This is a genomic window from Mesorhizobium sp. M1403, from assembly GCF_040317695.1.
Lineage (GTDB): Bacteria > Pseudomonadota > Alphaproteobacteria > Rhizobiales > Rhizobiaceae > Mesorhizobium.
This window is the reverse complement of sequence record NZ_JAMYKY010000004.1, coordinates 225,418-279,814: the sequence shown is the minus strand read 5'-3', so window position 1 is coordinate 279,814 and position 54,397 is coordinate 225,418. Positions and strand designations below refer to the sequence as shown.

Below are 54,397 nucleotides of genomic sequence, written 5' to 3'. Positions count from 1 at the left end.
GACGGCGTCCAGCGCGTGCTCGGCCGCGCCCCAAAAGACTTTTCCACCTACGCAACCGAAACCGCCGCCACGGGCATCTGGAGGAACTGACATGATCATGAAACTGCTTCCCACCCTCACCTTCGTCGCTGCCATTGGCTCAGGCGTTGTCGGCGGCGTTTTCTTCGCCTTCTCCAACTTTATCATGCCGGCGCTCGCCCGCTTGCCTGCCGGAGGCGGCATCGCCGCCATGAATTCGATCAACATCACCGTGATTACGCCGGCATTCATGACCGCGCTATTCGGCACCGGGCTGGTCTGTCTTGTGCTTGCCGCCGGCGCTCTTATCGGCTGGAGCCAGCCGGGCGCGTTCTGGCTTCTCGCCGGCGCCCTGATCTATCTCGTCGGCAACCCGATCGTGACGATGATGTTCAACGTGCCGCTCAACAACGCCCTGGCCGCCGTCGATCCGGCAAGCGCCAACGGCGCCGCGGTATGGGCCACTTATCTCAAGGACTGGGTGATGTGGAACCATGTCCGCACCATCACCGCCATCGTGGCGCTGGGCTGTTTTATCTTCGCGTGGCGGTGAATGCCGGGGCAAGAAGACCCTCAGGCAGGGTCCTTCGACTTATGACCCTTGCGATCGGCATGGCCGAGATCGCGATCCGGATCGATGACGTCGCGAACCAGTTGCTTGAGCTTTGCGGCGTCGGGAAAACCGCCGTCACGTTTGCGGTCCCAGACCAGCGTGTCATTGCAGGAAATGGTGAAGATGCCGCCGGTACCGGGCACCAGCGTCACTTCGCCGAGATCGGTGCCGAAGGTGGACAGCAGCTCCTGCGCCATCCAGCCGGCCCTGAGCAGCCACAGGCACTGCGTGCAATAGGTGATGCGGACTGTAGGCAGCGCGTGTTGGGTCATGCCGCGCTGAGCTTCGCCAAGGTCTCCTCGTCGACCTCGAAATTGGCGTAGACGCTCTGCACGTCGTCGTCATCTTCAAGCGTCGCGACCAGCTTCATCAGCGATTGTGCCCGCTCCTCGTCGACCGCGATATTGGTCTGCGGCTTCCAGATCGGCTTCACCGATTCAGCCTCGCCGAGCGCGCCTTCCAGCGCCTTCGACACCTCGCCGAGATTCTCGAAGGCGCAGTAGACCGTGTGGCCTTCCTCGTCCGACTGGACGTCGTCGGCGCCGGCCTCGATCGCCGCGTCCATCACCTTTTCGGCGCTGCCGGCCGATGCCGGATAGTAGATCTCGCCGACGCGGTCCCACATGAACGACACCGAGCCGGTCTCGCCCATCGCCCCGCCGGCCTTGGTGAAGGCAGCGCGCACATTCGACGCCGAGCGGTTGCGGTTATCGGTCAGCGCCTCGACGATCAGCGCGACGCCGCCCGGCCCATAACCCTCGTAGCGCACGGCCTCGTAGGTCTCGGCATCGCCCATCGACGCCTTGTTGATGGCGCGCTGGATGTTGTCCTTCGGCATCGACACCGCCTTGGCGTTCTGCACCGCAAGGCGCAGGCGAGGGTTCATCGATGGATCGGGCGTGCCGCTCTTGGCGGCGACGGTGATTTCGCGCGCCAGCTTGGAAAACATTTTCGATCGCACCGCATCCTGACGGCCCTTGCGGTGCATGATGTTCTTGAACTGTGAATGGCCAGCCATGGCACCCCTGTCGTCTTCTCGGCTAGAGCATCCGCGGCCTGGTGAACCACCCGGCGCCTTGCAAAATGCTCGAATTCAAAATCTCAGAACGTCCTGCTGCGTCCGGACGGACGTACGGCGCTCTCTGTCGGAATGGCCGGCTTATAGATAAATCGGCTCAATTCGTCCAGCCGCGCCGTGGCAGACGACACGCAAGGGCTTGAGACCCGAAAAAGGCAGGCTTCGGCGGCCGTTCACCCCTCCAGATCGGACTTCAGCCGGTCGACAATGCTGATCGCGTGCGTGGCATATTGGCTGATCCAGCGGTCGTGGATGTGCTTGATCGGCAGCGCGTTGAGATGGTTCCAACGCTCGCGGCCCTCGCGCCGCGCCACGACCAGGTCGGCCTCCTCCAGCACTTTCAGATGCAGCATGATCGTGCAGCGGTCCATGTCGGGGAAGGCTTCGCACAACATGCCGGTGGTCTGCGGCGCATCCTTCAGCCGGTCCAGCAACTCACGCCGGCGCGGATGCGCCAGCGCCTTGAAAACATTGTCGTCCTGCGAATGGCTTGACATGTTATGTTTCTATAACATATCGTTGAGCCATTCAAGGAAGGAGCTGTGGATATGTCTCTTGGATTCAGGGTTTCGGGCCGCATCGGCAAACCTGTCGCCGAAGTCTTCGACGCGGTCGTCAATCCGAAGAAGCTTAGCGGCTATTTCACTACGATCGGCGGCGCCAGCGCGCCGCTGGTGGCTGGTGCCGGTGTTGTCTGGTGGGGCAAGGTCCCCGTCGAGGTCGACGAAGTGATCAAGGACAGCCGCATCGTGCTGCACTGGGACGCCTCCGATGCCGACGGCAAGCCAGCCTACAAGACCCGCATCGAGATGAATTTCGAACCGCTCGATGATGGCGGCACCTTTGTCACCATCGCCGAGACCGGCTGGCGCGAGGACGCGGTCGGCCTGAAGAAGTCCTATCTCAATTGCGAGGGCTGGTCGCAGATGCTGGCCTGCATGAAGGCCTATGTCGAATACGGCATCAATCTGCGCGACGGCTATTACCGCAGCGAGATGAAGGGCGAGCCGGCCAACGAGAACAACATCTGAAAAACCACCAAGATGACGGAGGCCTGCGATGAAGCAAGTGACGCCATTTCTGATGTTCGAGGGCAAGGCCGAAGAGGCAATGACCTTCTATTGCGAGACGATCCCCGACAGGCAGCGTCCTTGACGTCACACGTTACGGCTCCGGCGAAGACGGCCCGGAAGGGACGGTCAAGCTGGCGCGCGTGTCCATAAGCGGTCTGGAAGTGATGGTCTACAACAGCCCCGTGCACCATGCCTTCACATTCACGCCGTCGGTCTCGCTGTATGTGGATTGCTCCACGGAGGCAGAGCTGAACGGCATTGTCGAGGCCCTGGCCAAGGACGGCAAATTTCTGATGCCGCTGGACAATTATGGTTTCAGCCGCCGGTTTGCATGGCTCAACGACAGGTTCGGAGTCTCCTGGCAAATCAATTTGGCATAGCGGGTTCTGGACCGAACCGGCCAATCGAACCTGAACACGGGAATGGAGCCAGCAAATGACCGCGAAGATCAGCGGCGGCATCAACATCGCCATGAAAGTGCCGCCACATCAATACCAGGCAACGATCGCCTTCTATCGCGACGTCATCGGCCTGAAGCCATTCACGGCCAAGGCGCCCGCTATCGGCTTTGAACTCGGTCCCAATCGCCTGTGGATCGACGAGGCGCCGATGATGAGCCAGGCCGAGGTCTGGCTGGAACTGTTCACCGATGATTTTCCAGGCGCGGCGGACCATCTCGCCAAGGCCGGCGTCGTGCGCTGCGACGCCATCGAGGCACTGGGTGAAGGCTTTCGCGGCGGCTGGATCACCAACCCGGCCAACATCATTCACCTCGTGCGCGAACCCGATGCTTGGTGAACCGGGGCGGCGCCGTGGAAAGGAGGACGCTATGGAAATCCGTGAAACACCGACCGCCGAAGCCGGCATGCTGATAAGGCGGCCGGTCGCCGACGTATTCCAAGCCTTCATCGATCCGGCGATCACGACAAAATTCTGGTTCACCCATGGCAGCGACAGGCTGGACAGCGGCAACAAAGTTCGCTGGGAATGGCGCATGTATGGCGCCTCGACGACGGTAACGGTCAGCGAGATCGTGCCGAACGAGAAGATCGTCATGCAATGGAGCGATCCACCGACCACGGTGGTGTGGACTTTTACCGAGATGCCCGGCGGCACGACCTTTGTCGAGGTCCGCAATTTTGGCTTTGCCGGTAGCGGCGACGAGCAGATCAAGCAGGCGATCGACTCGACGGGCGGCTTTGCGCTGGTGCTCGCCGGCGCCAAGGCGTGGCTCGAGCAAGGCTTGACGCTTGGCCTGACCGGCGACCGCCATCCGAAGGGTTTGCCGGCGCAGTAAGGTCTTCGGGTGCCAAAAGCCATTCCGCAGCGATCCCTCCGTCCCGCCAACCTCTCAAAGGTTCTGCATGGCCGCGACGATCGAGACCGAGCCCTAGTTCTCTGCGCTGCCGGTTCGCTCCGCTGGACTCAGTGCCCGCCGCCCTTGGCCTTCTTCCGCCGTCGCGCCAGCATGTTGAGTCCTTCGACCAGTGCCGAAAAGCCCATGGCGGCGTAGATATAGCCTTTCGGCACGTGGTAACCCATGCCGTCGGCGATCAGCGTCATGCCGATCATCAGCAGGAACCCTAGCGCCAGCATGACGATGCTGGGGTTCCTGGCGATGAAATCGGCCAGCGGCCCGGCCGCCAGCATCATCACGCTCACCGCCACGATCACCGCGATGTACATGATCGCGATTTCGTCGGTCATGCCGACGGCGGTGATGATCGAGTCGATCGAGAAGACGAGGTCGAGCAGCAATATCTGGAAAATGGCGCCGGCCAGCGACAGCTGCAGTGTTTCGCCCATCATCGTGTCCTGGTGATCATCGAGATCGACCGTGTGGTGGATCTCCTTGGTCGCCTTCCAGACGAGGAACAGGCCGCCGGCAATCAGGATCAGGTCGCGCCATGAAAAGCCGTGGCCGAAGGCGGTGAATATCGGCATCGTCAACTGGACGATGATCGAGATGGTGGCCAGCAGGATCAGCCGCATCACCAGCGCGGCGGAGATGCCGAGCCGCCGGGCGCGGGCTCGCTGCGCTACCGGCAATTTGTTGGTCAAAATCGAGATGAAGATCAGATTGTCGATGCCGAGCACGACCTCCAGCACGATCAGCGTCAGCAGCGCGACCCATGCCGTCGGGTCGGAGACAAAGGCGAAATGCGGCGCCAGGAATTCAACTAGCTGCATGGAGGTCGTCCCCTCTACGATCTAGAGCAGTTTCGCCGGCAATTGGGTATTGCAAGCGTCCATATCAATGTCACGACCAGAAGGAAGGAGCCGTTTCCTCCAGCCGCGGGCCGCGGCGAAACGGCGCGATCCGTTCAGTCAGGCCGCTACGGTCGGAAATGTCGACGCCGACGCCGCACAATGTCGCCGGTCCGGTCGACGCCTCGAAACGGCCTTTCGGCACCTTGGACAAAAACCGGTTGAGCGGCTCCTCCTTGTCCATGCCGAGCGAGGAATCGTAATCGCCGCACATGCCGGCATCGGAAATATAACCGGTGCCGCCATTGAGGATCTGGTGATCGCCGGTCGGCTGATGCGTGTGGGTGCCGACAACAAGGCTGGCACGGCCGTCGACGAAATGGGCGAAGCACATTTTTTCCGAGGTCGCCTCGGCATGGAAATCGATGACGATCGCATCGGCCTGCTCGCCAAGCGGACAAGCGGCAAGTTCGCGCTCGCCGGCCTGGAATGGATCGTCGAGCTCGGGATGCATGAACACCCGGCCCATGATGTTGGCGACCAGCACGCGCGCGCCGTTCCTGGCGATGTAGACGCCCGAGCCGCGCCCCGGCGTGCCTTTCGGGAAGTTGGACGGACGCAGGAAGCGCTCCTCGCGCGGCGCGAAAATCAGCGCATCGCGTTGGTCCCAGACATGGTTGCCGGTGGTGACGACATCGGCGCCGGCCGAGATCGTCTCGCGAAAAATCTCCTCGGTGATGCCGAAGCCGCCGGCGGCGTTCTCGCCATTGACGATGACGAAGTCAAGTTTGAAATCCGAGATCAGGCCGGGCAGTTGTTCCCACACCGCCGTACGTCCTGTCTTGCCGACCATGTCGCCGAGAAAGAGAAGTCTCATATAAGCGTGATCCTGAACTGAAGGTCAGCGAAGCAAAAAGCTGCATGACTTTCGGAAAAGACCATGCGTCCAGGAACTTATCTACAATTTCGGCGCGAACAGGCGCAACCCGCTCTCGGTGAGTATTTCCGGAATGATCACGTCATGCGGCTCGTCCGGCACCAGGGCCACCTCCTGGCAGTCGAAGGCAATGCCGATCAGCCGCGGCTGCTGTCCGTTGTCGGCCAGCCGCGCGATCGCCCGGTCGTAATAGCCGGCGCCGTAACCGATGCGGTGGCCGCGCGCATCGAAGGCGGCAAGCGGCACCAGCATCACCTGCGGATCGAGTACCTCGGCTTCCTCATGCGGCCCGACGGTGCCGAAGCCCATGTCGATCATTGGCGCGCCGCGCACCAGTTCGCGAAAAACGATGGTGGTCTTGTCGAGAATGGCCGGCAGGCAGAGCCTCGCGCCCTTCTCGCGCAAGGCAAACATCAGCGGCCGGACGTCGACTTCCGAGCGCATCGGCCAGAAGCCTGAGACGATCTGGCCCGGCTCGACGGTGATCCGGTCGCGCGCCGTCTCGGCCATTTCGAGTGCTGCCTCTACCCGCCAGAACGGATCGAGCGCGTCGCGGCGCCCGAGGGCTTCGTTGCGGAGATTTTTTTTCAGGTCTTTTCGGAAGGTCATGGAGTCAGGATAGAAAAAGTCGGATCTGGACGGGGTTTTGGGAGCGACGTTTCCTACCGCATGGCCCACTGAAATGTGAGTGACGATCCACACAACCGGTGGAGAGAGCGATCCCGGGAACCTACAAAGTAGGTGGGCGCCGTATGAGAAAACCCACGGGTCTTCCCAGGGACAGCTCCCTAGGGATCATTAAGGCCCCGGGGAAAATGTTCTCCTGCCGGGAAGCGCAGACCGTCCCCGCCAATATAGGCAGACGGCAGGCCAAGCGCCAGAGAGACGACATGCTTCGAGTCTTAAATCGACGCAAAATCCCTCAACGAGGTCAGCGGCGGCAAGATCCCCGCTTCGCCAGCAGCGCCTTGCACACCGAAGGCCGCGTCCTTAGGGTCGCGCGATGAACCCGGGAGCAAAAATGCGTTTCGAAGGCACGGCAGCCTATGTTGCCGACAAGGATCTGATGGTGGCGGTCAACGCGGCGATCGCGCTGGAGCGGCCGTTGCTGGTCAAGGGCGAGCCCGGCACCGGCAAGACCGAACTTGCCCGCCAGGTGGCGGCGGCGCTCGACCTGGACCTGATCGAATGGCACGTCAAATCGACGACGAGAGCCCAGCAGGGCCTTTATGAATATGATGCCGTCTCGCGGCTGCGCGACAGCCAGCTCGGCGACGAGCGCTTCAACGACATCCGCAATTACATCAAGCGCGGCAAATTATGGGACGCCTTTGCGGCCGGCAAGAAAATCGTGCTTCTGATCGACGAGATCGACAAGGCCGATATCGAGTTCCCCAACGATCTGTTGCAGGAATTGGATAGGATGGAGTTCTTCGTCTACGAGACCGGCGAGACCATCCGCGCCACCGTCCGGCCGATCGTCATCATCACCTCCAACAACGAGAAGGAATTGCCGGACGCCTTCCTGCGCCGCTGCTTCTTCCACTACATCCGCTTTCCCGATGTCGAGACGCTGCACAAAATTGTCGACGTGCACTATCCCGGCATCAAGCGGAACCTCGTGCGAGCAGCACTGACCCAGTTCTACGAGATCCGCGACGTGCCGGGCCTGAAGAAGAAGCCGTCGACCTCCGAGGCACTCGACTGGATCCGCCTGCTGGTCGCCGACGACATCGCGCCCGAGGACCTGCGCGCCGACCCGAAGAATGCTTTGCCGAAACTGCATGGCGCGTTGCTGAAGAACGAACAGGACGTGCATCTGTTCGAGCGCCTGGCCTTCATGGCGAGACGGCAGGGGTGAGGAGCCGGTCAGTCGGAAGCCGACGAAAGCCCTCGGACAGCGGTTTCCCGTCGCTGGACCGTTGCCCTTGGCCAGGCACGGAGGCAGCTTCGGGTTGCCGACTTCAGAGGGAAATGAAATGACCGAGATCACCGTCCGCCCATTGGCGCAATCCGACCATGCCGATTGGCGGCGTCTGTGGACCGCCTACCTCACCTTCTACGAAACCAAGTTGCCGGAAGCGGTTTACGCCGTCACCTGGAAGCGGCTGTTCACGGCGGGCGAGTTCGAGCCGAAAGGCTTCATCGCCACCCTCGACGGCAAGGCCGTCGGCCTGACGCACTATCTCTACCATCGCTCCTGCTGGTCGGAGATAAACAACTGCTATCTGCAGGACCTGTTTGCCGACCCCGATGTGCGCGGCAAGGGCGTCGGCGCCGCCCTGATCGAAGCGGTCAGGCAGGAAGCCGGCAAGATCGGCGTCAAGAACGTCTACTGGATGACGCACGAGACCAACACCACCGCACGCAAGCTCTACGACCATGTGGCGCGCAGGACCGGCTTCATCGAGTATGATCTGCTGTAGACCGTGAGATGTTCATCCCCTTCTTCCTCGAACTGAAGGCAGCGCGGGTTCCGGTCTCGCTCCGCGAATATCTGTCGCTGCTGGAGGGGCTGGAGGCCGGGCTGGTCGACTATGATGTCGAGGGCTTTTACTATCTCGCCCGCGCCGCTCTGGTGAAGGACGAGCGCCACATCGACCGCTTCGACCAGGTCTTTTCGCACATCTTCAAAGGTGTCGAGGCGCGGGCTGGCGAAAACCCGGTCGATGTCGCAAACATCCCGGAGGAATGGCTGCGGAGGCTTGCCGAAAAGCACCTGACCGATGAGGAGAAGAAGCTGGTCGAGGCGCTGGGCGGCTTCGAAAAGCTGATGGCGAGGCTGAAGAAGCGGCTGGAGGAGCAAAAGGGTTCGAAATGGATCGGCACCGGCGGCACCTCGCCCTTCGGCGCCTATGGCTACAATCCCGAAGGCGTGCGCATCGGCCAGCACGAAAGCCGCAACCGCCGCGCGGTAAAAGTCTGGGACAAACGCGAGTTCAGGAACTTCGACGATGCCGTCGAACTCGGCACCCGCAACATCAAGGTCGCGCTGAAGCGCTTGCGCCGCTGGGTGCGCGAAGGTGCCGAAGAGGAATTCGACCTGCCAGGGACCATCCACGCCACCGCCGAGCACGGATATCTCGACGTTAAGACACAACCCGAACGTCGCAATGCGGTCAAGCTGCTGATGTTCTTCGATGTCGGCGGCTCGATGGACGACCACATCAGGAGCGTCGAGGAGCTATTTTCGGCTGCCCGCGCCGAATTCCGCCAGCTCGAATATTTCTATTTCCACAACTGCCTCTACGAGGGCGTGTGGAAGGACAATCGCCGCCGCCATGCCGAGGTGATTCCGACCTTCGATCTCCTGCATAAATATGGCCCCGACTACAAGGTGATTGTCGTCGGCGACGCCTCGATGAGCCCCTACGAGATCGCCCATCCCGGCGGCTCGGTCGAGCACTGGAACAAGGAGGCCGGCGCCGTCTGGCTCGGCCGGTTGCTGCAGCAATGGCCAAATGCGGTATGGCTCAATCCTGAAAGCGAAAAGCACTGGGGTTTTACCCATTCGATTGCCATGATCCGCGATATTTTTGACGGCCGCATGTTTCCACTGACGCTCGCCGGCCTCGAAGCCGCGACGAAGCAACTTTCAAGGAAGCACTGAATGGATCCACGCAAAACAGGAAGGTCGACCTGTTTCCTTTGCCTGCAATGCGGTGTCCAGTTCGCGGCGACAGCGACGCCGCCGCGACATTGCCCGATCTGCGAGGACGAGCGGCAATATGTGCGTTGGGAGGGCCAGGCCTGGACCACGCCGGAAGAGCTCGCCGCCGGCCATCGGCTCGCGATGAGAGACGACGCCGGCGTGCTCGCCTTCGGCATCGAGCCGCGCTTCGCCATCGGCCAGCGGGCATTGCTGGCGCAAACGCCGCACGGCAATGTGCTGTGGGACTGCATTTCGATTGTCAGCGACGAGGCGGTGGCCGAGATCAAGCGCCGGGGCGGCCTCGTCGCGATCGCCATTTCGCACTGCCATTATTATTCGGCAATGGTCGAGTGGAGCGAGGCGTTTGGCGGCGTGCCGATTTATCTGCACGCCGATGATCGTCAGTGGATCATGCGGCCGCATCCGGCGATCATCAGCTGGCAAGGCGAGACGCGCGCCATAAACCCGTCGCTGACGCTCATCCGCTGCGGCGGCCACTTTGCCGGTGGCCAGGTGCTGCACTGGAAGCGCGACGGCGGCAATGCCATCCTGGCCGGCGACATCGTGCAGGTGACGCCGACTCGCCGCCATCTCAGCTTCATGTACAGCTACCCGCACTACATCCCGCTCAACGCTTCGAAAGTGCTCGGCATCAAGGCCGCGCTGGAGCCTTTCGCGTTCGACCATATCTATGGCGCGTGGTGGAACCAGAACGTCATCGGAGATGCAAAGGCGGCATTTTCAGCATCGGTTGCGCGCTATCTCGCCGCCATCGCCTGAGGAATTCTTCGCGACAGGATAGAAATACGGGCAAACGCGGTAACAAATCCCTATTTCAGGCGAAGTTGGGAAGGCAACCCAAATAGCGACCTAAGCTAAGAGGAAAAAATGGACAGCCACACCTACCCCGTTACCCGCACCGACGCCGAATGGCGCGCCCGGCTGACGCCTGAGCAATATGCGGTGATGCGCAACCACGGCACCGAGCGGCCGGGAAGCTGCGCCCTGCTGCACGAGAAGCGCGCCGGCACCTTCTCCTGCGTCGGCTGCGACCAACCCTTGTTTGAATCCAAGCTGAAATTCGAGAGCGGCACAGGCTGGCCGAGCTTCAACGATCCGGTGCCGGGCTCGGTCGAGACCACCGTCGACCGCAGCTACGGCATGGTCCGCACCGAATGCCATTGCGCCCGCTGCGGCAGCCATCTCGGCCACGTCTTCGAGGACGGCCCGCCGCCGACCGGTCTGCGCTATTGCATCAACGGCGTGGCGCTCAAATTCGAGCCGGCCGCCTGATCGTCAGGCCACGACCACCAGGATCAGCCACAACGTGGCGCCAAGCGTCATCAGCGAGGCCTTGGCGCCACTTGATTTTCCGGCAGTTCGCCAAACGGCAAAAGTCAGGAAGATGTTGTAGGGCACCGGCGCGAAATGCACCGCCAGAACCAGCGCAAGCGGCAGCTTCAGCCCGAGCAGAATGAGCGCCACCACCGACGACGCGACGTTGATCGCTGTGCCGACAACAACCAGGTCGCGCCAGAACAGCCGATCGAGCGGCACGCCGCCGAGCCAGCGTGAGCGGAAGAAGGCGGCAACGCGCGACATGATCGTCATCGATCCACCGGCTCCCTCGCTCTGCTCACCAGCGCAACCCTTCCACAAGGATTGCGTCTGGAAACCCTGCTTTATTCCTGACCCAGAACTTCGGCAATCGCGCGCTCGAAACGCGAGGCTTCCGTCACCAGCCAGTCGGTCATCGCCGGCCAATTGTCTTCGGCAAAACAATTCACCCGCCACATCGAATTGATGCCGAGGCCGTCGCAACTTTGTTCTGGCCTGAGCTTCAGCCTGTCTTCGATGGCCGGCTGGAACGGCTTCAGCCGCGACCAGGCTTGCGTGGCACCGAACTTCTCGTTGCGGCCGAAGAAGACGCCGACATGATTCTGCGCAGGCGCGACGTACATGGAAAGGACCAATGCGAAGTCGGGCAGCCCACGCTGCCAGAACCACGGTCCACGCCTCGCCAGCAGAGCCCTTTCATCCGGATGCCGTTCCGCGAACAGCGTCCAGAAGCTGCGTTGGCGGAATTCAGAGGCGCGGCGGGCGTCAAAATCGAATTCGCTCATGGTTCGAACCGTCGAGGGGCGCCGCAACCGGCGCCCAAGGCTGTTATCGGCCTACACCATTCCAAGCGCGGTTTTGTACAGATCGAGGATGGACTCCTCTTCCTGCCGCTCGGCCTGGTCCTTCTTGCGCAGCCGGATGATCGACCGCATCGCCTTGGTGTCAAATCCGGTGCCCTTGGCCTCGGCGAACACTTCCTTGATGTCGTCGGCAATCGTCTTCTTCTCTTCCTCGAGCCGCTCGATGCGTTCGATGAAGGCGCGCAGCTGGCCGGCGGCAACAGTCTGGCTGGTTTCGGTGATGTCGTCGGCCATATTCTTCACTCCGCGTCGTTTCTCGCCGCGACTCACGGGGACCCGAGCGGCGAATTGCAGCGGTTCGATGCCCGACCGGGCGCGGCGGGTCAAGGTGCTATCGATGCGGCATGAAGGGGCTGCTGCCAGGCGCCGACAAGGCTCTCTGATGCCGGCCTATTTCACCCGAACGCGATCAGCAGATCCTTGGCATCGATCTGGTCGCCGGCCTTGACCAGCACCTCGGCTATGGTGCCGTCGCGTTCGGCATGCAACGCCGTTTCCATCTTCATCGCTTCGATCGACAGCAGCACGTCGCCGGCCTTCACCGCCTGGCCGGCAGCGACCACAAGCGCCGAGACGACGCCAGGCATCGGCGCGCCGACATGCGCCTCATTGCCCGGCTCCGCCTTGCGCCGTGCCTTGGCAGCGGAGGCGCCATGCGCCCGGTCCGGCACCTTCACCCGGCGCGGCTGGCCGTTGAGCTCGAAGAACACGGTGACCATGCCCTTTTCGTCGACATCGCCCATGGCAAGGCAGCGCACCACCAGCGTCTTGCCTTTTTCGATGTCGACGAAAATCTCGTCTTCCGGCTTCATGCCGTAGAAATAGGTCGGCGTCGGCAGCACGCTGACCGGCCCGTAGGTCTCCTGCGCGGCGGCGAAATCCGAAAACACCTTCGGATACATCAGCCACGACGCGAACTCGAACTCACTGAGCTTGCGCTCGAGCTTTTCCTCGACCTCCCTGCGGCTGGCCGTGAGGTCCGCCGCCTTGAGCAGCGAACCCGGCCGCACCGTGATCGGCTTTTCGCCCTTCAGCACCTTCTTCTGCAATGGCTTTGGCCAGCCGCCCGGCGACTGGCCGAGGTCGCCGCGCAACATCGACACCACAGAATCCGGGAAGGCGATGTCCCGCGCCGGATTCTCGACGTCGGCGACGGTCAGGTCCTGGCTGACCATCATCAGCGCCATGTCGCCGACGACCTTGGACGACGGCGTCACCTTGACGATATCGCCGAACATCAGATTGACGTCGTGATAGGTCTGCGCCACTTCGTGCCAGCGCGTCTCCAGCCCAAGCGAGCGCGCCTGTTCCTTGAGGTTGGTGAACTGCCCGCCAGGCATTTCGTGCAGATAGACCTCCGATGCTGGCCCCTTCAGGTCGCTTTCGAAGGCGGCGTACTGGTTGCGCACCGCCTCCCAGTAGAACGAGATATTCCTGATCCATTGCGGGTCGAGGCCCGGATCGCGCTCGGTGCCCTTCAGCGCCTCGACGATCGAACCCAGGCATGGCTGCGAGGTGTTGCCAGATAGCGAATCCATCGCCGCGTCGATGCCGTCGACACCGCTCTCCACCGCTGCCAGCACGGTGGCCGCCGACAGGCCGGATGTGTCGTGCGTGTGGAAGTGGATCGGCAGGTCTGTCGCCTCGCGCAGTGCCTTGAACAGCACGCGGGCAGCACTCGGCTTTAGAAGCCCCGCCATGTCCTTGACGGCAATGATATGGGCGCCCGCCGCCTGCAATTCGCTGGCCAGGCCGACATAGTATTTCAGATCGTATTTCGCCCGCGCCGGATCGAGTATGTCGCCGGTATAGCAGATCGCCGCTTCGATCAGCTTGCCCTCGGCGCCGACCGCATCCATGGCCACACGCATGTTCTCGACCCAGTTCAGGCAGTCGAAGACGCGGAACAGGTCGATGCCGCCAGCAGCGGCCTGGTGGACGAAATGCTGGACGACGTTGTCGGGATAGTTGGTATAGCCAACGCCGTTGGCGCCACGCAGAAGCATCTGCAGCAGAAGATTGGGTGCTGCCTCGCGCACCAGCGACAGCCGCTCCCATGGATCTTCGGTGAGGAAGCGCATGGCGACGTCGAATGTTGCGCCGCCCCAGCATTCGAGTGACAAAAGCTGCGGCAGAGCGCGCGCATAGGTGCCGGCGATGCCGGCGATGTCATAGGTGCGCACACGCGTCGCGAGCAAGGATTGATGCCCGTCGCGCATTGTCGTGTCGGTGACCAGCACCTCTTTTTGCTCGCGCATCCACGCCGCGAATTTCTCCGGCCCGAGCACGTCGAGCTTCTGCTTGCTGCCGTCAGGCACATTGCCGTTGAGATATGGCACCACCGGTGGCGCCGCATCTGCTTTTGGCTGCGGCCGGCCGCGCGTCTCGGGATGGCCATTGACCGAAACGTCGGCAAGATAGTTGAGCAGCTTGGTCGCGCGGTCCTGCCGCTTCACGCTGGCGAACAGTTCCGGCGTCGTGTCGATGAACTTGGTGGTGTAGGAATTGTCGGCGAAGCTCCGGTGATTGATGATCGCCTCGAGAAAGGTGAGATTGGTCGCCACGCCCCGGATTCGGAATTCGCGCAACGCCCGGTTCATGCGGGCGATGGTCTCGGCCGGCGTCGGCGCCCACGCCGTCACCTTTTCCAGCAATGGATCGTAGAAGCGGGTGATGACCGCGCCCGAATAGGCGGTGCCCCCATCAAGGCGGATGCCGAAGCCGGTGGCGCCGCGATAGGCGGTGATGCGGCCATAGTCGGGGATGAAATTATGCTCGGGGTCTTCAGTGGTGATGCGGCACTGCAGCGCGTGCCCGTTGAGCCTGATGTCCTTCTGCGTCGGCACGCCCGATTCCGCCGTGCCGATGGCAAAGCCGTCGAGTATGTGGATCTGTGCTTTGACGATGTCGATGCCGGTCACTTGTTCGGTGACGGTGTGCTCGACCTGGATGCGCGGATTGACCTCGATGAAATAGAATTTTCCGGTATCGGCATCCTGCAGGAACTCGACCGTGCCGGCGCCGATATAGCTGGTTTCGCGCGCGATCCTCAGCGCGTAGCCGCAAAGCTCCTCGCGCTGCGACATTTCGAGATAGGGCGCCGGCGCCCGCTCGACCACTTTCTGGTTGCGGCGCTGGATCGAACAATCGCGCTCGAATAGGTGCACGGCGTTGCCATGCGTGTCGCCCAGCACCTGCACCTCGACATGGCGGGCGCGCTCGATCAGCTTCTCGAGATAGACCTCGTCCTTGCCGAAAGCCGCCTTCGCCTCACGCTTGCCTTCCATCACCTCGCGGGCGAGATCGGCCTCGGAGCGGATGGCGCGCATGCCGCGGCCGCCGCCGCCCCAGGACGCCTTGAGCATCACCGGGTAGCCGATCGTCCTGGCGAGTTCCTTCACCGCCGCCATGTCGTCCGGCAAGGGATCGGTGGCGGGAATTACCGGCACACCGACTTCGATTGCGAGATTGCGGGCGGCGACCTTGTTGCCCAGCCTGCGCATCGTATCCGGCTTTGGCCCGATGAAGATGATGCCGGCCGTGGCGCAGGCCTCGGCGAATTCCGGGCTCTCCGACAGCAGGCCGTAGCCTGGATGGATGGCATCGGCGCCCGAAAGCCTGGCGACGCGGATAACCTCCTCGATCGACAGATAGCTTTCGATCGGCCCCATATCCCTGGTCAGGTGCGGCCCGCGCCCGACCTGGTAGCTTTCGTCGGCCTTGAAGCGATGCAGGGAGTATTTGTCTTCCTCCGCCCAGATGGCCACGGTTTTGAGGCCGAGTTCATTAGCCGCGCGGAAGACGCGGATGGCAATTTCGGAGCGGTTGGCGACAAGGATCTTCGAGATTGCCAAGGACAGGGCTCCGGACACGGGGAAGGGAACTGCCGGACATGATTAGCGCGAAAATGCTGCAGTGCAAACAAAATCGGGCAGCGGCTAAACCGATTTAAATCAACTCGATGTCGTCAAAACGGAAATGCCCGGCGCAAGCGCCGGGCATCTCCAAAATTATCGTCGTCGACAGGCTTACATCTTCTGGATGTAGGTGTACTTGCCGTCGTCGCCCTTCTTCCACTCGTACATGACGTAGCCGGGCAACGTCGGATCGCCCTTCGCGTCATAGGAGAGGTCGCCCAGAACGGTCTTGAACGGACCCTTCTCATGCAGCGCCTTGGCAACTTCCTGCGGGTCGTTCGACTTGGCAACGGTGGCTGCTTCGGCGATCGCCTGCATGGCGGCGTAGGAGTAAAGCGTGTAGGCCTCCGGTTCGAAGCCCTGCGCGCGGAACTTCTCGACGAGTTCCTTGTTCGTCGGGATCAGACGCGGATCCGGGCCGAACGTGTTCAGCGTGCCCGCAACTGCGTCGCCAGCGATCGAGGCCAGCTCGTTCGACACGATGCCGTCGCCGGAAACCAGCGTCGCCTTGAGGCCCTGGTCAGCCGCCTGGCGGATGATCAGGCCGGCTTCGGTGTGCAGGCCACCCCAATAGATGATGGAAACGCCGGCTTCCTTCATCTTGGCGATCAGCGCCGAGAAGTCCTTGTCGCCGACATTGACGCCTTCGTACATGACTTCCGTCAGGCCGGCTGCGTTCATCGCCTTCTTGGTCTCATCGGCAAGGCCCTGGCCGTAGGTCGTCTTGTCGTGGATGACCGCGATCTTGGCATCCTTGAAGTTCGCCGCGAGATAGGCGCCGGCGATGCTGCCCTGCTGGTCGTCACGTCCGCAGGTGCGGAACGTGTTCCACATGCCGCGTTCGGTGAACTTCGGATTGGTCGCGGCCGGCGTGATCTCGAGGATGCCGTTTTCCGCGTAGACTTCCGACGCCGGGATCGAGACGCCCGAGTTGAAGTGGCCAACCACGAACTTGACGCCGTCGCCGACGAACTTGTTGGCGACCGAGATGCCCTGCTTCGGATCGGAGACGTCGTCGCCGACCGAGAGCTTGATCTGCTCGCCATTGATGCCACCGGCCGCATTGATGTCGGCGACGGCCTGTTCGGCACCCTTCTGCAGCTGCGCGCCGAAGGCGGCATTCGGACCGGTGATCGGACCGGCGACGCCAACCAGGACGTCAGCCCACGCGCTGCCGCTGAACGCGATCAGCGCGGTCAGGGCGACGGCGGACAAAAGTGATTTTTTCATGTAAAACGCTCCCATTTACGGAGTGGGCGTTGGATGATGCTTTCATGCGATGCCCACTTTTACTCGCAGAAAACGTACTTTGCCGATTTTCAGGCACTTGTCACGCCGATTCATCCCCGAAACGGCGTTAATCATGAACGTCAACCTTTCGGCTTCCAGCTCAAAACCGATGCTCTTTCATAGAGCCAATTATACTGTGTCACCATCTGGTTTGTGCGCGTGTATTGATAGCCGATGAAGCCCAATATCATCAGTACGATCGTATCCACGATATAGTAATGCAGCGAGAACATCGTGCCGCCGAACAGCGCGTGATGAATGAACCTTACGCCAATGCCAAGGCCGAGCATGTAGGCGAACAATTGGAGGAAGCTGCGCCATGTCTGGGCGCTGGCCTTGCCGGTCATCCATGCCGCCCAGCCGCCGAGCAGGCAGGTGACGAAGAAGAACTGCCAGATCGAGGGTTCCTCGTAGAGAATGCCCTGCATGATGAAGTCTCCTGAACTCAGTGGTGGCCGCCTTCGAGATAGGCGGCGCGCACTTCCGGATTGGCGAGCAGCTCCTTGCCGGTGCCGCTCATCGTCACATTGCCGTTGACCATGACATAGCCGCGCGTCGCGAGCTTCAGCGCGCCGAAGGCGTTCTGCTCGACCAGGAACACTGTCAGCCCTTGGGTCCGGTTCAACTCGCGGATGGCGTCGAAGATCTGCTTCACGATCAGCGGCGCCAGGCCGAGCGACGGCTCGTCGAGCAGGAGCAGCTTCGGCCGTGCCATCAGCGCACGCCCGATCGACAGCATCTGCTGTTCGCCGCCCGACAGGGTGCCGCCGCGCTGGGCGATGCGTTCCTTCAGGCGCGGAAACAGCGTGAACACCTTCTCGACGTCCTCGTCGTAATGCTTGAGGCCGTCGAGGCTGGCGCCCATCTGCAGGTTTTCCATCACCGTCATGCGCGGGAAGATGCGCCGGCCCTCCGGCGACTGGGCGATCCGCATGCGCGCGATCTCATGCGTTGGCATCTGGGTAATATCGGTGCCGGCGAAGGTGATCGTGCCCGCCCGGGCCCGCGGAGCACCAAAAATGGTCATCATCAGCGTCGACTTGCCGGCGCCGTTGGCGCCGATCAGCGCCACGATCTCGCCCTGCCTGACGGTGACGTCGACACCGTTCAGCGCCCTGATGTTGCCGTAGTAGGTCTGGACGCCTTTGATATCGAGCAGCGTTGTGCCGGCCATCACTTGCGCCCTCCGCGCTTGCCCGCAGGTGCGGCAGCAGTCTTGCCGGCAACTGTTTTCGCAGTTTTCCCGGAAGCGTGGCTCGTTTCCACTTTCCCGGCGTCGACGCGGCGCGAAAATTCCGTCTCCTTGCCGGCGGCGAGAAGCTTGGCCTGACCAACCCAGTCCTCACGGGCGATGCGTCCGTCGAAGGCGAGATAGGCCTCGACGGCCGCGACGTCGGCTTTCTTCCATGCCGCGATCTGGTCGAAATGGAAGATGCCGTGCTGGTTAAGCTTCTTCTCGTTGACCGTGCCGATGCCCTTGATGCGGGTCAGATTGTCGGCCTCGCCGCCACGTGGCGCTGTGAGCCGGTTCGAAACGCCCGCGACCTTCGACTTGGCCGGCGCCTTAGCCGTGGAGGGTTTCGCGGTCGGCTTAGCTGCAGCGGGTTCCGCCTTGGCCGGGGGAGCGGCGGCTTGCGCTGCTGCCTTGCTTGCCGCGGCACTCGACTTTGCATCGAACTGCCCGGCTTTCGAGGCGCCTTTCGACACGGTCACGCGCTCGCCCTCGCTGTGGCCGATCGTATCGGTCACCGGTCCGGCGAGATACGAAGACGATGTGCCTGGGCCGTGCGCGGAATCGGGACCGGTGTCCAATTGCTCGATGACGTCCTCGTCGCCGACTTCGGTCAGTACCGTCTCGACTTCCTCGTCTTCGACGCCGAGATAGGCAGCGATGACGCGCGGGTCCGTGCGTACCGAATGCGGGCTGCCGTCCGATATCTTGCGCCCGTATTCGAGCACCACGACGTGGTCGGAAATCTGCATGACCACCGCCATGTCGTGCTCGATCAGCAGGATCGAGGTGCCGGTGTTGTCTTTGATGTCCATCAGCAGCGCGTTGAGCGCCATTGATTCTTTCGGATTGAGGCCGGCAGCCGGCTCGTCGAGGCAGAGCAACTCCGGACCCGTGCACATCGCCCGCGCGATCTCGAGGCGTCGTTGCGCGCCATAGGGCAGGTCGCCGGCCGGGTCGTCGGCACGGTCGACGAGATCGGCCTTCTCCAGCCAGTGCCTGGCCAGTTCGACCGACTCGGCCGATGCCTTCCGGTAGCCGCTGAAGCCGAACAGGCCGAGCACGGTGTAGCCGGACGCCTTCATCAGCTTGTTGTGCTGGGCTACCAGCAGGTTCTCGAGCAGCGTCATGCCCGAGAACAGGCGGATGTTCTGAAAGGTGCGCGCCACCTTGGCGCGTGCCGGGATTTCATGGTTCGGCAGGCGTTCGAGCAGATAGCTCGAGCCGTCGCGCCTATTGAGCGTGAGCATGCCTTCCGACGGTTTGTAGAAACCGGTGATGCAATTGAACACCGTGGTCTTGCCGGCGCCGTTCGGTCCGATCAGCGCGGTGATCTCGCCGCGCTTGGCCTGGAAGGAGAGATCGCCGATGGCGACCAGACCGCCGAATTTCATCGACAGATGGTCGACCTGCAGGATGGCATCGTTCATGGGAGATGGGTTCGTATCACTCATCAGCCGTGGCCTTCCTTGGTGAAGGAGCCGGATACGGCCTTGCTCTTCTTGAGGAAGGCTGTCGGTTCACGGCTGCCGACGAAGCCGCGCGGCTTCCACAGCATGACGATGACCATGGCCATGCCGAATAAAAGCATGCGGTAGAGTTCCGGGGTGAAGTCGGGGCCGAAGACCTGCTTCAGGAAATCGAGTTCGCGCAGCACCTCCGTGCCGCCGATCATCACCATGGCGGCGACGGCGATGCCAACCAGCGAACCCATGCCGCCAAGCACGACCATAGCCAGAATGATGGCCGACTCCAGGAAGATGAAGGATTCGGGGCTGACGAAACCTTGCCGTGCCGCGAAGAACGAGCCGGCGAAGCCGCCGAACATGGCGCCGGTGGCAAAGGCAGTGAGCTTGGTGGTGGTGGTGTTGATGCCGAGCGAGCGGCAGGCGATCTCATCCTCGCGCAGCGCTTCCCAGGCGCGGCCGACAGGCATGCGCCTTAGCCTTATCGTGACGAAGGCGGTGAGCAGGCAGAGCCCCAGGATCAGATAGTAGAGGAATATCTTGTAGTAGGCGCTCGATGTGGCGATATCCAACACCTTGGCGATATAATTCGGATCCGAAACGTTGAACGTCATCAGGCCGAAAAAGGTGACCTTGGGGATGCCGGAGATGCCGGCCGAGCCGTTCGTAACCTCGCGCCAATTGATCAGCACGAGACGAATGATCTCGCCGAAGGCAAGCGTCACGATCGCCAGATAATCGCCGCGCAGACGCAGCACCGGAAACCCGAGCAATACCCCCCAGAAGGCGGCCATGGCGCCGGCGGCGGGCAGCAGGATCCAGAACGACAGGCCAAAATGCGTGCCGAGCAGCGCATAGGCATAGGCGCCGACCGCGTAGAAGGCGACGTAGCCGAGATCGAGCAGGCCGGCGAGGCCGACGACGATGTTCAGCCCCCAGGCCAGCATCACATAGATCAGGATCTGGATGCCGAAATTGTCGACCCATTTCAGTGAACCCTGGAACCCGCCGGCCATCGACCCTGCGTACATGGCAAGCACCGCCACGACGATGATCGGGTAGAGCGCCAGTGCGGTTATGCCCAACGCCGAGAAATGGGCGAGGATGAAGGTGCGGAAATAGAACAGCACCGAGGCCAGCGCATAGATGATCGCCAGCGCCCGCGCGAAGCGCGCATAACCGGCGAGACCCGGCCCCAGCAAACCATCGAGCGAGCCGGCCAGCAGCGCCAGCACAGCCACTACGACGACGGCAGCAATGAAATACGGCAACCGGAAGAACCGCGTCGCCACGCTTTCCGGCAACAGCCCGGTGGCGATGTCGGCAATCTTCTGGTTGGCCAGGAAGGGCTGGCCGTAGGCAACGTAGAGAAAGCGGCCGAGCATGGTGGCGATCACCACGGCGGCGAGCAGGCCCCAGCGCTGTACGAGGATCAGCTCGTTGGAGATGTTCTGATCGGTCCGCAGGCCGATGAACAGCACGAACAGGCCGAGCGCGATGGCACCAGCATAAAGCGCCTCGCGCGTGGCGCGTTGCACTGGGGTGGCGACGACGCCGCGCTCCGGAGATACAGTGACCGCCATGACCTCAGACCTTTTCGACTTCTGGCCGGCCCAATATGCCGGAAGGCAGGAAGATCAGGACGATCGCCAGGATGGAGAAGGCGGCGACGTCCTTGTAGTCGATCGAGAAATAAGCCGACCACATGCTTTCGATGAAGCCGATCATCAGCCCGCCGAGCACGGCGCCGGGCAGCGAGCCGATGCCGCCGAGCACCGCCGCGGTGAACGCCTTCACGCCGGGCGTGAAACCGTCGGAGAAGGCGATGACGCCGTAATACATCAGGAACAGCGTGCCGGCGACGGCAGCAAGGGCCGCACCCATGACGAAGGTGATCGAGATGGTGCGGTCGACGTCGATGCCAAGCAACGCCGCCATCTTGCGGTCCTGCTCGCATGCCCTTTGCGCCCGGCCCAGTGAGGTCTTGTTGACCAAATACCAGAACAGCGCCAGCAGCAGCGCGGTGACGATGACGATGATGATCTGCTTCAGCGATACGCTGATGCCCTCGATGTTGTAGACCGTGGACACCATCGGCGGGATCGGCTTGTTGCGCGGCCCTTGCGTCACCTGGACGAAGTTCGACAGGGCGATCGACATGCCGATCGCGGTGATCAGCGGCGCCAGCCGGAACGAACCGCGCAAAGGCCGGTAGGCCACCTTCTCGATCGTCCAATTATACAGGCTGGTCAGCAGCATCGCGACGATCATCATGATCAGCAGCGCGATCACCACCGGCAAGGAATAGAACAATGCGCCGAGAATGAGGAAAACGATGAGGGCGGTGAATGCCCCGACCATGAAGATGTCGCCATGGGCAAAATTGATCATGCCGATGATGCCGTAGACCATCGTATAGCCGATCGCTATCAGCCCATAGATCGATCCCAGCGTCAGCCCATTGATAAGCTGCTGGACAAAATACTGCATGCTGTCGTGGCTCCCCTGGAATGTCGCCCATGCAGACGCATTCCTTTTCGTATTTCCCCTAGTCGTAAAGTTTCGAGCCCGGATTGCAACGTGATTTTTCGATGGCTATGCGTGTTTTCGCCGCACGCCGTCCGATTGCCCGTTTTATTCCCGTCCGGCCCCTGGACCATCGCGGACCCTACCATTGGCCTAACGCAATGTCTTTGACGATTCAACCGCACCATGCGCCTCGTTTCGAAGAAATCGCCGTCAAAATAAGTTGATGAGCGGGATCGTTGCGTCGTTGATCGCAATCCGTTTACGCTCTCTTTCTTCCCCTGCGTCAGCGTTTTTTCTATTTGACGACGAAGCCGTGCGCGAACGGGTCGCGGTCGTCGATGAAGATCGTGTTCAATCCGGTCATCCGTGCCCAGCCGCCGATCGACGGAATGATCGCCGGCTTGCCGGCGACGGTGACCTCTTTTTCCACCCTGCCCTTGAACAGCGAGCCGATGATCGATTCATGGACGAAGTCGTCGCCAACCCCAAGCTTGCCCTTGGCGTGAAGCTGCGCCATCCGCGCCGAGGTGCCGGTGCCGCAGGGCGAGCGGTCGATCGCCTTGTCGCCGTAGAAGACGGCGTTGCGGGCATCGGCTTGCGGGTTGGTCGGCGCACCGGTCCACAATATGTGCGACAGCTTGTCGATGCCGGGATTCTCCGGGTGGACGAAGGAATATTTCTCGTTGAGCCGCTGCCGCACCACCGGGCTCCAGGCGATCAGCTCGCCCGCCGAATGGTCGGCCATGTCGCGATAGTTCGTTTGCGGTTCGACGATGGCGTAGAAATTGCCGCCATAGGCGACATCGACGCTGATCTCGCCGAGCCCGGGGCATTCGACCGTCAGCCCCTCGGCATAGAGGAAGGACGGCACATTGGTGATGCGCACCTCCTCGACATAGTCGCCGACCTGCTTGTATTCGGCGACGACCAGGCCCGCCGGCGTATCCAGCCTGAGCACGCCCGGCGTCTTCGGTTTGATCAGCCCATGTTCGACGGCAAAGGTCACCGTGCCGATGGTGCCGTGGCCGCACATCGGCAGACAGCCGGAGGTTTCGATGAACAGGATGGCGATGTCGCAATCCTCGCGCGTCGGCGGATAGAGGATCGAGCCGGACATCACGTCATGGCCGCGCGGCTCGAACATCAGCCCGGTGCGGATCCAGTCATATTCGGCCAGGAAATGCGCTCGCCGCTCCATCATTGTCGAGCCGTTGAGCAGCGGTCCGCCGCCGGCGACCAGCCGCACCGGATTGCCGCAGGTGTGGCCGTCTATGCAGAAGAAGGAATTCTTGGCCATGCCGGCTCCCAACTGAATGTCTTCGATCTCAAAACCGTTGCGGACTGAACGGACCGAGATCGAGCGATGGACTCTGCCCGAGAACGAGCTCGCGGATCAAGCGTCCGGACGCCGCGGCCTGGGTCAGGCCGAGATGACCATGGCCGAACCCATACACCACCGACGGCGTTTTTTGCGACCGCCCGATCACCGGCAACGAATCCGGCAGCGACGGCCGGAATCCCATCCATTCGCGGCCATTGGCCGGATCCAGCCCTGGCAGGAATTTTTGCGCCTTTTCGAGCAGTGCTTTCGAGCGCGCATAATTGGGCGGCCTTTCGAGGCCGCCGAGCTCGACCGCGCCACCGACGCGCAGGCCGGTCTCGAGCGGCGTGATGACGAAGCCATGCCCGGAGAAGATCAATTGCCGCTTTACGTCGAAGGCAGTCTTCGGCAACGTCGTGTTGTAGCCACGTTCGGTCTCCAGCGGGATGCCGTCGTCGAGATGTCTCGCCAGCAGATGCGACCAGGCCCCGGCAGCGATGACGACATGCTTTGCCCGTCGCGTCGTGCCGGCGGCCATGGTCAGGATCGCGCCGTCCTGTCCCGCCTCGACACGCTCGATCCGAGTCTTTTCGAACCCCGCGCCCAATCCTTCGGCATAGGCCCAGATTGCCTTGCCGAGCAGCTTGGGGTCGGCGACGGTCTTCCACCCCGGCACGAACGTGCCCTTGACGAAGCGCGGCGACAGGCCGGGCTGCAAGGCGGCGAGAGCGCTGCCTTCGACATGGCTGAAGCCGATGCCGAAGCGCTGCCTTGCCGCCCAGCCGGGCAGCGACGCCTTGAACTCAGCCTCGCTTTCGTAGAGTTCGAGCGAGCCGTCCTCGTGCAGCATCGGCCGTGTGCCGGAACGGTCGAGCAAGCCCATCCATTCCGCCTCGGCGAGCTTCATCATCCCGGCCTGCGCGGCAAGGCCGGCTTCATAGCGGTCGCTTCGGCCGGCCCGCCAGAAGCGGACCAGCCAGGGCAACAGCTTCGGCAGATAGGCGGGCGGAATGCTGAGCGGGCCTAGCGGGTCGGCGAGCCATTTCGGCAACTGCCTGATCATGCCCTTGTGAGCCAGCGGCAGCACATCGGAGAACGCCAAGGCAGCGGCATTGCCGGAGCTGGTTTCCTCGCAGATCCCCGTCCGATCGAAAATCGTGACGTTTCGCCCCGCCTCGGCCAGAAAGCCGGCGGCGCAGATGCCGATAATGCCGCCACCAATGATGGCAACATCGAGCGTAGCATTATCATTCATTGCCATGCGCCGCGCTGCACATCTGCAAATACCCTCGAAGGGACTGGATCAGAATGCCGGCAGCTCTGGCCGCACCGCCAGCGCGTCCCTGACGGTCTTTTCGACAGCCTTGCGCCGCTCGCCCGCCAACGGCTGACGCGGCATGCGCACCCGGTCATTGGTATCGATGGCGAAGACCTCCGCGAGCTTGATGTTCTGCACCAGATAGGTCGAGACGTCGAGGTCGAGCAGCGGCCGGAACCAGCGGTAGATTTTCAACGCCTCCTCGCGGCGGCCCTGTCTCATCAATTGATAGATGGCGACTGTCTCGCGCGGGAACGCGGTGACCAGGCCCGCCACCCAGCCAATGGCGCCGACCGACAGCGCCTCGAAGGCAAGATTGTCGACGCCGGTGAACAGGTCATAGCGGTCGCCGAGGCGGTTGATGATCTCGGTCGAGCGGCGGATGTCGTCGGAGGACTCCTTGATGGCAACGAAGCGCTGGTCCTTCGCCAGTTCCTCCATCTGGTCGACAGTGACGTCGACGCGGTAGGCAAGCCGGTTGGAATAGATCATCACCGGCAGGTCGCCGGCCGCGGCGACGGCGCTGAGTGCCGCGACCGTCTCCTCGGTATTGGTATGGTAGATCGGGCTCGGCACCACCATCAAACCGTTGGCGCCTTCTTTTGCGGCGCGGCGCGCGATCGTCGCCGCCTCGCGTGTGCCGGCTTCGTTGACCGTCAACAGCACCGGTTTGTTGCCGGCGATCTTCTGCGCGGTCTTCAGCACCTCGATCTTTTCGTCATGCGACAGCATCGGTCCTTCGCCAAGCGAGCCACAGACGATGATGCCGTCGCAGCCGGCCTCCATCTGCAGCGCAAAGCAGCGCTCCATCTCGGCATGGTCGAGGCGATCATCCTCGGTGAATTTGGTCGTAACGGCGGGGAAAACTCCGGCCCACATGTCGGTCGCTCCATCTGATATATCAGTCGTATATTTCTTAAGACGCCGGCTGTCAACGATGAATCTGATATGATATATCAATAATATATCAGGAGACGCCCGCATTGGTATATGGCAACCCAGGCTCCGAGCCGGCGACTGCGAAGGCCTACCGCAGGCTCGAGCATATGATCGTAACGCTCGAGCTGGCGCCCGCGAGCTTCATCACCGAGGGGGCGCTGATCGACAGGCTCGGCCTCGGCCGCACCCCGGTGCGCGAAGCGATCCAGCGGCTGGCCTGGGAGGGACTGCTCGAGGTCCGGCCGCGTGCCGGCATTGCCATTGCCCCGCTTCACCCTGGCGACTGGCTGCGCGTCCTCGACGCCCGCCGCGGCGTCGAGGTCGTGCTTGCCCGCTCGGCCGCCCGCTTCGTCACCCGCGAGGCCGCCGACCTGTTTCATGACGCTGCCCTTGCCATGCAAAAGGCCGTGATTTCGGAAAATGTGCTTTACTTCATCCAGGCCGACAAGGCGCTTGATGAGGCGCTGGCGCTGGCTGCAGACAACCCGTTCGCGGCGCGCCTGGCGGCGCCGTTACAAACCCACAGCCGCCGCTTCTGGTTCCGCTACAAGGCCGACACCGGCCTGGCCGAATCGGCCGAGCACCATGTCGCATTGATCCGCTCGATCCTAGCCGGCGACGAAGAGGCCGCGGCCAAGGATGCCAAACGCCTGATGGCACTGCTGCGCGGCCATGCCGAGGCGGCCGCGACGCGCTGACGCCGCCCGCTCCCTCATGAGTTTTGGCCGGGCAGGGCCTCCACGCTTTCCCAATTTTCGCCGGCTGCGACAATGCAGCTTCTGCCGGCGACGTCGGTCACGATGACCGTCCAGCTTCCGCTATCGGCGACAAAAACTTCCATGACCGCCTCCTGACCGATCAGTCCGAGAGCAAACTGTCTTTCCTGGAAATTCTCAGTCAGGTGGGCGACGAGGTCGCCATGTTCAACGCAGTATTGATATTGGGCGCTTGCGGCATTCGTACCCACCGCGAATAAGCCAGCAAAAGCTACGGTCTTCACCCATCCTAACAGCGATTTGCGTGCCATAGGGCATCTCCTTTGCCATCACGATCCGGCAAAGGGAGGTGATTGACGGCCTCATTTTGCCGGAGCGATCCAGGCCGGTTCCGACGTCATCATCGCGTCGCTCCTTTCCGTGTTCCGGTCTGCCGCCAGCGGGAACGATTCTGGATGTTCTCGCTATGTTCCATATATGGTATCGCTAACGAAAAATAGCAAGCCGTGCGCGCCTCAAGCGGGCGCGGGGAGATCCGTTTCAAGGTCGCCGAGAATAAGGCCGCAGCCCGGCTGCCGTGCCGAGGCTGCGGCCAGGTGAATAGGAAAGGCCTACTTCAGGTACCGGGCAGCGCCGCTATCGTCATCGCGCTCTCCCAGCCTTCGCCGACTGATATCACGCAGCTTTGACCCTTTGTATCGCTGGCGAGGATGGTCCAGGTGCCCTTGTCGGAAACGAAGACTTCAAGCACCACATTCGGATTGACGACGCCAACCGCGCTCGGGTTTTCATGAAACTTCTCGCCGAGCGCCTTGACCATATCGGCGCGTGCCGCGCATTGCTCGGCAGCCATTGCCGGGATGGCGGAAAGCGCCGCCGTTGCCGCGCAAGCTATGATCGCCATGAGACGTGTCATCTGACATCTCCTTTGCGCCGGACGATATCCCCCGGAGCCGTCACCAGCGCCGTTGGTTGATCTGCCAGCTCCTCCTTCGCGGCAGGACTGCAACCTAAGAGGATTGCTACCTTCTTGGTTCCATCACATTCGTGTTCATGCCGATGAAGACGGCGACAAAAAAGGCCCGGGCTCCAAGCCCGGGCCTTTTCTTGCTTTCTGCGATTTGGATCAGTTCATCGTCGGGATGACGAACTCGGCGCCGTCCTTCACGCCGGTCCGCGCGCCCGCAGCCGACGGCGAGGACGCGCAGACAGGAAACCCTCCGGCTAGTTCATCGTCGGGATGACGAACTCGGCGCCGTCCTTCACGCCGGCCCGCGCGCCCGCAGCCGAAGCGAGGACGCGCAGACAGGAAACCGTCCGGCTAATTCATCGTCGGGATGACGAACTCGGCGCCGTCCTTCACGCCGGACGGCCAGCGCGACGTCACCGTTTTGGTCTTGGTGTAGAAGCGGAACGCGTCCGGCCCGTGCTGGTTGAGGTCGCCGAACGAGGACGCCTTCCAGCCGCCAAACGTATAGTAGGCGATCGGCACCGGGATCGGCACGTTGATGCCGACCATGCCGACCTGGACTCGCGAGGCGAAATCCCGCGCCGCATCGCCGTCGCGGGTGAAGATGGCGACGCCATTGCCCATCTCGTGCTCGTTGGCGAGCTTGATGGCGTTTTCGTAAGTCGGCGCGCGCACCACCGACAGCACCGGCCCAAAGATCTCTTCCTTGTAAATGCGCATGTCGGCAGTCACGTTGTCGAACAGGCAGCCGCCCATATAGTAGCCGTTCTCGTAGCCCTGCATGGAAAAGCCGCGGCCATCGACCACCAGCTTGGCGCCTTCCTTGACGCCGGTGTCGACATAGGATTTGACCCGCTCCAGCGCCTGCGCCGTGACCAGAGGGCCGAAATCGGCGGAAGAATCCGTCGACGGACCGACCTTCAGGCTCTCGACGCGCGGCACCAGTTTTTCCATTAGCCGGTTGGCGGTGTCGTTGCCGACCGGGACGGCCACCGAGATCGCCATGCAGCGCTCGCCGGCCGAGCCGTAGCCGGCGCCGATCAGCGCGTCGACGGTCTGGTCCATGTCGGCATCGGGCATGATGATCATGTGGTTCTTGGCGCCGCCGAAGCACTGCACGCGCTTGCCGGCCGCGCAGCCGCGCGAATAGATGTACTGGGCGATCGGTGTCGAGCCGACGAAACCGATAGCCTTGATGTCGGGATCGTCGAGGATGGCGTCGACCACTTCCTTGTCGCCGTTGACGACATTGAGGATGCCCGCCGGCAGGCCGGCCTCGATGAACAGTTCGGCAATCCGCATCGGCACGCCCGGATCGCGCTCCGACGGCTTGAGGATGTAGGCATTGCCGCAGGCGATGGCCGGCGCGATCTTCCACAACGGGATCATCGCTGGAAAATTGAACGGCGTGATGCCGGCGACGACGCCGAGCGGCTGGCGCATCGAATAGACGTCGATGCCGGGGCCGGCGCCATCGGTGAACTCGCCCTTCATCATATGCGGCGCACCGATGCAGACCTCGACCACTTCGAGGCCACGCTGGATGTCGCCCTTGGCGTCGGCGACGGTCTTGCCGTGTTCGCGCGCCAATATCTCGGCAAGCGCATCATACTCCTTGGCGACCAGCTCGAGGAACCGCATCAAGACGCGCACGCGCCGCTGCGGGTTGGTTGCCGCCCAGCCGGGCTGTGCCGCCTTGGCGTTTTCGACCGCTGCGCGCAATTCCGCCTGCGAAGCCAACGCCACCGTGCCACGCACCGTGCCGTCCATCGGCTGCATGACGTCCTGCTTGCGGCCGCTGGTTCCGGCGACACGCTTGCCGCCGATGAAATGACCGTATTCGATCATGGTCTCTCTCCCTGGTTCGTGATGAGGCATTGTCCGCCTTTGCGGGAGCGATGGCAACGCGAGTGAAAACGCAACCGTTGTGCAGAAAATAGATAGCGGCGCGCGATTGTGCATCAAATGGCGCAAATGGTAGGGAGTGTACTCCTATCGCTTGGATTGCTGAGTTGAGTTTCTTCACACCCCCCTCTGTCCTGCCGGACATCTCCCCCGCAAGGGGGGAGATTGGCGACTTCGGCCTTACCGCCCTTTTTGCGACGTTGGAGATTGGCGAAAGCCGACCGGACATTCGATCTCCCCCCTTGCGGGGGAGATGGCCGGCAGGCCAGAGGGGGGTGGGCGGGAACACGGCGCTCTCTATCGAAACGGACCATCCCCATGAACTGGGATGACGTTCGCATCTTCCTTGCCGTGGCGCGCGCCGGCCAGATCCTCGGCGCCGCCAGGCGGTTGGAGCTCAATCACGCGACCGTCTCGCGCCGCATTGCCGCCCTCGAGGATGCATTCAGGACAAAACTGTTTCGCCGGCTTACCACCGGCAGCGAGCTGACGCCGGCAGGCGAACGTTTCCTCGAAATCGCCGAACGCATGGAGGGCGACATGATCGCCGCGCGCTCGACCGTTTCAGGCGAAGGCGACGACGTTTCGGGCACCGTGCGCATCGGCGCGCCGGACGGTTTTGGCGTCGCCTTCCTGGCCAGGCGCCTCGGCGCGCTGACCGCTCTGCACCGTGAACTCACCATCCAGCTGGTGCCGGTACCGCGCTCCTTCTCGTTATCCCGGCGCGAGGCCGACATTGCCATCACCGTCGAACGGCCGACGGAAGGCCGGCTGGTGGCGGGAAAGCTGGTCGACTACACGCTCGGCCTGTTCGCGTCGCGGGCCTACGCCGACACGCATGGCCTGCCCGGAAGCGCCGCCGAGCTGGGCCAGCACACGCTGATCGGCTACGTGCCGGACCTGATCGTCAGTCCCTCGCTCGACTACGCGGCCGAATTCAGCGCCGACTGGCGCACCAGCTTCGCCATTTCCTCAGCGCTCGGCCAGGCCGAAGCGGTGCGTTCCGGCGCCGGCATCGGCATACTGCACACCTTCGTTGCCCACTCGATGCCGGAGTTGGTGCCTCTCGATATCGTCGCACCCATCCGCCGCGCCTACTGGCTGGTCTATCATGAATCGGTCAGGCCGCTGCGCCGCGTTCAGATCGTCGCGAGCTTCATCACCAAGGCCGTCGAACGGGATCGGGGATTGTTCGCGTGAGATCTATCGGCCGCTGGCTGTCTTAGCTGCTGGGGGTCTTACTTGGCATATCGTCCCGGCCCGAGATCGCCGACGTCGATGTCTGGCACCCGGCTGGAGATGATGTCGGCCAGAACCTTGGCCGAGCCGCAGGCCATGGTCCAGCCGAGCGTGCCGTGGCCGGTATTGAGATAGAGATTGGAGAAATCGGTGCGCCCGATCAGCGGCGGCCCGTCCGGCGTCATCGGCCGCAGCCCGCACCAGAAGGTGGCCGACCGCATGTCGCCGCCGCCCGCGAAAAGGTCGCCGACCGAATGTTCGAGCGTGCGGCGCCGCGATTCGTGCAGCCGCATGTCGAAGCCGGAGATTTCCGCCGTGCCGCCGACCCGGATACGGTCGCCGAGGCGGGTGATCGCCACCTTGTAGCTCTCGTCCATCACCGTCGACACCGGCGCGGCGGCGGCGTCCTTGATCGGCAGGGTGATCGAATAGCCCTTGACCGGGTAGACCGGGATGGGCCGCTTCAGCATGCGCATGAACCGCGCCGAATAGCTGCCCATCGCCATCACATAGGCGTCAGCGACCATCCAGCCCTTGCTGGTGCTGATGTTGGTGATGCGATCGCGCTTCTTGACGACGCGCCGTATCTCCGTGTCGTATTCGAAGGTGACGCCGCGTGCCGCGCAAAGCTCCGCAAGCCTGTCGGTGAACATCTTGCAGTCGCCGGTTTCGTCGCCGGGCAACCGCAGGCCACCGACGAATTTCTCGCGCACGCCAGCCAGCGCGGGCTCGGCAGCAATGCAGCCGTCGGGGTCGAGGACCTCATAAGGGACGCCATAGGTCTTCAGCACCTCGACATCGCCGCCGACGCCATCGAGCTGCTTTTGCGTTCGGAAAAGCTGCAGCGTACCCTTGGCGCGCTCGTCATAGGCGATGCCGGTCGCCTCGCGCAGCGCCTTCAGCGTGTCGCGGCTGTATTCGGCCAGCGGCACCATGCGCGCCTTGTTCAGCGCGTAGCGTTCAGCCGTGCAATTGCGCAGCATCTTGACCAGCCATATCCACATATGCGGATCGAGCGCCGGCCGCACCACCAGCGGACCATGCTTCATCAACAGCCATTTGACGGCCTTCAGCGGAACGCCGGGCCCGGCCCAGGGCGAGGCATAGCCGGGCGAGATCTCGCCGGCATTGGCAAAGCTGGTTTCCAGCGCCGGGCCTTTCTGGCGGTCGATCACCGTCACCTGATGGCCGGCCTCGGCAAGAAAATAGGCGGTGGTGACCCCGATCACACCGCCGCCCAGCACGAAGATCTTCATCGCTTAGTTCTCCGCAACGGCGTCTCGTCAGGGTTCGGGTCCGGGATCATCGCCGCCTTCTGTCTGCCGGATTCTGCGGCGTCCGCCAAGTGCCGATGCTGAGGGAAACGACATGCGTGAGGACAACAAGCTTGCGTCCTAGCCATTCACATAGCGCCGGTGGAACCGGTGGCCGAGGCTGGTCAAGACCTCATAGCCGATGGTGCCGGCCTGGCCGGCTACCTGGTCCACGGTCTGCGACGACGGCCCGATCAGTTCGACGAGGTCGCCGGCCTTCAGCTTGCCGGGCGGCAATGCGGAAATGTCAAGGATGATCGAATCCATCGAAACCCGGCCGATGAAGGGCAGCCGCACATTTTCGAACCAGGCAGCGGAAGCGGCGCGTCGATGCCAGCCATCGCCGTAGCCGAGCGAAATCGTCGCCGCGGCAAGCGGGGCCTTGGTGTGGAAAGTGTGGCCGTAGCCGACACCGGCGCCGGCCTCCAGCATCCGCGTCTGGATGACCTTGGCTTGCAATCGCACCACCGGCAGCATCGGGTTGTCCTTCGCCGGCGTCGGATTGATGCCATAGAGAGCGGCACCCGGACGAACGAGGTCGTAGTGATAGCGCTGCCCGAGAAAAATGCCTGATGAATTGGCAAGCGACGCCGGCGCTCCCGGCAGCATCCGGCGCAGCCGTTCGAATTCCAGCCGTTGCTGCTCGTTGGCCGGTTGCTCGGGTTCGTCGGCGCAGGCGAGATGGCTCATCACGAAGGTCAGTTCGACACCATCGAAAGCCTGCGGATCCTGCGCGATGGCTTTCACCTCCTCGGGCGCCATGCCGAGCCGCGACATGCCGCTGTCGACCTGGACGGCGGCAGGCAATTTATGGCCCACCCGCCCGGCCATCTCGCGCCATGCCGCAAGTTGGCTGGCGCTGTTGACGACAGTGCAAAGCCCCGCCGCAACCGCTTCCCGTTCCGCACCTGGCGGAATGCCGTTCAGCACGTAGATGGCCGGGTCTGAGCCGAGCGCCTTGCGCAGCAAGACGCCGCCGGCCAAATGCGCGACGAAGAAAATATCACAGCCTTCAGCCATCAGCGCCGCCGCCACCGGCGCCGCGCCAATCCCGTAACCGTCGGCCTTGACCACTCCGGCACAGCTGACGCCGCCCAGACGCGCCTTCAGCCGCCGGTAATTCTCACGGACGGCGCCAAGATCGACGGTCAGGATCGCCCCCGCCGCCGCTTCGCTGATCGGCTCACTCGGGGCGCCGGCCTGCGGTAGAGAGACGGTCTGCGGAAGGGATTTGCTGGAGATGTCGGTCATGCCGACCTGTTTTAGCGGAAGGCCGGCGGCTACGCCACCAGGTGCCGGAACGCTGCCACCACGTCTTCGTAGACCTTGCGCTTGAACGGCACGATCAGACCGGGCAGTTCCAGCATCGGCCGCCACGCCCACCGGTCGAACTCGGCCTTGTGGCCACCCGGCGGCGGATTGATTTCGATCTCGCTTTCGTCACCGTGGAAGCGGAAGGCAAACCATTTCTGCGTTTGGCCGCGATATCGTCCCTTGAAGGCGACGCCGACCAGATGGGCCGGCAGGTCGTATTTGATCCAGTGCGGCGCCTCGGCCAGCAGCGACACCGAGCGCATGCCGGTCTCTTCGTAAAGCTCGCGCTCCGCCGCGGGCAGCGGCTCCTCGCCATCGTCTATGCCGCCCTGTGGCATCTGCCAGAGCTGCGTGGTTCCAGCGAATTCGCTGTCCGGCTCGGCAATGCGATGGCCGACCCAGACCATGCCATCGCCATTGAGGACCATCACCCCTACGCAGGGCCGGTAGGGCAGTGTCTCGGCGTCAACGAGCTTGTTCTTTGCCATGTCAGCCTTTTTCCGGATCTATGGCCACCGCCGAAATCGGCACGATCTCGATGCCGCGCTTCTTGGCCTCGGTCACCCAGGACGACACGGTATCGACTGTCAGGTCGAAGGCCGAGCCGATGCCGACGGCAAAGCCTTTCGCCCGTGCCGTCGCTTCCAGCCCATCCAGTTTCTTCAATATGGCGCCGCGGTCCTGCACCGCGTCGATCGCCGTATCGCCGCCGACGAACGGCACGCCGTCCTTCAGCGCCAATTCGGATGCCAGGCTGCGCGCCGACGAACCGTCGTCGACATAGGCCAGACCACGCTTGCCAAGCTCGGCCATCAACGGCCCCATCGCCGTCGCGTCGGCCGAAAAGCGGGCGCCCATATAGTTCATGACGCCGGTGTAGTTGGTCGTTCGCGACAGCGCCCAGCGTAAATTCTTCAAATTCTCGTCCGGCGCCGCTGCCACGGTCAGCGTGTTACGGCCGGGGTTGACGTTCGGATAGTCGAACGGCTCGAGCGGCACCTGCATGATGACCTCATGGCCGCCTTGCCGCGCCACCTGCATCCAGCGGCCGATGCTGTTGCCTTGCGGCGCGAAGGCCAGCGTCACTTCCGCCGGCAGCTTGGCGATGGCTGCCTGCGTGCCGGTCTGCGACACGGCAAGCCCGCCGATGACGAGCGCCACGCGTGCACCGCGTGCGCCGGACCACGGCCGCGCATAGACATCGAACGGGCGCCGGCCGTCGGCGGCGCGGATCGGCAGCGGACCGGTCTCGCTGGCCTCGATCAGCGCCTTGTCGGGAATGTGCGCGATCCTGAGGTTCTGGCCGATCGTCGAAGGGTCGCGGATGACAATGGCCGCCTTGGGCGGACCGTCGCCCTCTTCGGTCTGGACATGGATGATCTGCGGACCGCCCATCTTCCCGCTTGTCGTTTGTTCGCCCGTCTTCTGTTCGCTTGCGTTGCTTGGCGCTTCCGTTGCGGGCGTCGCCTTGGCCGGCGCCGCGGCGGGATCCGCCGCTGCCGGCATCTTCGGCGTCGAAACGGCGACTTCTTGCGGCTTGCGGAACGGCTTGTCGCGCAAGGCGATCGCGCCGGAAACGCCGACCACGGCCAGCACGACGAGCGCGGCCGCGACTGCACCGGCGCTGATCCTGCTGCCTGGGCGCGGCGCCCGGATCGCCTGTCCGAGAGGTCGTTCTATGTCCTTGCCGATATCAGCCAAGCCCGCACCCCCGGCGCGCATCTCCGAAGTGAAACCTCCGGAGGCGCAAATCCAAAATGTCGGCGCGTCCCCTCGCTTCACTGGACGCGCAGCATGCCGGCCGCGGCCCCGAATCAAACTGCCGGAGCCTCGCGGCCCCGGCAGCATCGCATCGCTTCGCTCAGGCAGCCAGACCTGTTTGGCCCGGGTTGCCTGCCCTTATTGGTTCAACACGGCCTTCTGCGGATTCGGTGGGAACGCCGGATCGGTCTTCTGGCCGCGCAGCAGCTGCTCGGCATAGATGAGCTGCAAATCGTCCTTCGGTTCCGGCGGCACATAGGCTGCCGAGCCCGAACCGGTCGTGCCTTCGTCGGCGCCCTTGATATGGCCCTTGAGGTCGGATTCGCCGCGCGTCAGGTCCCTGCCCTGCAGTTCCGCCGGCAGCGGCTGGTCAACCTTGATATCGGGCGTGATGCCCTTGCCCTGGATCGACTTGCCGGACGGTGTGTAATAGAGCGCCGTCGTCAACCGCAGCGCCCCGTTCTCGCCAAGCGGAATGATGGTCTGCACCGAACCCTTGCCGAAGGACTGCGTGCCGACCACCGTGGCGCGGCGCAGATCCTGCAGCGCGCCGGCAACGATTTCCGAGGCACTGGCCGAGCCGCCATTGACGAGCACGATCAGCGGCTTGCCGCCGATGTCGTCGCCGGCCCGCGCGTCGAAGCGGGTGACGTCCTTCGGATCGCGGCCGCGCGTCGAGACGATCTCGCCACGGTCGAGGAAGGCATCCGACACACTCACCGCCTGGTCGAGCAAACCGCCCGGATTGAGGCGCAGGTCGAGCACGTAACCCTTGAGCTTGTCGTTCGGCACCTGCTTCTTGATGGTGTCGATGGCATTCTCGAGGTCGTCATAGGTCTTTTCGGTAAAGGAGGTGATCTTCATGTAGCCGATGTCGTTTTCGACCCGGAACTTCACCGCCTTTACCTTGATGATGTCGCGCACGACCGTCAGTTCGATCGGCTTGTCGGCGCCCTGGCGCAGGATGGTGAGCTTGATCGGTGTGTTGACCAGCCCGCGCATCTTCTCGACGGCGTCGTTGAGGGTCAGGCCGCGAACCTCCTCGCCGTCGATCTTGGCGATATAGTCGCCGGCGAGCACGCCAGCCTTGGCGGCCGGCGTATCGTCGATCGGCGTGATCACCTTGACCAAGTCGTTCTCCATGGTGACCTCGATGCCGAGGCCGCCGAACTCGCCCTTGGTCTGCACGCGCATGTCCTGCGCTTCTTCGGCATTCATGTAGGAGGAGTGCGGGTCGAGCGAGGACAGCATGCCGTTAATGGCATTTTCGACCAGCGATTTGTCGTCGGGCGGCGTCACATAATTCGCCCGCACCCGCTCGAAGATATCGCCGAAGATCGCCAGTTGCTTATAGGTCTCGGAGCCCGCAGCCTTTGCCGTCGAGCCGGGCGCGCCATAGACCAGGCTCATCGCCGATGCACCCATCAGCGCACCGGCAAACAGAAGCGACAGTTTCCGCATCATTCACGTCCTTCCAGAAAAACGGTCCGCCCACCATGGGGCCGGATCGACGGGTTTTCCATCCTTGCGGAACTCGACATAGAGCTCCGGCGTGGCATTTCCATTCTTCGATGCCGAGGTGCTCGCCACCCGGGCCTCTCCCATCGCGCCGACCGGCTCACCTGCGAGCACCGACTGGCCAGACGCGACGCTGATTCTGCTCATCCCCGCTAGGACGACATGATAGCCGTCACCCGCATTCAGGATCAAGAGTTGACCGTAAGAGCGGAAAGGCCCCGCATAAAGCACGTTTCCATCCGCCGGCGCTGTGACGATGGCTCCCGATTGTGTCGCAACCATGTCACCGAGCATCACCGCGCCGTTACCGTCGTTGGCCCCGAAGCGCCGCTTGATCCTGCCGGTGACCGGCAGCGCGATCTGCCCTTGAAGCGCGGAAAACGGCGCAGCAGCGGTGAGCCTGTTGCTCTCCGGCACCGGCAGCGAGGCCAGTTCCGTTGGCGCCGGGGCCGATGCCGGGCCCTTGTCGGCGTCCACCGTCTTTTGCTCGGCTGCCTTGGCCGCATCCGCCGCCTTGCGGGCCCTGTCGGCCTCGAGCGATGCGATCAGCTCTTTCAGGCTGCCGGCCTTGGCCGCCAGCGTCGCGGACCGTTGCTTTTCGGCGGCCAGCGCGGTTTGCGTATCGGCGGCGAGCTTCTGCTTGGCTTCGAGCAGCATGCCGAGCCGCTTTTTTTCCGCCGCCTGCTCGCCGACCGCTGCCGTCAGCCGCGCCCGCTCGGCCTCGATCGAGGCCGTCACCCGCGACTGCTCTTTGAGATCGGCCAGCAACATGTCGGTCTGCTGGCGCAGTTCCGGCACCACGGCACCGAGCAGGATGGCGCTGCGCACCGACGACAATGCGTCCTCCGGCTTGACCAGGATCGCCGGCGGCGGATTGAGCCCCATGCGCTGCAGCGCGCCGAGCACTTCGGCCAGAACGTCACGTCTGGCGGCCAGTGAGGCGCGTATCTTCTGCTCCTGCGCCTTCAGCCCTTCCAGCTTGCCGCCAATGTCCTCGATGTCCTGGCCGAGCTTCTGCTCGGTCATCGCCGACTGGATCAGTGCCGCGGTGATCGAGGCATGGTCCTTCTTGACCGCCGCTATGTCGGCGGCGAGCTTGGCCAGCCGCTCGGACGACAGCGTGATCTCTTTCGATACCTTTTCGTATTCGGCGCGGCTCTGGTCCGGGTCCGGCGCCAGGTCGAGCGTGTTCTCAGCCCGCGCGATCCCGAGCGAAACCACGATCACCGCCGCTGCGATGCCGTAGCGCACGCGCCAGGAGCCCGTTCGTGATTTCCAGTCTTCAGACATTGAAGCCCAACTCTATGCGCGGCTTCGTTAACGAACCATCAACCATGTTCGAGCCCGGCCGCCATCCGCAAACCCCTATGAGCCCAAACTGTCGATGAGCATTGGGGCAGAAATCCGGGCGGCTGGCGTCAATTCGCTGATCGAACCGGCTTCATGAACGATGGTAGGGGTGGCCGGAAAGGATCGTGGCCGCCCTGTAAAGCTGCTCGCCCAGCATGACGCGGACCAGCTGATGCGGCCAGGTCAGAGCGCCGAGCGACACCGTCAGATCAGCCAAGTCACGCAGCGACTGGTCATGGCCGTCGGCGCCGCCAATGGCGATCACCAGCGCCTTGCGCCCGCCATCGCGCAGCAAGCTTATGCGGCCGGCGAAATCCTCGGAGGAAAGGTTCTTGCCGCGCTCATCCAGCAGCATCAGCGCCGTGCCCGGTTGCAAGTGCGTCTGCAGCTTCTGGCCTTCCTCGCGCCGGCGCTCATTGGCCGTCTGCGCGCGGCCTTCGGCAATCTCGGCGATCCCGGCGAATTCGAGGCCTACGGCAGGGCCGCTCTTGGCGAAACGCTCGAAATAGCGGTCGGCCAACTGCTTCTCGGGGCCGGCTTTCATTCGGCCCACGGCATGAACGGTAATCTTCATCCCTACCTCGGAGAGCCGCTGATGCGTGTCGCACAACGACATGCATCAAGACGAATACGGCTCAGTGGAGGGTCTCTTCCTCAAGATCCGGCGCCTGCCACATCTTTTCGAGATTGTAGAAGTCGCGGACCTCGGGACGGAAGACATGGACGATGATGTCGCCCGAATCGATCAGGACCCAGTCGGCGCCAGCCAGCCCCTCGACGCGCGCCGTGCCGAGCCCGGCATCCTTGAGCGCCTTGAGGAGATGATCGGCGACAGCCGAGACATGACGGTGCGATCGGCCCGACGCGACGACCATGTAGTCGCCGAGGCTCGATTTCCCCTGAATGTCGATTGAGACGATGTTTTCGGCCTTGGAGTCTTCCAGACTGGCAAGGACTGTCTTGATGGCGCGGGACACGGCGTCGTTTACGCTGATCCCGGCCGGCGAAGGCACGATGTCGGCCTTCTTCCGCAGTGCTGTTCTCAGTGTATTTCCTTTCGCAGCAAGAACAACCAAATCACCTTTCAAATCAGGTGACACTGCTTAGATAGGCAGAGTTAGGTTGCAGTTTCAAGACACCGCTCGCAAGCAGACGCCCGGTAACGGCCGAATATGCGGCTTTTCCGGGCCAGAAATTCGGAACCGCCTCGCCCCGCAGCGGTTATCGGCTCATCCACGAACCGGAATCCCGACATGCCGATCGATCCTCAGAACGCCCTCCTCACCGTGCAATCCGGCCTGGCGCAACTCAGCACGCTGATCGTCTCCTACTCGCTTTCGGCGGTCGGCGCCGTCATCCTGCTGGTCATCGGCTACATCGTCGCCGGCCTCGCCGAGCGTTCGATCTATGCCGGCCTCGGCCACGTTCACGGCTTCGACGAAACGCTCCGCCATTTCTTCTCGCAGGTCGTCCGCTACGCCATCCTCGGGCTTGTCGTGATCATGGTTCTCGGCCAGTTCGGCGTGCAGACGGCTTCGATCATTGCCGCCATCGGTGCCGCCGGCCTAGCCATCGGTCTGGCGCTGCAAGGCACGCTGCAGAACATTGCCGCTGGCATCATGCTGCTGGCGCTGCGGCCGTTCCGCATCGGCGAATATGTCGAGGTCGGCGCCATATCCGGTACCGTCGAGGAGATCGGGCTGTTTGCAACAACGCTGAGGACGGTCGAAGGTGTCTACGTGCTTGCACCTAACTCGACCCTGTGGAACCAGCCGGTCCGCAATTTCACCCGCAATGGTGTGCGCCGCGGCGACATCACGCTCAGCATCGGCTCGTGGAACGACATCGATTTCGCGCAAAAGACCATGCTCGGTGTCGCCGCCGCCGACCGGCGCGTCAGGCGGCAGCCGGCGCCGATCGCCTTTGTCGCGACTGTCGGGGACAGCACCGTCGCCATCACCTTGCGCTACTGGACGGCGGCTGCCGATTTCTTCGCCGCCCAGATCGACCTCACCAAGAGTGTCAAGCAGGCGTTCGATGCCGAAGGCCTTTCAATTCCGGCGCCGGCGCCGCAAGCGCCGCAGCCGGAGGCCTCAGCCACGCAGCAATAGAGCATTTGAAGCCAGCCCGCAGATGGCCCTCAAAGCTCTCCGCGCCCGCGCTGATCTTCGGGCGCGAAGGCGAGATCGACAGGCAACGGCGCCTGCGCCGTCATCGGCGCGAAACTGCCGGTCTCGGTGGCGGGCACGGGCCGCACCATGCCGACGCGCCAGAGAACGAACAAGCAGTAGGCGGCGGCAATGACGATTGCCACATAGATGAAGGCCTGCGTGCCATAGATGGCGGAAAGCCCGGTCACAATGCCGGGCACGACGAAGCCGGACAGCGACCAGGCAAACAAGAGCGAGCTCGACAGCGCCACCATGTCGTCCTTGCCGGCGCGGTCGCCAGCATGGGCGCTGGCCAGCGAATAGATCGATTCCGAGGCGCCGTCCCAGACCACGTAGATGACGAGCAGCGTCGCCAGAGCGCCACCGTCGAAACCCAGTGCAAACAGGCCCGCCGCGGCGGCAAGCGCCGACGCCGCGATCAGCACAAAGCGCCGGTCGGTGCGGTCGGAAATCCAGCCGAGGGGAATCTGCAGGATCAGCGTGCCGACCGGCATTGCCGAAAGCAGCAAGGCGACGTCGGCCTGGCTGTAGCCTCTGGCGGTGGCATGGATTGGCGCAAAACCCGAAATCGTCATCGACAGGCCGCCGACGGCAAGCATGCCGGCAACGCCGACCGGCGAGATTCGCCAGGCGCGGCCGAGCGCCACCGACGCCGCTTGCGGCGCCGGTGGCTGCGCGAGCCGCGTCAGCCCGACGGGAAGGATCGACAGCGCGGTGAAGGCAATGCCGATCAGCGGCGCATCGGCCGCGCGGATATCGATCAACGCCAGCGTCGAATAGCCGACGCCGAGTCCGGCGACATAGGCAACGTAGAAGATAGCCATGACCCGGCCGCGGATGGCGTTTGCGACGACATCGTTCAGCCAGCTCTGCGCGACAATGAACAGGCCGCATATGGCAAAGCCGTAGAGCGCCCGTGCAGCGATCCATGGCAATGGGTGCGGCCCGGCGCCGACCGCGGCGTTGGACAGCACGATCAGCGCCGACAGTACCATGAACACGCGGGCATGGCCGACACGCCGCACCAGCGGCCCGGTCAGGATGCAGCCAGCGAGGCCGCCAGCCGAAAGGCCGGTGACGATCAGCCCCGCCCAAGTCGGATCGAAGCCCTCGGCGCCGAGCCGGACTGGGATATAGGCGAACATGAGCCCATTGCCGACGGCGATCAGCGCCATCGACAAGAGGATGCTGGCAATGGCGATCGAGGGCGCCGGCTGCCCTAGACCGTTCTTGTCCTGGTCGCGCTCGAGAATCGTCATGACCGAGGATCGCCCATCAAGCAGGTCAAGGCAGCGGCAAATGCGACATGGCTGGACTTGCCTTCCGCCCGCTCAGCCCTTTGCCACATTGCGGATCGCGCTCGACGACAGCGACGAACGCGGGCCGTGGATGAAGGTCCAGGCCGGCGCGTTCATGCGGGCGAGCCGCGGTGCGTCGCCTTCGTCGACGCGGGCATAGTCGAAAGTCTTGGCGACCACGGACGACAGGAACGACAGCGTCGCACCTGGCCGGTCGACCACCGCGATCGGGAACGTCATCACGATACGGCGCCAGCGCTGCCAGCGGTGGAAGTCGCGAAGCGAATCGGCCCCCATGATCCAGACGAAATCGACGCCGGGGTTACGCGCCTTGACCAACGCCAGCGTGTCGGCGGTGAAGCGGACGTGGTGGGCCGCCTCGAAGGCGGTGACCTTGATCTTCGGGTTCTTGGCGATCTTTTCAGACAGCTGCAGCCGCTCGGCCAGCGGCGCAAGTTCACCAGCGTTCTTGAGCGGATTGCCGGGCGTCACCATCCACCACAGCTGGTCGAGAGCAAGGCGTCTGAGTGCGATCTCGGCGACCAGCGCATGCCCGGCGTGCGGCGGATTGAACGAACCGCCAAACAGCCCGACCGCCACGCCTTTCCCGGCATGCGGCATCTTGAGGTAACGGGAGGATATGGCATGTTCGGACAAGGCAAGCATGCGTCAGGCACCCCCCTCTGCCCTGCCGGGCATCTCCCCCTCAAGGGGGGAGATTGTCAGCTTCAATGACAGCTTGAATTCTGCCCGCCCGGCAATTGGCGAAATCGCGAACGAGAGCTGATCTCCCCCCTTGAGGGGGAGATGTCCGGCAGGACAGAGGGGGGTGGCTGGGCGCAAGGCTTCAGGTTCTTTGAACACAAAGCTTCAAGGCCTCACCTGTCCCGACCCGCGTACACGATATTTGAACGACGTCAGTTGCTCGACGCCGACCGGTCCGCGGGCATGCATCTTGCCGGTGGCGATGCCGATTTCGGCGCCCATGCCGAATTCGCCGCCATCGGCAAACTGGGTCGAGGCGTTGTGCAGAAGGATCGCCGAATCGACCTCGTTGAAGAACCGGTCGACCGCTGTGGCGTCCTCGGCGACGATCGCCTCGGTGTGATGCGAGGAGAACGTCTCGATATGCTCGATCGCGCCGCCAATGCCGTCGACCAGCTTCACAGCGATGATCGCGTCGAGATATTCGGTCACCCAGTCTGCATCGGTCGCGGGCTGGGCATCGGCATAAAGCCTCAGCACCTCGGCATCGGCATGGATCTCGCATCCTGCCGCCCGTAGGGCCTCGAGGATCGGCACCAGGTGCGTGACGGCGACGGCACGGTCGACCAGCAGCGTCTCGGCAGCGCCGCACACCCCGGTGCGCCGCATCTTGGCATTGACCGCGATCTTGACCGCCATGTCGAGATCAGCCGATCGGTCGATATAGAGATGGCAGATGCCCTCGAGATGGGCGAAGACCGGCACCCGCGCCTCCTTCTGCACACGCTCGACCAGGCTGCGGCCGCCGCGCGGAATGATGACCTCGAGATTGCCGGAAAGCCCTTTCAGCATTTCGCCGACGGCGGCGCGATCGGTGGTCGGCACCAATTGTATGGCATCCTCCGGCAGCCCGGCTGCCTTCAGCCCCTCGACCAGGCAGGCATGGATCGCGGCGGAAGAATTCGCTGAATCCGAGCCGCCGCGCAGGATCACCGGATTGCCCGCCTTGAGGCAGAGCGCACCGGCATCGGCGGTCACGTTCGGCCGGCTCTCATAGATGACGCCGATGACGCCTAGCGGCGTGCGCACCCGTTCGATGTGCAACCCGTTCGGCCGGTCCCATCCAGCAATGATTTCGCCGATTGGGTCGCGCAACTCGGCGATCTCGCTGATGCCGTCTGCCATGGCGCGGATGCGGACGGGATCGAGCTTCAGCCGATCCATCGACGCTGCCGATAGGCCAGCCTCCTCGCCATTTCTGATGTCGATTGCGTTGGCGTCGAGGATATCCTGCTCATGCCGAAGGATCGCCTGAGCCATGCCGACCAGCGCCTTGTGCTTGCGCTCGGCCGCTGCGATGGCCAGCGGTCGGGCCGCGGCATGCGCGCGGCGGCCGATATCGGCCATCAGCGCGACGGTGTCATCCCGGGATTTTTCATGCAGCGTCAGCATGGCTCATCCTCCGCTATGTAACCTGGTCACCGACTACTTGCTCACCACCGGCATGGCTCACCACAAGGTCGTCGCGGTGGATCATCGCCGAACGCGCCTCGTAGCCGAGCACGGTTTCGATCTCGGTCGTCTTCAGCCCAGCGATCCTTACGGCATCGGCGGCATCATAGGCAACCAGCCCGCGCGCTATCTCGCGGCCCTCGGGCGACAGGATCGCCACCGTGTCGCCACGCGCAAAATTGCCGCTGACCAATTTGACGCCGGCCGGCAGCAGCGACTTGCCGGAGAGCAGCGCGCCGATGGCGCCGGCATCGACGGTCAGCCGGCCAGCCGGTTCGAGCTGCCCGGCGATCCAGGTCTTGTAACCTTTGACCGGGCTGCTGCTCGGCCGGAAGAAGGTGGCGCGCTCGCCGCGCTCGATTGCCAGCAGCGGCGACAGCCGCGTGCCTGATGTGATGATCATGGCGGTGCCGGCGGCGGTTGCAATCTTGCCGGCATCGAGCTTGGTGCGCATGCCGCCGCGCGACAATTCCGAAGCGGCGGCACCCGCCATCGCCTCGATGTCGGGGGTGATGCGGTCGACGATCGGAATGAACCGAGCGTGCGGGTCACGCGCAGGCGGTGCCGTGTAGAGCCCGTCAATGTCGGAGAGCAGCACCAAAAGGTCGGCGCCCATCATGGTGGCGACGCGCGCCGCCAGCCGGTCGTTATCGCCATAACGGATTTCGGAGGTGGCCACCGTATCGTTCTCGTTGATGACCGGCACCGCCTTCATCTTGAGCAGCGTCGAGATCGTCGCCCGCGCGTTGAGATAACGGCGGCGCTCTTCCGTGTCGCCGAGCGTCAACAGGATCTGGCCCGATTTCAAACCATTCTTGCCGAGCGCATCCGACCAGGCGCCGGCCAAGGCGATCTGCCCGACGGCGGCCGCCGCCTGGCTCTCCTCGAGCTTCAGCGCCCGCTTGCCGAGGCCGAGGATGGTGCGGCCAAGTGCAATCGCACCGGAAGACACAACGAGAATTTCGGCGCCGCCATTGGCCAGCACGGCGATGTCGTCGGCAAGCGAGGCCAGCCAGTCGCGCTCCAGGCCCGTCGTGCGGTCGACAAGCAGCGCCGAGCCGATCTTGACGGCAATGCGCCGATAATTTTTCAGCGATTGCGCGGCCATGGCTATGCGTTCCAGCGCGTCTCGACCGGCGCAGCGACAGCTTCGCGCGCCTCCGCCACCACAGCCATCAGCGCGCGCAACACCGCCTCGACGCCCTCGCCGGTGACCGCCGAAAGCAGCATCGGCGCGCGGCCGGCGGCGCGTTTCAGCGAGGCGGCCTTCTTTTTGCGTGCGTCGGCATCGAGTATGTCGACCTGCGAAAGAGCGACGATCTCGACCTTGTCGGTCAGCCCGTTGCCATAGGCGTCGAGTTCGGCGCGCACGGTCTTGTAGGCCTTGCCCGGATTTTCTTCCTGCGCCGAGACGAGGTGCAGAAGGACGCGCGTGCGTTCGACATGGCCGAGAAAGCGGTCACCGATGCCGACGCCTTCATGCGCGCCTTCGATCAGGCCGGGAATGTCGGCAATGACGAATTCGCGCCCGTCGATGCGGGCCACGCCAAGGCCCGGATGCAGCGTGGTGAAGGGATAGTCGGCGATCTTCGGCTTGGCCGCGGTGACGGCCGCCAGGAAGGTCGACTTGCCGGCATTGGGCAGCCCGACCAGGCCGGCATCGGCGATCAGCTTCAGCCTGAGCCAGATATTGAGCTCTTCGCCCGGCAGTCCGGGGTTGGCGCGGCGCGGCGCCTGGTTGGTCGAGGTCTTGAAATGCTGGTTGCCGAAGCCGCCATTGCCGCCCTTGGCCAACAGGAAGCGCTGGCCGACGACCGTCAGATCGCAGATCAGCGTCTCATTGTCCTCGGCAAAGACCTGTGTTCCGGCCGGCACTTTCAGCGTCACGTCGGCACCCTTGGCGCCGGTCATGTTGCGGCCCATGCCGTGCGTCCCGGTCTTGGCCTTGAAATGCTGCTGGTAGCGATAGTCGATCAGCGTGTTTAGTCCGTCGACCGCCTCCACCCAGACATCGCCGCCGCGGCCGCCGTCGCCGCCGTCCGGGCCGCCGAACTCGATGAACTTTTCGCGCCGGAACGACACCGAACCGGCGCCGCCGTCGCCGGAGCGGATGTAGACCTTGGCTTGATCGAGAAATTTCATCGGATTGTATGGTTTCTGCTATTGGCTTTGCGGGATTGCTCTAAAGCAAGGCGGGTCGAAGGGCGAGGGCCGTTTTTGCTACTGTAACGTCGCGCGTATCTCTGGACGCGTAGCATTTGGTTGACCCTTGCCGAAAATCGATCTTCGGCTTTCCAAGCGCGAGATGTCGGAATGAAGCTGGTAACTTACAATATCCACTACGGCATCGGCCTCGACGGCCGCTATGATGTCGGTCGCATCGCCGATGCGGTGCGCGGCGCCGACGTGATCGCGCTGCAGGAGGTCACCCGCGCCAACCCGAAGAATGGCGGCCGCGACATGGTGGCCGAGCTCGGCGAGGCGCTGCCCGACTATTTTGCCGTCTACGGCAGCAATTTCGAAGCCGACGCCGGATCGCGCCTGGAGAACGGCCGCGCCATCACGACCACCTTCCAGCTCGGCAACATGGTGCTGTCGAGAACGCCGATCCATCTGTCGCGCAATCTCCTTTTGCCGCGCAGCCGCAGTTTCGAGGCGATGAACTTCCAGCGCGGCGCGCTGGAGGCGCTGATCGAAACGCCGCTTGGCTTCGTCCGCTTCTATTCCACTCATCTCGACCATCGCAGCCCGGTCGAACGCCTGAGCCAGATCCGCTTTCTGCGCCAACGCCTGTTGAACTACCCGCTCGAGGGCGGTGGGCTCTCCGGCGTCGCCGAGATCGGCTTACCGGACTTGCCTTGTCCCGAAGCCTTCGTCGTCATGGGCGACTTCAACATGCTCGCCGGATCGCCGGAACACGTCGAACTCGCCGGCCAGCCTGACCATGAATTCGGCATGCCGGTGACCGCCGACCTCGCCGTCGATGCCGCCGCGCGCCTCGGCGCGGCCGGCGCCGATCTCGTCACCTGGGTCGACCCCAAGCGGCCGGGCGATGCCAGCCGCCACAAGCGCATCGACTACATCTTCACCAGCGCCTCGCTTACCAAATCGCTGAGGCGCCTGTGGGTCGACCGGCAAGCGGCCGGTTCGGATCACTTGCCGGTCTGGGTCGAGATGGCGTGAGCCGCATCCATCAAAAATGCACCCAATTCCTGAGGCTGGTCCAGGTCTTGCGATCGAGGCGGTAGCGCTCGACCGGCACCTGGCCGGCAACGATCGAATTCAGCATGCCCTGGCCGGCATACTGGAAGCCGCATTTGTGGATGACCCGGCGCGAGGCCGGATTGATCACCCGCGTCGAGGCGTGCAGCACCTGGATCGTGGTTCTCTGGAAGGCAAGGTCGACCAGTGCGTGCGCTGCCTCCGTCGCGTAGCCGCGTTTCCAGTACGGCTCGCCGATCCAATAGCCGAGCTCCAGCCCGCGATCCTTGGTGTTGAGCCCGGCACAGCCGACGAAGGTCTCGGTGCCGGCCAGCGTCAACGCATAGGCGATTCCGGCCCGGCGCGATGCCGTCATGGCCAGGAAAGCGCGTGCCTCGGCCTCGCCATAGGGATGCGGCATGCGGGCCAGCATTTCCGCGACATGGCGGTTATCGGCGAGCGCCACCAATTGCTCGATGTCGCTTTCACGCGGGGCCCGCATGACCAGCCGCTCGGTGACCAGGACCGGGCAATCTATCGCGTAACTTTCGTCGTCTGTCACTTCCGCTTCGACAACCATGTCAGTCCTCCAGGCAAGAAAAAGGGGAGATGGAAACCCATCTCCCCTGATCCATTTCCTGGCTTGGCCAGACACCGGTCCCGAGATGGGTGCCGGTGTTCTCTTGCGGAACCGGCTACTCCGCTGCCTTCGTCATCGGGTTCACCGATACGTAGGTTCGGCCATTGGCTTTTTTGTTGAAGGTGACTGCGCCAGCTTCCAGCGCAAACAGCGTGTGGTCCGTGCCAATGCCGACATTGGTGCCGGGATGCCACGTCGTGCCACGCTGACGAATGATGATGTTGCCCGGAATCACGGCTTCGCCGCCGAACTTCTTCACGCCGAGCCGCTTGGAATGGGAGTCGCGACCATTGCGCGACGATCCGCCAGCTTTCTTGTGTGCCATCTAACTACTCCGATGCGCCGCAAGGCGCCTAAACGATCTTATGAACGCGTTCGCGTTCCGTTTCAAGTCCGATCCGGCGACGATTGCGCCGGTTCGTTCTACTTCTTCGCCAATTCCTTGGCCTGCTCGCGCCAGTCCTTGATCTGGTCGGCGCTGAACGGCATGTGCTCGTCGATCTTGGCGACATCCTTGTCGGACAGCTTGGCGATCTGGGCGAAGGTGGTGATGCCCTGTTCGTTGAGCTGGCCGGCGGCAACCGGGCCGATGCCCTTGATCACCGTCAGATCGTCCGGCTCGCCCTTCGGCGCCTTGAACAACGGCGCGGCGGCTTCACTTGCCTCGGCCTTGGCTTCCTTCTTCGGCGCAGCCTCTGCCTTGGCTGCGGCCTTCGGCGCGGCTTCAGTCTTCGCCTCGGTCTTGGCGGCAACTTCGGCCTTCGCTTCGGTCTTGGCGGCGGTCTTCTTCGCCGGCTTGGCGCCACCCAGCAGGATCTCGGCGATCCTGACAGTGGTCAAAAGCTGGCGATGGCCGATCTTGCGGCGCGAATTCTGCCGGCGACGCTTCTTGAAGGCGATGACCGTGCGGTTCTTGCCCTGCTCGACGACTTCGGCGGTGACCATCGCACCATCGACGAACGGCGCGCCGAACGTGACGTTCTCGCCTTCGCCATGCGCGAGCACATTGCCGATTTCGACGATGTCGCCGACATTGGCTTCGAGTTTTTCGATCTTCAGGAGATCGTTGGCGGCAACGCGATACTGCTTGCCGCCCGTTTTGATGACTGCGAACATTTTTTGCCTTTCGCTGTTCGGTCGGCCTTGATGAACCGCCTGAGGCGGTTCGGCCGTCTTTTTGTCAGTCTGCGGGTTCAAAAAACAAGCGGCGCGGAAGATCCCTCCACGCCGATTGCGCGCTGTCCCTAACCGAAGGTTCGGCTTGAGTCAAGGCAAGCGCCGCGGGCAAGCTGCGAATGGGCTGAGCCCAGTCCGGCAAACATGGAACATCGGGCACCGCAGCTTTGAACGCAGCACGGACGGGAACCTGCGGCGCCGGGGCAGATTGGCCCTTGTAACCTGTCTGTCCAGCCGTTATCTAGTGCGCCGCGCCGGCAACGGCGGACCATGACCGCGGAGAGGTGGCAGAGTGGTCGAATGCACCGCACTCGAAATGCGGCATGGGTGCAAGCCCATCGGGGGTTCGAATCCCTCCCTCTCCGCCAGTGATACTAACTTCATTTTTTGATTTGGCCTGCCGAACTCAGCCATAAATGCTCGTGAAGCCGCGGAGCTCAATTGCAGCCCGGCGTTAACCCTTGGCCCACTAGGTCGTTGACCAAGCAACCGAGCGGTGTTGCGGAAGGTTGTCGGTTCGCAATGTGGGTCAAGCGAGCGTCAGCTGGATCGTGTATTTGGTGATCGACCCGTCGCGAACCTACCCACGACCTCATCGAGCACATGGAACGGAGCAAGAAACCACTTTCGTGGTCGCACTGGATGGTGGCTGGGTTCCGTCGCGAGCAGTTGCTGATCAACGCGGTGACTTGTGTTTGGGGCGTCAAGTCCACCAAAAATCAGCGAGCGATGCACTAACTGCTGGAGTGCGCCCCGCCTTCGACGTATAAATGGCGCTACATTCCGGGAGGAAGAGCCATGAATGCAGTGCCTCAATGGCGGCTCGCAGGCGACTGGTTCGACATCTGCAGCTGCGACATCCCTTGCCCTTGCGAGTTCGCCCAGCGGCCGACCGGCAATCACTGCCAGGGCGTGCTCGCCTGGCATGTACGCGAGGGTCAGTATGGCGACGTGAAGCTCGACGGCCTGTCGCTGGTGGCGCTCGGCGAGTTCGAAGGCAATCTATGGGCCGGCGAGGCAAAGGCCGTGATGGGCATGTACCTCGACGAGAAGGCGAACGAGCGGCAACGTGAAGCCCTGCAGGCGATCTTCGGCGGGCAGGCTGGCGGCTGGCCGGCGGGTTTTGCCGCCAACATCGGCGAGATGCGTGGCATGGAGTTCGTGCCGATCACTTTCGAGGTGGCGGGCGACCTTGCCACCTGGCGGGTCGAGATTCCTGGCCTCGTCGTCGGGCATGCGGAAGCGCTTTCAGGTCCCACAACACCACCCGGTAAGCGGGTGCAGACGATCAACCCGCCGGGCTCGGAGGTCGGCCCGGGCCAGGTTGCCACCTGGGGGCGTTCGGTCGAGGTGAGCACCAAAGGCTTCGGGCTCGACTGGACGGGCACGGCGCGCTCGAGCAAACACATTCCGTTCGACTGGACCGGCCCGAACTAGGGACGTGCCGATGCCTGACGCGTTCCCCGGGAAATCGTCGCGGCTCCGGAATTTGCGTGGCATGCCGCTCGGCCTTCTCGCATCGCTCGTCGTGCTAACAGCGGCGGCGTGGGCGCTGACCCTCAGCATGGATATGCCTATGGGCATTGCGGTGCGCGGCGGGATGGAGGGTATGGAAGGCATGGCCGGCATGGCGATGGCCGGAATTGCCGCCGACGGCTGGTCACTCGCCGGCGCCGCCGCCTTTCTTGCTGTATGGACGGTGATGATGGCTGCCATGATGCTGCCGGCGGCCGCGCCCATGATCTTTATGTTCGCGGCGGCGCAGGCCATGCGCGAACAGCACGTTGCCATCCCGACGTGGATATTCGTCGCGGGTTACATGCTCGTCTGGGCGGCGGCGGGCCTTCTCGTGTATGTCCTGGTCCAGTTCGGAAGCGAGTTTGCGACCAGCCTCGATCCGCCTCAGCGTTCGAAATGGGCGCCGCTCGCGCTCGGTATCACGCTTGGCGTCGCCGGACTCTACCAATTCACGACCCTCAAGCACATTTGCCTCAGCCATTGCCGTTCGCCGCTCGCTTTCGTTGCGCAGCATTGGCGCGACGGGCGGGTTGGCGCACTCGAGATGGGGCTGCGGCACGGGCTCTATTGCTTTGGTTGCTGCTGGGCGCTGTTTGCCGTGCTGGTCGCGGTGGGCATCATGAGCGTCGCCTGGATGCTGCTGTTGACGCTGGTCGTCTTCGTCGAGAAGCTGCTGCAGCGCGGCCGCCGCTTCGAAGTTGCTTTGGGCATTGCGCTGATGGCCCTCGGGATCGCTGTATCGTTCGGCGCGATCGAGATGCCTTGGATGAGCGGCTAGCCCCCAGCCGGGTGGTGAAATTCCAAACATATCGGTCCTTAAGGATAAGGGCGGGTCGTTGTGTTTGGCGAACCGATACTAGCAGCTGGCAGCCCTCTGATCGGGTCGGTGATGGCTCAAGATGGCGGGCTATGCGGCCTTCCGCCGCAATTGGCTCACACTCAGCCACACCGCCGAAACCAGGAAGTAGAGGGCGCCTACTGCGGCATAGCCGGCCACGTTGGTGATGGATGGCGGCATCGGCATCCGCGCCTGCGCGATGAAAAACGTGCCTGCCAGTGCTGATTGCCCTCCGCTCAGGATCATCGCCCACTGCGCGCCAGAGCTCTTCCAACGGCGGACCGCGGTGCCGAGTTGAAGCAGGCCAGACAGGATCGCCCATAGGCCGAACACCCCGAGCACCCAATTCATGCTCATCTTCAGCGCAACAACGACCGCGAGCGTTGTCGCCACACTGACCACGACGTTGATGGTCTGGGGGCGATTCTGTCCCAATCCTCCGCTGCGCGATGCGTCGACAAAATTGGCGAGGGCATCCCATGCAGGATAAGCCACGAGCAAAACCGCCGCCGCCACCCCGGAATTCTGTCCCACTGTAAAGGCAGCCGCCACCCAGACAGCCGAGACCGCCGTCCGTGCGAAGTAATAGAGCTTGAGCCATTGTTCCTGGCTGGCGCGGGAAAGATCGCTATTGTGAACCGTCATTGGATGTCCTTTCGACTAGTAGGTAGGGCTCTCGACGAACGTCGCAGAGCCGTTACGGCTATGGTTAGTTGAGATCTTAGGATTGTATCTGGAGGGAACGCGGAGCGAGCCGCTCCAGGAGCGGGCGTGTCACGACGGCGAATATCTTCGGATCGCCATAGGCCCGTGCCGAAAGCATCGCGCCGTGGACAGTCGCCATGAACGCTTCAGCCTCGGCACGAGGGGTACTCATCAGTTGGAATCGGCCGAGCCGCGCACCGCGCTCCAGCACGGATGTCAGCCAAGCCGACAGGGAGCGGAAATGCGCCCGGACCTCAAGGCCAACTTCCTCGGGCAGCACGGGGAGTTCGCTTGCCAACAGCGCGCAGATACAAAACGGAGCGCTGGCATCCGCGATGCAGACTTCCCAATAGCCAGCGTAGTCCTGAAGCTGTTCGAGCGGATCGGAGACCTGAAGTTCGAGATTCGCCATCCCCGCTTCAGCTTCTTCCCGATACCGCGCAACCAGCGTTCGGACCAGATCGACCTTGCTTGGGAAATGGTGATGGATGCTCGCCTTACGAATCCCGACCACATCAGCGATGTCGGCATAACTGAAACCGTTGTAGCCGCCAGCGACGATCAGAGAACGCGCACAAGCCAGGATGTCGTCGGAGGTAGTAGACACGTTGCCCATGCCCTTACCTACCTTCTGGTAGGATGGCAGTCAAGCCCTATTGCAACGCAACGACCAAAGCGAGAGCAGTAGCGTGGAATTGGGTGGCTATGGCGCAGACGTCATTCGATGTTCCTTGTGTCTCGGCCGCCATCAATTCAAAAAAGCGCCGATTGTTTGTCGATCGAAGTAGCCGTCCCACTTCGAGGAGAAGGCGACACCCTTCGGCCGACCGGATCATCGCAATCGCCGCGCGGCACTAGGCGTTTGCACCGACTGCGCTATCTCCCCATCGTTAGCCTTGTTCTATCGCTGGTTGAAGATTGGGAGGTTTCCATGGATCGGCGACTATTTTTGACAGGAATGTTTGGCATTGCCGGGGCCGCGGCCCTTGCAAGCACGGTTCGGCCAATCAACGCAGTGGCCGGCGTTCCAACTGCCAGAAACGGTATTCTCGATGAACTCGAGGCGCCGGACGTCGAGACCTTCGACGACGATACTCAAGCAGAGTTGCAACCAGTCTATCATCGCCGGTGGCACCGGCCGCGCCGGCGCCGCCGGCGTGCTTGGAGAAGGGTCTGTCGCGTTTACTGGCGGAATGGCTATCGGCGCAGGCGGTGCTTCCGCAGGCGCGTCTGGGTCTGGTTTCGATTCTAGCAATTGGCCGGCTTGAACCCTGGCCATCGCGGCCGGGGTTTTCGCCTCAGGCGACCGTTAGCGCCCTTAGAGAGTTTGTCTGACGGCGCCGGAGGAGGCTGACGGTGTTTGCAGGTTTCAGAGCCACCAGCTTGCGACTGGACTATACGACCATTTTCGCAAGGGTCGGTGGCACCGGTCCGCCGCTGCTGCTTCTTCACGGTTTTCCAGAGACGCATCTGATGTGGAGGGATATCGCCGCAGCCTTGGCGCCCCGCTTCACGGTGGTCGCCGCCGACCTTCGAGGCTATGGCCAAAGCGGATGCCCGGTTTCCTCTGCCGATCATAGCCAATACGCCAAGCGCGCCATGGCCGGCGACATGGTTCAAGCCATGAAGCAGCTGGGGTTTGAGCGGTTCATGGTTGCCGGGCATGATCGCGGCGGGCGGGTTGCCTATCGCCTGGCGCTCGACCATCCCGACAAAGTGCTCAAAATCGCCGTCCTCGACATCGTCCCCACCGCCGCAACATGGGATCGGGCGGATGCCAGACTGGCGCTCGGCTTCTGGCCCTGGAGCCTGCTTGCCCAGCCGGAGCCCCTGCCGGAACGTCTGATCGGCGCGGCTCCCGATGCAGTCGTCGACGATGCAATAACGCAATGGGGATCGTCGACGAAAATGGTCTCCAAAGAGGTCAGGGACGCCTATGTTGATGCGCTTCGCGATCCCGCGCATATTCATGCGATCTGCGAAGAGTATCGCGCCGCTGCGACGATCGATCGTGAACATGACGCGCTGAACCAGGCAAACGGTCGTCGCATCGAGTGCCCGCTAATGGCGCTATGGAGTGGCGAAGGCGCCCTGGAGAACTGGTATGCGCAAGAAGGCGGGCCGCTGGCTATCTGGAGGAAATGGGCTGACAGAGTGGAAGGACGCGCTGTCCAAGGCGGGCACTTTTTCCCAGAAGAGCACCCCGACACGATAGCAGCGGTTCTCTCGGAATTCTTCGAGGACAAATAGGACGGTCAGGACAGAGGGTTGTAGAGGTCACATGCTTCAGTTACGCGGAACCTCGGGAGTGCTTCGCGGCCCCAGGTCGAGCATCCTCCGATATTCGTCTGTCCGGCATCAACGTGCTTGATAAGAGAATGAAGCCGATCTCCATGGCCACGCCTGTGATATGCAGCCTGATGTTTGTCGGAAGTTGTGCATCGCCTTTGCCTGCATCCTTTGATGCTGCGAAATACGACAAGATGAGTTGCGTCGAGCTCAACGTGGCGATCGGCACGGTCGCTGACGAGATGTCGGCAACAGCCATCGCTCGCGGCAAAGTCGTCCACACCAACATTCCGGATTGGCTGTGGGGAGGGCAGCGTGTCGCCTCGACGGTCGCTGCCCGCCAGAGCGCGAAGATCGAGCGCTTGCGGCAGCAGGAGGCTGCGATTGCGGCGGCGAGACGAAGCAGGTGCTGATTGCGTCACTGAAGTGGGTCTTCAGCCCGCCACACCGGACTGATGCGCAGCGAT

The 54,397-nt window shown here is 63.1% G+C and carries 61 protein-coding genes, 1 tRNA gene and 1 other RNA gene (2 of these 63 running past the window's edge); 21 read left to right on the top strand and 42 right to left on the bottom strand.

Annotation, left to right across the window (positions count from 1 at the left end; translation table 11 throughout):
• Together NKH01_RS10915 and NKH01_RS10910 are read left to right on the top strand one after the other, a co-directional pair.
• Positions 1-90: the end of a Rossmann-fold NAD(P)-binding domain-containing protein gene (locus NKH01_RS10915; protein ID WP_353020150.1), read on the top strand. It extends 744 nt beyond the left edge of the window; only the last 90 of its 834 coding nucleotides appear in the window; its start codon lies off the left edge, out of view; the stop codon is at positions 88-90.
• 1 nt (position 91) lies between these two features.
• On the top strand, positions 92-571 hold the full coding sequence (locus NKH01_RS10910; RefSeq protein ID WP_352480934.1) for an anthrone oxygenase family protein: 480 nt from the start codon (positions 92-94) through the stop codon (positions 569-571).
• A gap of 20 nt (positions 572-591) precedes the next feature.
• On the opposite strand, the gene NKH01_RS10905 is transcribed toward NKH01_RS10910, so the two are convergent.
• The 3 genes from NKH01_RS10905 to NKH01_RS10895 all read right to left on the bottom strand — a co-directional run bounded on the left by NKH01_RS10905 (position 592) and on the right by NKH01_RS10895 (position 2,206).
• On the bottom strand, positions 592-903 hold the full coding sequence (locus tag NKH01_RS10905) for an Rdx family protein (protein WP_023719638.1): 312 nt from the start codon (positions 901-903) through the stop codon (positions 592-594).
• Positions 900-1,649 (bottom strand): YebC/PmpR family DNA-binding transcriptional regulator, encoded by a 750-nt coding sequence (locus tag NKH01_RS10900; protein ID WP_353020148.1) that lies wholly within the window; start codon positions 1,647-1,649, stop codon positions 900-902. Before NKH01_RS10900 ends, NKH01_RS10905 begins: the two co-directional genes overlap by 4 nt.
• 233 nt (positions 1,650-1,882) lie before the next feature.
• Positions 1,883-2,206 (bottom strand): ArsR/SmtB family transcription factor, encoded by a 324-nt coding sequence (locus NKH01_RS10895; RefSeq protein WP_353020146.1) that lies wholly within the window; start codon positions 2,204-2,206, stop codon positions 1,883-1,885.
• 51 nt (positions 2,207-2,257) lie between these two features.
• Between NKH01_RS10895 and NKH01_RS10890 the strand changes: the two genes are divergently transcribed.
• The 5 genes from NKH01_RS10890 to NKH01_RS10870 are packed head-to-tail and all read left to right on the top strand — an operon-like array spanning position 2,258 to position 4,079.
• Complete coding sequence (locus NKH01_RS10890) at positions 2,258-2,740, top strand: SRPBCC domain-containing protein (RefSeq protein ID WP_023719640.1); 483 nt, start codon at positions 2,258-2,260, stop codon at positions 2,738-2,740.
• Positions 2,741-2,768: 28 nt separating this feature from the next.
• The gene (locus NKH01_RS10885; RefSeq protein ID WP_353020143.1) at positions 2,769-2,864 is read left to right on the top strand and encodes a VOC family protein; all 96 of its coding nucleotides are present in this window, start codon (positions 2,769-2,771) and stop codon (positions 2,862-2,864) included.
• Positions 2,830-3,162, top strand: coding sequence for a VOC family protein (locus NKH01_RS10880; RefSeq protein ID WP_353020230.1), 333 nt, complete (start codon positions 2,830-2,832; stop codon positions 3,160-3,162). The genes NKH01_RS10885 and NKH01_RS10880 overlap by 35 nt, the downstream gene beginning before the upstream one ends.
• A gap of 55 nt (positions 3,163-3,217) precedes the next feature.
• Positions 3,218-3,580, top strand: coding sequence for a VOC family protein (locus tag NKH01_RS10875; protein ID WP_353020141.1), 363 nt, complete (start codon positions 3,218-3,220; stop codon positions 3,578-3,580).
• Positions 3,581-3,611: 31 nt separating this feature from the next.
• On the top strand, positions 3,612-4,079 hold the full coding sequence (locus NKH01_RS10870; protein WP_352861114.1) for an SRPBCC family protein: 468 nt from the start codon (positions 3,612-3,614) through the stop codon (positions 4,077-4,079).
• 128 nt (positions 4,080-4,207) lie between these two features.
• Here NKH01_RS10870 and NKH01_RS10865 read toward each other — a convergent pair whose 3' ends face one another.
• From NKH01_RS10865 to ssrS, 4 genes are all read right to left on the bottom strand, one after another.
• Positions 4,208-4,972: a TerC family protein gene (locus NKH01_RS10865; protein ID WP_352494148.1), complete on the bottom strand. Its 765-nt coding sequence runs from the start codon at positions 4,970-4,972 to the stop codon at positions 4,208-4,210.
• Between the two features lie 70 nt (positions 4,973-5,042).
• Positions 5,043-5,867 (bottom strand): TIGR00282 family metallophosphoesterase, encoded by an 825-nt coding sequence (locus NKH01_RS10860; RefSeq protein ID WP_023678036.1) that lies wholly within the window; start codon positions 5,865-5,867, stop codon positions 5,043-5,045.
• A gap of 81 nt (positions 5,868-5,948) precedes the next feature.
• Positions 5,949-6,536 (bottom strand): 5-formyltetrahydrofolate cyclo-ligase, encoded by a 588-nt coding sequence (locus NKH01_RS10855; protein ID WP_023719645.1) that lies wholly within the window; start codon positions 6,534-6,536, stop codon positions 5,949-5,951.
• Positions 6,537-6,616: 80 nt separating this feature from the next.
• Positions 6,617-6,772, bottom strand: a non-coding RNA gene (gene ssrS, locus NKH01_RS10850) — 6S RNA.
• A 176-nt stretch (positions 6,773-6,948) separates the two neighbouring features.
• Between ssrS and NKH01_RS10845 the strand changes: the two genes are divergently transcribed.
• The 5 genes from NKH01_RS10845 to msrB all read left to right on the top strand — a co-directional run bounded on the left by NKH01_RS10845 (position 6,949) and on the right by msrB (position 10,872).
• The gene (locus NKH01_RS10845) at positions 6,949-7,788 is read left to right on the top strand and encodes an AAA family ATPase (RefSeq protein WP_352961854.1); all 840 of its coding nucleotides are present in this window, start codon (positions 6,949-6,951) and stop codon (positions 7,786-7,788) included.
• A gap of 118 nt (positions 7,789-7,906) precedes the next feature.
• The gene (locus NKH01_RS10840; RefSeq protein ID WP_023719647.1) at positions 7,907-8,353 is read left to right on the top strand and encodes a GNAT family N-acetyltransferase; all 447 of its coding nucleotides are present in this window, start codon (positions 7,907-7,909) and stop codon (positions 8,351-8,353) included.
• A gap of 8 nt (positions 8,354-8,361) precedes the next feature.
• Positions 8,362-9,537 (top strand): vWA domain-containing protein, encoded by a 1,176-nt coding sequence (locus tag NKH01_RS10835; RefSeq protein ID WP_353020139.1) that lies wholly within the window; start codon positions 8,362-8,364, stop codon positions 9,535-9,537.
• Positions 9,538-10,359: an MBL fold metallo-hydrolase gene (locus NKH01_RS10830; RefSeq protein ID WP_353020138.1), complete on the top strand. Its 822-nt coding sequence runs from the start codon at positions 9,538-9,540 to the stop codon at positions 10,357-10,359.
• A 108-nt stretch (positions 10,360-10,467) separates the two neighbouring features.
• Entirely contained in the window at positions 10,468-10,872 is a 405-nt protein-coding gene (msrB, locus tag NKH01_RS10825) for a peptide-methionine (R)-S-oxide reductase MsrB (protein ID WP_027152870.1), read from the top strand.
• A gap of 3 nt (positions 10,873-10,875) precedes the next feature.
• Here msrB and NKH01_RS10820 read toward each other — a convergent pair whose 3' ends face one another.
• From NKH01_RS10820 to NKH01_RS10760, 13 genes are all read right to left on the bottom strand, one after another.
• On the bottom strand, positions 10,876-11,190 hold the full coding sequence (locus NKH01_RS10820) for a hypothetical protein (RefSeq protein ID WP_023719651.1): 315 nt from the start codon (positions 11,188-11,190) through the stop codon (positions 10,876-10,878).
• Between the two features lie 71 nt (positions 11,191-11,261).
• Positions 11,262-11,702, bottom strand: coding sequence for a hypothetical protein (locus NKH01_RS10815; protein ID WP_353020136.1), 441 nt, complete (start codon positions 11,700-11,702; stop codon positions 11,262-11,264).
• Between the two features lie 51 nt (positions 11,703-11,753).
• A complete protein-coding gene (locus NKH01_RS10810; protein WP_353020135.1) occupies positions 11,754-12,014 on the bottom strand; it encodes a DUF2312 domain-containing protein in 261 nt (86 codons plus the stop codon).
• 161 nt (positions 12,015-12,175) lie between these two features.
• Entirely contained in the window at positions 12,176-15,634 is a 3,459-nt protein-coding gene (gene pyc, locus NKH01_RS10805; protein ID WP_352787925.1) for a pyruvate carboxylase, read from the bottom strand.
• Positions 15,635-15,808: 174 nt separating this feature from the next.
• Positions 15,809-16,927: a branched-chain amino acid ABC transporter substrate-binding protein gene (locus NKH01_RS10800; RefSeq protein ID WP_023719655.1), complete on the bottom strand. Its 1,119-nt coding sequence runs from the start codon at positions 16,925-16,927 to the stop codon at positions 15,809-15,811.
• 140 nt (positions 16,928-17,067) lie between these two features.
• Positions 17,068-17,415 carry a DUF6867 family protein gene (locus tag NKH01_RS10795; protein WP_023719656.1) on the bottom strand — a complete coding sequence of 116 codons (348 nt, stop codon included), beginning with the start codon at positions 17,413-17,415 and terminating at the stop codon, positions 17,068-17,070.
• Positions 17,416-17,432: 17 nt separating this feature from the next.
• A complete protein-coding gene (locus tag NKH01_RS10790; RefSeq protein ID WP_023719657.1) occupies positions 17,433-18,161 on the bottom strand; it encodes an ABC transporter ATP-binding protein in 729 nt (242 codons plus the stop codon).
• Positions 18,161-19,672, bottom strand: a complete 1,512-nt coding sequence (locus tag NKH01_RS10785) for an ATP-binding cassette domain-containing protein (protein WP_023719658.1) — start codon at positions 19,670-19,672, stop codon at positions 18,161-18,163. The genes NKH01_RS10790 and NKH01_RS10785 overlap by 1 nt, the downstream gene beginning before the upstream one ends.
• Positions 19,672-21,267: a high-affinity branched-chain amino acid ABC transporter permease LivM gene (livM, locus tag NKH01_RS10780; protein ID WP_353020133.1), complete on the bottom strand. Its 1,596-nt coding sequence runs from the start codon at positions 21,265-21,267 to the stop codon at positions 19,672-19,674. The genes NKH01_RS10785 and livM overlap by 1 nt, the downstream gene beginning before the upstream one ends.
• Positions 21,268-21,271: 4 nt before the next feature.
• The gene (locus NKH01_RS10775; RefSeq protein ID WP_023719660.1) at positions 21,272-22,174 is read right to left on the bottom strand and encodes a branched-chain amino acid ABC transporter permease; all 903 of its coding nucleotides are present in this window, start codon (positions 22,172-22,174) and stop codon (positions 21,272-21,274) included.
• A gap of 334 nt (positions 22,175-22,508) precedes the next feature.
• Complete coding sequence (locus NKH01_RS10770) at positions 22,509-23,510, bottom strand: 4-hydroxyproline epimerase (protein WP_023719661.1); 1,002 nt, start codon at positions 23,508-23,510, stop codon at positions 22,509-22,511.
• A gap of 28 nt (positions 23,511-23,538) precedes the next feature.
• Positions 23,539-24,789 carry an NAD(P)/FAD-dependent oxidoreductase gene (locus tag NKH01_RS10765; protein ID WP_353020132.1) on the bottom strand — a complete coding sequence of 417 codons (1,251 nt, stop codon included), beginning with the start codon at positions 24,787-24,789 and terminating at the stop codon, positions 23,539-23,541.
• A 48-nt stretch (positions 24,790-24,837) separates the two neighbouring features.
• The gene (locus NKH01_RS10760; protein ID WP_352494143.1) at positions 24,838-25,731 is read right to left on the bottom strand and encodes a dihydrodipicolinate synthase family protein; all 894 of its coding nucleotides are present in this window, start codon (positions 25,729-25,731) and stop codon (positions 24,838-24,840) included.
• A 104-nt stretch (positions 25,732-25,835) separates the two neighbouring features.
• Between NKH01_RS10760 and NKH01_RS10755 the strand changes: the two genes are divergently transcribed.
• Positions 25,836-26,489: a GntR family transcriptional regulator gene (locus NKH01_RS10755; protein ID WP_353020131.1), complete on the top strand. Its 654-nt coding sequence runs from the start codon at positions 25,836-25,838 to the stop codon at positions 26,487-26,489.
• Positions 26,490-26,503: 14 nt separating this feature from the next.
• On the opposite strand, the gene NKH01_RS10750 is transcribed toward NKH01_RS10755, so the two are convergent.
• The 3 genes from NKH01_RS10750 to NKH01_RS10740 form a co-directional block, all read right to left on the bottom strand.
• Positions 26,504-26,818, bottom strand: a complete 315-nt coding sequence (locus NKH01_RS10750; RefSeq protein WP_353020129.1) for a hypothetical protein — start codon at positions 26,816-26,818, stop codon at positions 26,504-26,506.
• A 305-nt stretch (positions 26,819-27,123) separates the two neighbouring features.
• Positions 27,124-27,423, bottom strand: a complete 300-nt coding sequence (locus NKH01_RS10745) for a hypothetical protein (RefSeq protein WP_023719666.1) — start codon at positions 27,421-27,423, stop codon at positions 27,124-27,126.
• Between the two features lie 405 nt (positions 27,424-27,828).
• Positions 27,829-29,325 (bottom strand): CoA-acylating methylmalonate-semialdehyde dehydrogenase, encoded by a 1,497-nt coding sequence (locus tag NKH01_RS10740; RefSeq protein ID WP_023719667.1) that lies wholly within the window; start codon positions 29,323-29,325, stop codon positions 27,829-27,831.
• A gap of 375 nt (positions 29,326-29,700) precedes the next feature.
• Between NKH01_RS10740 and NKH01_RS10735 the strand changes: the two genes are divergently transcribed.
• Entirely contained in the window at positions 29,701-30,582 is an 882-nt protein-coding gene (locus NKH01_RS10735; protein ID WP_352480948.1) for a LysR family transcriptional regulator, read from the top strand.
• A 38-nt stretch (positions 30,583-30,620) separates the two neighbouring features.
• Here NKH01_RS10735 and NKH01_RS10730 read toward each other — a convergent pair whose 3' ends face one another.
• The 8 genes from NKH01_RS10730 to rsfS all read right to left on the bottom strand — a co-directional run bounded on the left by NKH01_RS10730 (position 30,621) and on the right by rsfS (position 38,890).
• Positions 30,621-31,877, bottom strand: a complete 1,257-nt coding sequence (locus tag NKH01_RS10730; protein ID WP_352494141.1) for a D-amino acid dehydrogenase — start codon at positions 31,875-31,877, stop codon at positions 30,621-30,623.
• A 138-nt stretch (positions 31,878-32,015) separates the two neighbouring features.
• Positions 32,016-33,185, bottom strand: coding sequence for an alanine racemase (alr, locus tag NKH01_RS10725; RefSeq protein ID WP_023719670.1), 1,170 nt, complete (start codon positions 33,183-33,185; stop codon positions 32,016-32,018).
• Between the two features lie 29 nt (positions 33,186-33,214).
• Positions 33,215-33,736 (bottom strand): RNA pyrophosphohydrolase, encoded by a 522-nt coding sequence (locus NKH01_RS10720; RefSeq protein WP_352480951.1) that lies wholly within the window; start codon positions 33,734-33,736, stop codon positions 33,215-33,217.
• Position 33,737: 1 nt separating this feature from the next.
• Positions 33,738-34,949: a divergent polysaccharide deacetylase family protein gene (locus tag NKH01_RS10715; protein WP_352494139.1), complete on the bottom strand. Its 1,212-nt coding sequence runs from the start codon at positions 34,947-34,949 to the stop codon at positions 33,738-33,740.
• Positions 34,950-35,147: 198 nt separating this feature from the next.
• The gene (locus tag NKH01_RS10710; RefSeq protein ID WP_023719673.1) at positions 35,148-36,473 is read right to left on the bottom strand and encodes a S41 family peptidase; all 1,326 of its coding nucleotides are present in this window, start codon (positions 36,471-36,473) and stop codon (positions 35,148-35,150) included.
• Complete coding sequence (locus tag NKH01_RS10705; protein ID WP_352494137.1) at positions 36,474-37,817, bottom strand: murein hydrolase activator EnvC family protein; 1,344 nt, start codon at positions 37,815-37,817, stop codon at positions 36,474-36,476.
• Positions 37,818-37,968: 151 nt separating this feature from the next.
• Positions 37,969-38,451 carry a 23S rRNA (pseudouridine(1915)-N(3))-methyltransferase RlmH gene (rlmH, locus tag NKH01_RS10700; RefSeq protein ID WP_023719675.1) on the bottom strand — a complete coding sequence of 161 codons (483 nt, stop codon included), beginning with the start codon at positions 38,449-38,451 and terminating at the stop codon, positions 37,969-37,971.
• A gap of 61 nt (positions 38,452-38,512) precedes the next feature.
• On the bottom strand, positions 38,513-38,890 hold the full coding sequence (gene rsfS, locus NKH01_RS10695) for a ribosome silencing factor (protein ID WP_023678068.1): 378 nt from the start codon (positions 38,888-38,890) through the stop codon (positions 38,513-38,515).
• Positions 38,891-39,130: 240 nt separating this feature from the next.
• Here rsfS and NKH01_RS10690 point away from each other — a divergent pair, with 240 nt between their 5' ends.
• The gene (locus NKH01_RS10690; RefSeq protein WP_023719676.1) at positions 39,131-39,988 is read left to right on the top strand and encodes a mechanosensitive ion channel family protein; all 858 of its coding nucleotides are present in this window, start codon (positions 39,131-39,133) and stop codon (positions 39,986-39,988) included.
• Between the two features lie 29 nt (positions 39,989-40,017).
• On the opposite strand, the gene NKH01_RS10685 is transcribed toward NKH01_RS10690, so the two are convergent.
• From NKH01_RS10685 to obgE, 5 genes are all read right to left on the bottom strand, one after another.
• The gene (locus NKH01_RS10685) at positions 40,018-41,307 is read right to left on the bottom strand and encodes an MFS transporter (RefSeq protein WP_023719677.1); all 1,290 of its coding nucleotides are present in this window, start codon (positions 41,305-41,307) and stop codon (positions 40,018-40,020) included.
• Positions 41,308-41,379: 72 nt separating this feature from the next.
• Positions 41,380-41,967 carry a nicotinate-nucleotide adenylyltransferase gene (locus NKH01_RS10680; protein WP_031194203.1) on the bottom strand — a complete coding sequence of 196 codons (588 nt, stop codon included), beginning with the start codon at positions 41,965-41,967 and terminating at the stop codon, positions 41,380-41,382.
• A 249-nt stretch (positions 41,968-42,216) separates the two neighbouring features.
• Entirely contained in the window at positions 42,217-43,503 is a 1,287-nt protein-coding gene (locus NKH01_RS10675) for a glutamate-5-semialdehyde dehydrogenase (protein ID WP_352480953.1), read from the bottom strand.
• Positions 43,504-43,516: 13 nt separating this feature from the next.
• Positions 43,517-44,671 (bottom strand): glutamate 5-kinase, encoded by a 1,155-nt coding sequence (gene proB, locus NKH01_RS10670; RefSeq protein WP_353020128.1) that lies wholly within the window; start codon positions 44,669-44,671, stop codon positions 43,517-43,519.
• 2 nt (positions 44,672-44,673) lie between these two features.
• Entirely contained in the window at positions 44,674-45,705 is a 1,032-nt protein-coding gene (gene obgE, locus NKH01_RS10665) for a GTPase ObgE (protein ID WP_023719681.1), read from the bottom strand.
• Between the two features lie 171 nt (positions 45,706-45,876).
• Between obgE and NKH01_RS10660 the strand changes: the two genes are divergently transcribed.
• A complete protein-coding gene (locus NKH01_RS10660) occupies positions 45,877-46,746 on the top strand; it encodes an endonuclease/exonuclease/phosphatase family protein (protein WP_353020127.1) in 870 nt (289 codons plus the stop codon).
• A 10-nt stretch (positions 46,747-46,756) separates the two neighbouring features.
• Here the strand turns inward: NKH01_RS10660 and NKH01_RS10655 are convergent, their stop codons facing one another.
• From NKH01_RS10655 to NKH01_RS10645, 3 genes are all read right to left on the bottom strand, one after another.
• Positions 46,757-47,344, bottom strand: coding sequence for a GNAT family N-acetyltransferase (locus tag NKH01_RS10655; RefSeq protein WP_353020126.1), 588 nt, complete (start codon positions 47,342-47,344; stop codon positions 46,757-46,759).
• 115 nt (positions 47,345-47,459) lie between these two features.
• Positions 47,460-47,729 carry a 50S ribosomal protein L27 gene (gene rpmA, locus NKH01_RS10650; RefSeq protein WP_023678077.1) on the bottom strand — a complete coding sequence of 90 codons (270 nt, stop codon included), beginning with the start codon at positions 47,727-47,729 and terminating at the stop codon, positions 47,460-47,462.
• Positions 47,730-47,827: 98 nt separating this feature from the next.
• The gene (locus tag NKH01_RS10645) at positions 47,828-48,520 is read right to left on the bottom strand and encodes a 50S ribosomal protein L21 (RefSeq protein WP_352845244.1); all 693 of its coding nucleotides are present in this window, start codon (positions 48,518-48,520) and stop codon (positions 47,828-47,830) included.
• Positions 48,521-48,858: 338 nt separating this feature from the next.
• Here NKH01_RS10645 and NKH01_RS10640 point away from each other — a divergent pair.
• The 3 genes from NKH01_RS10640 (at position 48,859) to NKH01_RS10630 (ending at position 50,876) form a co-directional block, all read left to right on the top strand.
• Positions 48,859-48,948, top strand: a tRNA-Ser gene (locus NKH01_RS10640).
• 430 nt (positions 48,949-49,378) lie between these two features.
• Entirely contained in the window at positions 49,379-50,017 is a 639-nt protein-coding gene (locus NKH01_RS10635; protein WP_023719685.1) for a DUF1326 domain-containing protein, read from the top strand.
• Positions 50,018-50,027: 10 nt separating this feature from the next.
• Complete coding sequence (locus NKH01_RS10630) at positions 50,028-50,876, top strand: DUF2182 domain-containing protein (protein ID WP_352787943.1); 849 nt, start codon at positions 50,028-50,030, stop codon at positions 50,874-50,876.
• Positions 50,877-51,005: 129 nt separating this feature from the next.
• Here NKH01_RS10630 and NKH01_RS10625 read toward each other — a convergent pair whose 3' ends face one another.
• Positions 51,006-51,581 (bottom strand): DUF308 domain-containing protein, encoded by a 576-nt coding sequence (locus NKH01_RS10625; RefSeq protein ID WP_353020125.1) that lies wholly within the window; start codon positions 51,579-51,581, stop codon positions 51,006-51,008.
• A 76-nt stretch (positions 51,582-51,657) separates the two neighbouring features.
• A complete protein-coding gene (locus NKH01_RS10620; protein ID WP_353020124.1) occupies positions 51,658-52,257 on the bottom strand; it encodes a TetR/AcrR family transcriptional regulator in 600 nt (199 codons plus the stop codon).
• Between the two features lie 740 nt (positions 52,258-52,997).
• Here NKH01_RS10620 and NKH01_RS10615 point away from each other — a divergent pair.
• Both NKH01_RS10615 and NKH01_RS10610 read left to right on the top strand, forming a co-directional pair.
• Positions 52,998-53,891, top strand: coding sequence for an alpha/beta fold hydrolase (locus NKH01_RS10615; RefSeq protein ID WP_023719689.1), 894 nt, complete (start codon positions 52,998-53,000; stop codon positions 53,889-53,891).
• Between the two features lie 197 nt (positions 53,892-54,088).
• A complete protein-coding gene (locus NKH01_RS10610) occupies positions 54,089-54,343 on the top strand; it encodes a hypothetical protein (RefSeq protein ID WP_245278615.1) in 255 nt (84 codons plus the stop codon).
• Between the two features lie 21 nt (positions 54,344-54,364).
• Here the strand turns inward: NKH01_RS10610 and recQ are convergent, their stop codons facing one another.
• Positions 54,365-54,397, bottom strand: partial view of a DNA helicase RecQ gene (gene recQ, locus NKH01_RS10605; protein ID WP_353020123.1) — the end only. The gene runs 1,803 nt beyond the window's last position; the window shows 33 of its 1,836 coding nt (coding positions 1,804-1,836); its start codon lies beyond the right edge, outside the window — the gene reads right to left on this strand; the stop codon is at positions 54,365-54,367.

Coding starts and splice junctions, on each gene's coding strand:
- NKH01_RS10910 (WP_352480934.1), top strand. CDS start 92: ATGATCATGAAACTGCTTCCCACCCTCACCTTCGTCGCTGCCATTGGC.
- NKH01_RS10905 (WP_023719638.1), bottom strand. CDS start 903: ATGACCCAACACGCGCTGCCTACAGTCCGCATCACCTATTGCACGCAG.
- NKH01_RS10900 (WP_353020148.1), bottom strand. CDS start 1,649: ATGGCTGGCCATTCACAGTTCAAGAACATCATGCACCGCAAGGGCCGT.
- NKH01_RS10895 (WP_353020146.1), bottom strand. CDS start 2,206: ATGTCAAGCCATTCGCAGGACGACAATGTTTTCAAGGCGCTGGCGCAT.
- NKH01_RS10890 (WP_023719640.1), top strand. CDS start 2,258: ATGTCTCTTGGATTCAGGGTTTCGGGCCGCATCGGCAAACCTGTCGCC.
- NKH01_RS10885 (WP_353020143.1), top strand. CDS start 2,769: ATGAAGCAAGTGACGCCATTTCTGATGTTCGAGGGCAAGGCCGAAGAG.
- NKH01_RS10875 (WP_353020141.1), top strand. CDS start 3,218: ATGACCGCGAAGATCAGCGGCGGCATCAACATCGCCATGAAAGTGCCG.
- NKH01_RS10870 (WP_352861114.1), top strand. CDS start 3,612: ATGGAAATCCGTGAAACACCGACCGCCGAAGCCGGCATGCTGATAAGG.
- NKH01_RS10865 (WP_352494148.1), bottom strand. CDS start 4,972: ATGCAGCTAGTTGAATTCCTGGCGCCGCATTTCGCCTTTGTCTCCGAC.
- NKH01_RS10860 (WP_023678036.1), bottom strand. CDS start 5,867: ATGAGACTTCTCTTTCTCGGCGACATGGTCGGCAAGACAGGACGTACG.
- NKH01_RS10855 (WP_023719645.1), bottom strand. CDS start 6,536: ATGACCTTCCGAAAAGACCTGAAAAAAAATCTCCGCAACGAAGCCCTC.
- NKH01_RS10845 (WP_352961854.1), top strand. CDS start 6,949: ATGCGTTTCGAAGGCACGGCAGCCTATGTTGCCGACAAGGATCTGATG.
- NKH01_RS10840 (WP_023719647.1), top strand. CDS start 7,907: ATGACCGAGATCACCGTCCGCCCATTGGCGCAATCCGACCATGCCGAT.
- NKH01_RS10835 (WP_353020139.1), top strand. CDS start 8,362: ATGTTCATCCCCTTCTTCCTCGAACTGAAGGCAGCGCGGGTTCCGGTC.
- NKH01_RS10830 (WP_353020138.1), top strand. CDS start 9,538: ATGGATCCACGCAAAACAGGAAGGTCGACCTGTTTCCTTTGCCTGCAA.
- msrB (WP_027152870.1), top strand. CDS start 10,468: ATGGACAGCCACACCTACCCCGTTACCCGCACCGACGCCGAATGGCGC.
- NKH01_RS10820 (WP_023719651.1), bottom strand. CDS start 11,190: ATGACGATCATGTCGCGCGTTGCCGCCTTCTTCCGCTCACGCTGGCTC.
- NKH01_RS10815 (WP_353020136.1), bottom strand. CDS start 11,702: ATGAGCGAATTCGATTTTGACGCCCGCCGCGCCTCTGAATTCCGCCAA.
- NKH01_RS10810 (WP_353020135.1), bottom strand. CDS start 12,014: ATGGCCGACGACATCACCGAAACCAGCCAGACTGTTGCCGCCGGCCAG.
- NKH01_RS10800 (WP_023719655.1), bottom strand. CDS start 16,927: ATGAAAAAATCACTTTTGTCCGCCGTCGCCCTGACCGCGCTGATCGCG.
- NKH01_RS10795 (WP_023719656.1), bottom strand. CDS start 17,415: ATGCAGGGCATTCTCTACGAGGAACCCTCGATCTGGCAGTTCTTCTTC.
- NKH01_RS10790 (WP_023719657.1), bottom strand. CDS start 18,161: ATGGCCGGCACAACGCTGCTCGATATCAAAGGCGTCCAGACCTACTAC.
- NKH01_RS10785 (WP_023719658.1), bottom strand. CDS start 19,672: ATGAGTGATACGAACCCATCTCCCATGAACGATGCCATCCTGCAGGTC.
- livM (WP_353020133.1), bottom strand. CDS start 21,267: ATGGCGGTCACTGTATCTCCGGAGCGCGGCGTCGTCGCCACCCCAGTG.
- NKH01_RS10775 (WP_023719660.1), bottom strand. CDS start 22,174: ATGCAGTATTTTGTCCAGCAGCTTATCAATGGGCTGACGCTGGGATCG.
- NKH01_RS10770 (WP_023719661.1), bottom strand. CDS start 23,510: ATGGCCAAGAATTCCTTCTTCTGCATAGACGGCCACACCTGCGGCAAT.
- NKH01_RS10765 (WP_353020132.1), bottom strand. CDS start 24,789: ATGAATGATAATGCTACGCTCGATGTTGCCATCATTGGTGGCGGCATT.
- NKH01_RS10760 (WP_352494143.1), bottom strand. CDS start 25,731: ATGTGGGCCGGAGTTTTCCCCGCCGTTACGACCAAATTCACCGAGGAT.
- NKH01_RS10750 (WP_353020129.1), bottom strand. CDS start 26,818: ATGGCACGCAAATCGCTGTTAGGATGGGTGAAGACCGTAGCTTTTGCT.
- NKH01_RS10745 (WP_023719666.1), bottom strand. CDS start 27,423: ATGACACGTCTCATGGCGATCATAGCTTGCGCGGCAACGGCGGCGCTT.
- NKH01_RS10740 (WP_023719667.1), bottom strand. CDS start 29,325: ATGATCGAATACGGTCATTTCATCGGCGGCAAGCGTGTCGCCGGAACC.
- NKH01_RS10735 (WP_352480948.1), top strand. CDS start 29,701: ATGAACTGGGATGACGTTCGCATCTTCCTTGCCGTGGCGCGCGCCGGC.
- NKH01_RS10730 (WP_352494141.1), bottom strand. CDS start 31,877: ATGAAGATCTTCGTGCTGGGCGGCGGTGTGATCGGGGTCACCACCGCC.
- alr (WP_023719670.1), bottom strand. CDS start 33,185: ATGACCGACATCTCCAGCAAATCCCTTCCGCAGACCGTCTCTCTACCG.
- NKH01_RS10720 (WP_352480951.1), bottom strand. CDS start 33,736: ATGGCAAAGAACAAGCTCGTTGACGCCGAGACACTGCCCTACCGGCCC.
- NKH01_RS10710 (WP_023719673.1), bottom strand. CDS start 36,473: ATGATGCGGAAACTGTCGCTTCTGTTTGCCGGTGCGCTGATGGGTGCA.
- NKH01_RS10705 (WP_352494137.1), bottom strand. CDS start 37,817: ATGTCTGAAGACTGGAAATCACGAACGGGCTCCTGGCGCGTGCGCTAC.
- rlmH (WP_023719675.1), bottom strand. CDS start 38,451: ATGAAGATTACCGTTCATGCCGTGGGCCGAATGAAAGCCGGCCCCGAG.
- NKH01_RS10690 (WP_023719676.1), top strand. CDS start 39,131: ATGCCGATCGATCCTCAGAACGCCCTCCTCACCGTGCAATCCGGCCTG.
- NKH01_RS10685 (WP_023719677.1), bottom strand. CDS start 41,307: ATGACGATTCTCGAGCGCGACCAGGACAAGAACGGTCTAGGGCAGCCG.
- NKH01_RS10680 (WP_031194203.1), bottom strand. CDS start 41,967: ATGCCGCATGCCGGGAAAGGCGTGGCGGTCGGGCTGTTTGGCGGTTCG.
- NKH01_RS10675 (WP_352480953.1), bottom strand. CDS start 43,503: ATGCTGACGCTGCATGAAAAATCCCGGGATGACACCGTCGCGCTGATG.
- proB (WP_353020128.1), bottom strand. CDS start 44,671: ATGGCCGCGCAATCGCTGAAAAATTATCGGCGCATTGCCGTCAAGATC.
- obgE (WP_023719681.1), bottom strand. CDS start 45,705: ATGAAATTTCTCGATCAAGCCAAGGTCTACATCCGCTCCGGCGACGGC.
- NKH01_RS10660 (WP_353020127.1), top strand. CDS start 45,877: ATGAAGCTGGTAACTTACAATATCCACTACGGCATCGGCCTCGACGGC.
- NKH01_RS10655 (WP_353020126.1), bottom strand. CDS start 47,344: ATGGTTGTCGAAGCGGAAGTGACAGACGACGAAAGTTACGCGATAGAT.
- rpmA (WP_023678077.1), bottom strand. CDS start 47,729: ATGGCACACAAGAAAGCTGGCGGATCGTCGCGCAATGGTCGCGACTCC.
- NKH01_RS10645 (WP_352845244.1), bottom strand. CDS start 48,520: ATGTTCGCAGTCATCAAAACGGGCGGCAAGCAGTATCGCGTTGCCGCC.
- NKH01_RS10635 (WP_023719685.1), top strand. CDS start 49,379: ATGAATGCAGTGCCTCAATGGCGGCTCGCAGGCGACTGGTTCGACATC.
- NKH01_RS10630 (WP_352787943.1), top strand. CDS start 50,028: ATGCCTGACGCGTTCCCCGGGAAATCGTCGCGGCTCCGGAATTTGCGT.
- NKH01_RS10625 (WP_353020125.1), bottom strand. CDS start 51,581: ATGACGGTTCACAATAGCGATCTTTCCCGCGCCAGCCAGGAACAATGG.
- NKH01_RS10620 (WP_353020124.1), bottom strand. CDS start 52,257: ATGGGCAACGTGTCTACTACCTCCGACGACATCCTGGCTTGTGCGCGT.